Origin of the sequence: uncultured Bacteroides sp. (genome assembly GCF_902491285.1) — a bacterium.
Classification (GTDB): Bacteria; Bacteroidota; Bacteroidia; order Bacteroidales; family Bacteroidaceae; genus Bacteroides.
Genome location: NZ_CABUHK010000050.1, coordinates 1 through 43,890 on the forward strand (window position 1 = coordinate 1; position 43,890 = coordinate 43,890).

Sequence of the window (43,890 nt, forward strand, 5' to 3'; positions counted from 1 at the left end):
ATCAGCGTTCGAGCCATACTGTATCGCGTTTTCTGAGTTTTATCGGACAGCAATATATTGAAATAATGATTGTATTCAATAGATACAGTTCGTGAAATGGATTATTTCTCTTAGAGAGGAAGTGTGTTTCCTTATTTTTCTTGTATCTATTTTGTGTGAGAATTATGTACTATATCCATTGTTTTGCCAAAGGTCTATTCTTTAGATTTTTCAAATATTAAATTGATGTTAATTCCGTTTTCGGACTGCGAACTAATTTTTTATAAGGTATGTTGTTTAAGATGAATAGCAATATTAAATATACATATTCTATTTGAAGTAAAATATGTTACTAACTAAAATACCTTGATTATGAAGAAGTTATTATTATTAGTTGTGGTTGCTCTTACAGCCTTCGGAGTGAATGCGCAGACGAAAAAAGGAGAAAGTTCATTGTTGGGAAGTGTGGGCTATCAAACCAATTATGAAAGATTTGGTTTGCAGGCACAAGGACGTTATGTGATTGCCAATAATCTTCGGATAGCTCCCGAACTTACATTTTTCTTTCCAAAGGATAAGGTGACGGGATTGGATGTGAACATCAACTTCCATTATGTATTCAACTTTAGTAAAGACGGGCAGGGATTTTCCGTTTATCCTCTTGCAGGAATTGGTATGCAGAATAATTTTTATGGGAAGCAGACTGTCGAAGTTGCCGGTCAAACTACCAAGGTAGATAGAGACAATACCACCAAATTTGCCTTTAATCTCGGAGGTGGTATATCATTGCCCCTGTCGGAGCATAGTTTCTTAAATGCAGAAGCGAGGTTTATGTTTGCCGATGCTGATAATGTTATTATTATGTTAGGTTACGGTTATAAATTCTGATTCTTGTATTATGTCGGATACTATTCTTTAGTCCGGTATAACGCTATTCTGGTAGCAGAACCCGAACAACGGGTTGGCAGAGTGAATAGTTGTTAATTAGCTTACAAGCATGTGAACTAATTTTTTATACGATATGTTGTTTAGTGTGAATAACAAACTTAATTATGAACTAAAAAGTTAGACATGGAACACATAAAAACATTTCTAATTATTTAGCATGCAAAACATTACAGTTTTAAAAAAAATGATTATGAAAAAATCTATTATTTTATTAGCTTTTGTATTGGGTGCATTTACTGCAAATGCCCAATCAGTAGTAGAAGGTACGAAGTTTACAGACAACTGGTCTGTTGAAGTAAATGCAGGAGCAATCACTCCTCTCACTCACAGCGCTTTCTTTAAGAGTATGCGTCCTGCTTTCGGAGTTGGATTCTCAAAACAATTAACTCCTATTTTCGGCTTGGGATTCCAGGGAATGGGATATATCAATACTACTCCGAGTAAAACGGCTTTCGATGCTTCGGATGTCAGCTTGTTGGGTAAAGTCAATTTGATGAACTTGTTCGCAAGTTATCAAGGTCAGCCTCGTTTGTTTGAGGTAGAGGCGGTAGCCGGAATGGGGTGGTTGCATTATTATGTAAATGGTGACGGTGACGAAAATTCATGGTCTACCCGTTTCGGATTGAATTTCAATTTCAATCTTGGTGAGTCGAAAGCATGGACATTGGGAATCAAACCAGCTATTGTATATGATATGCAAGGTGATTATAACGATGCGAAGAGCCGTTTCAATGCCAATAATGCAGCTTTCGAGTTGACAGCAGGATTGACTTACCACTTTAAGACAAGTAACGGAACTCACCATTTTGCTAAAGTGAAAGTTTACAATCAGGCAGAAATCGATGGTCTGAACTCTTCAATCAATGCTCTTCGTTCTGAAGTGAACAATAAGGATGGCGAATTGAACACTGCCAACCGGCAAATCAACGGCTTGCAGAAAGATCTGGAAGAATGTCGTACAAAGGTAGTTCCTGTTGAAACAGTAGTCAAGACTGCCCGCGTTCCGGAATCTATCATTACTTTCAGACAAGGGCGTTCATCTGTGGATGCATCACAGTTGCCGAATGTGGAGCGTGTAGCTTCTTACATGAAGAAATATCCTGATGCAAAAGTGATTATCAAGGGATACGCTTCTCCGGAAGGTAGTGTGGAAGTCAACGCTAGAATAGCTGCCGCACGTGCAGAAGCTGTCAAGACTATCTTGGTCAACAAATACAAGATTAATGCTTCCCGTATCACTGCTGAAGGTCAGGGTGTAGGGGACATGTTTACTGAACCGGATTGGAACCGTGTGAGTATATGTACTATTGAAGATTAATACAGAAGTATAAAAACAGAATAAGCAAGGGCTGCTCCGAAAAAACGGGGTAGCCCTTCTTATGTTTATTTGTCTGTTTGGAAAGTTTAGTATGCGATTGCTTTGTACGTGGTGGAAAATAATTATTTTTGCAGATGTCGTTCATGCGTTGTGGCACTTTGAATGGGCAAATATCAACTATTAAAAACTGTATTATGAAAAGAGTATTCGTATTTCAAGACTTTAAGTCACAGAAATTTTGGAGTATAGATGTAGCCGGAACAGACGTAACCGTTAATTATGGCAAACTGGGAACAGACGGCCAGACACAAGTAAAAAACTACTCGACCGCTGAAGAAGCTGAAAAAGCTGCCAATAAACTTATTGCGGAGAAAACAAAGAAAGGCTATGTGGAAACAGCAGAAGAAACTGCACGTGAGATGAAAGTTGAAGCCAAAAAATATACTTTGAGTTATGATGAATACGAAAACGATGTTCATCTATTGGATAAAATCCTGAAAGACAAACATCTGCCTGAGTATAAGCAAATCACTATCGGTTGCTGGGACTATGAAGGTGAAGATTGTTCCGCTTTACTAAAGGGAATACTCGAGAATAAAGATAAGTTTGCACAAATCGAAGGCTTGTTTTGGGGGGATATCGACCAGGAAGAACAGGAGATATCCTGGATTGAACAGGCAGACCTCAGCCCGTTGCTCGATGCCATGCCCAAATTGAAAGACTTGAAAATAAAAGGAACGAATAACCTGCGCCTGGGACAAACTTCACGTCCAGAGTTGCGTTCACTGGAGATTATCAGTGGCGGTCTTCCTACGGAAGTTGTAGAGGATATAATAGCGTCCGATTTTCCGAATTTGGAAAAACTGGTTCTGTATGTCGGTGTGGAAGATTACGGCTTTGAAGCTGATATTGAGATATTCCGCCCGCTTTTCTCCAAGGCGCGTTTTCCGAAACTGACTTATCTGGGTATTGTTAACTCGGAAGAACAAGATGAGATTGTAAGAATGTTCTTGGAGTCGGATATCCTTCCTCAGTTGGAGACAATGGATATTTCGGCAGGCGTCCTCAAAGATGAAGGTGCCCAACTCTTGCTGGACAATATGGATAAGATTGCCCATTTGAAGTTCATCAATATGCGTTATAATTATTTGAGCAAGGGTATGAAGAAGAAATTGCAGGAACTTCCCATGAAAATAGATATTGCCGAAACGGAGGAAGCTGATGAGTACGACGGTGAACTGTGGTATTGCCCGATGATTACGGAGTAGGGGGAATGCAGATAATTGTTGTCAGCAACTCTCCGTCCAAACGTATCGAATACTTTGTCGAAGCCGGCAAAGGCTTACAGACGGAAGTCCGCTTTATGACTTATGAAGAATTGTTCAACTGTCTGTCGTCATTGCGGCAGGCGGTTGTCAAACTGGAACCGTGGGTAAGCCGCGAAACGGATTTTCTGAAATATGCCTTGTTGAATGAAGAATACAAAGCAGTATTACAACGGCTGGACAAGATAACATTGCCTGATGATGTGCATTTTTTTAATCCGCCTCATGCATTATTGCAGGCTCTTGATAAAAAGGAAACCAAACAGATTTTATCAGCCAATGATCTGAGTGTGACTCCGATGCTGGCTGTTCCACATTCTTTCGATGAACTGCTGCAAACACTTTCTGATTTCGGCAGGGGGTGTTTTTTAAAACCCCGTTATGGTTCGGGAGCAGGCGGCATTATGGCAATCCGTTATCAGCCGTGCCAGAAGAAATGGGTGGTTTATACTACCTTGCAGGAGGTGGACGGAATTATCCATAATACAAAACGTATTCATCGTCTGACTAAGGAGAAAGATATTCTTCCATTAGCAGAAGCGGTGATGTATACCGGGGCTATTTTGGAAGAATGGATACCTAAAGAGCAGTTGCAGGGAGAAAATTATGATCTTCGGGTAGTATGCGGAGAGGCAGAGGTTGATTATGTGGTAGTCAGATGTAGCAAAGGGAGTATCACCAATCTGCACCTGAACAACAACGCACGCCTATGGAGCGAACTTTCTTTGCCGGAAGATGTCCGGCAACGGATTTACCTCTTATGCAGGAAAACCGTCCGAACACTGGATTTGCAGTATGCCGGAGTGGATGTATTGATAGAAAGAGGTACGGACACTCCTTACATCATTGAAGCCAACGGACAAGGCGACCACATTTATCAGGATATGTACGCTCACAATTCTATTTATACCCGACAGATAAGAACAATAAAAAAGAAATATGACCATGCAGATAGATGAACTGCCCGCTGGAGAACAAAACCAGTGTCCTGATATGGATATGAACCGGGTGGTAGGGACACATGATATACTTATGCTTTGCTTCGATACGTTGCGCTACGATGTGAGTAAAGCGGAAGAAGCTGCCGGAGGGACACCGGTTCTGAACAGTCACGGTGGTTTGTGGGAGAAAAGGCATGCGCCGGGAAATTTTACTTATCCCTCTCATTTTGCCATTTTTGCAGGCTTTCTTCCTTCACCGGCAGAGCCTCATTCCTTGCGTAGCCGTAAATGGCTGTTTTTCCCTGTGCAGGCAGGGACGGGGCGTATCCCGCCCAAAGGCAGTTATCCGTTTACGGAAGCTACTTTCGTGCAGAGCCTTGCCAATAAGGGATATGAGACAATCTGCATAGGCGGCGTGAATTTCTTCAGCAAACGCAATGAACTGGGACGTGTGTTTCCCGGTTATTTTACGAAAAGTTACTGGCTGCCGATCTTTGGCTGTACGGCTCCTGACAGTACGGAGAAGCAGATTGATTTTGCCTTGAAGAAACTGGAGAATTACTCTGCGGACAAACGTATATTCATGTATATCAACTTTTCCGCTATCCATTACCCGAACTGTCACTATGTGAAAGGCAAAACGAAAGACGATAAGGAATCCCACGCGGCGGCATTGAGGTATATCGACAGCCAGTTGCCCCGCTTGTTTGAGGCTTTTCAGAAACGTGCCGACACGCTGGTGATTGCCCTTTCCGACCACGGAACCTGCTACGGTGAAGACGGCTACGAATATCATTGCATATCCCACGAAACGGTCTACACGGTTCCTTATAAACATTTTATCCTGACGAAACAATGAATCAACCGCTATCACGATATGTAGGCTATATGTATAGCTATCCGCATAAAACGGCGTATCGCCCTTTTCCTGCTCCGGTTTCACTGCTCCCATATCTGGAACGATTGGAGGGCAGAAAGGCGGCGCTCTATTTTCATATTCCTTTCTGCAGCCATAAATGCGGATATTGCAACTTATTCTCTCTGCAAACGAACCGTACCGAATATATCGCCACTTATCTGGACGCCCTTCACAAACAGGCGCAACAACTTTCACCATTCACTGGCGGACTGGCGTTCAATAGCTTTGCCATTGGCGGCGGTACTCCGTTGCTGCTGACTGTCCCGCAACTGGAACAGCTAATGGCTACTGCCGCTTTGTTCGGTGTGAATCCGTCTCATGCCTTTACTTCCGTAGAGACTTCACCGGAATACGCAGACCGTTCGCGACTCAATGTTTTGAGGCAGGCGGGAGTAGCTCGCGTAAGTATCGGCATACAGAGTTTTCAAAATGAAGAACTGAAAGCTATCAAAAGGCGTCCCCGGCAAAACGCTATTTATCAAGCGTTGGAAAGCATTCGTCAAATGGATTTTCCCTATTTCAATATCGACTTGATTTATGGCATTAAGGGACAGACGGTAGAAAGTTTCCTCTATTCACTGGAAGAAGCGCTCCGGTTCCAGCCGAACGAACTGTTTATTTATCCGCTATATGTGCGTCAGGGTACGGGCATTACCGAACGGGAACCGGATGATGTTTGTTTTCGAATGTATCGTGCCGCCTGCGAGTTATTGCAAGCAAAAGGCTTCTTGCAAACATCCATGCGGCGTTTTATTCACCATCCGTCCACTGACGCGGAAGTTTCATGTGGTGATGAAGTAATGCTTTCGTGCGGTTCGGGCGGACGCAGTTATTTGGGAGATTTGCACTATGCCACCCGATATACAGTCTGCCAACAATGTATTGCCCGCGAAATAGACGAATATATGGCAACCTTTGATTTCACCGTAGCTCGGAACGGATTTATCCTTTCCGTAAAGGAACAACAACAGCGTTTCATCATCAAGAACCTGATGTACTATATGGGGATTGACAAGACTGAATATACTCGGCGTTTTGGGGAACCGCTTGACAGGATTCCGTTGTTCCACCAACTGGCGAAACGGCACTGGATAGAGGAAACCCCTGAACGTATCCGGCTGACTTCCGAAGGGCTAGGCTATTCTGATTATATCGGTCAGCTATTTATCACTCCGGGAATCAGGCAGCTAATGGATACTTATTCCTACTGAATGAAGATCGAGTGAAATTAGAATGAAATGGCAATGGCAAACGAAGGCTCTTTATTTTCCGTCCGACGTATATACTATCGAGGCAAACTGAATAGTTGTAACTATGCTTGTTCTTATTGCCCCTTCGGCAAGAAGTCTCATCCTGCATCTACGATGCAGGACAAGCAGGCATGGAACCGTTTTATTACCGCTATTGAACAATGGGAAGGAGAGTCTTTGCAACTATTTATCATTCCCTACGGGGAAGCACTCATACATCGCTATTACAGGGAAGGAATAATGCGGCTTGCCGCATTGCCGCAAGTTGCTGGAATTTCTTGTCAGACTAACCTGTCTTTTCCTGCCGACGAATGGCTGGACGAACTCCAGGCAACTCCGTCGTTGAGGGGTAAGATAAAGGTTTGGGCTAGCTTTCATCCGGAAATGACTTCGGTAGAGAGATTTGTCCGGCAACTTCATATACTCCATAATGTGGGAATACAGGTCTGTGCCGGAGCTGTCGGCAATCCGTCGGCAAAAAAACTACTTGCTGATTTGCGAAATGCCCTTTTACCGGATATTTATCTGTTTATTAACGCCATGCAGGGACTGAAATCCCCGTTGAGTGATGAAGATATTCGTTTTTTTACTCAATTGGATAATCTTTTCGAGTATGATTTGCGAAACGCTCCGGCTCAATGGGAGAAATGTTCAGGGGGAAGAAGTGCTTGCTTCATCGACTGGAAAGGGGATATCTTTGCCTGTCCTAGGAGTAAGGTGAAGATAGGCAATTTTTATCAGAGTCAAAAGCTGGATACCTCACTTTCTTGTCAGAGGAAAGTTTGTGATTGTTACATTGCTTTCAGTAATCTGACTAATCATCCTTTGCATTCTATAATGGGCAAAGGTACATTTTGGCGGATACCGGATAAGCCCTTGATTACTGCCGTTTTTTTCGATGTGGACGGAACATTGACCGATGCACAAGGAAAAGTTCCGGAAAACTATGCCAATGTCTTACACTATATGGCGCAATCTGTCCCATTATATCTGGCTACTTCTTTATCAGTGGAACAGGCGCGGAGAAAATTAGGTAAGACTCTTTTCAGTTTGTTCAAAGGTGGGGCATTTGCAGACGGTGGATTATTGTTGTATGACGGGCGGAACCGATGTTTATCGGTTGAATTACTACCGGATGTAAACGGGGAATCCGCAAAGATAACGGCGCATAGCTATGAAGGCCAAGTCTATAAGTATAGCATGCTGGTTTATGAGAAAGAACAGAGGGAGAACATTCTTTCCCGATTGAAAGCAAAACCTTATCAGGTATTTTATAAGCCACCCCTTATCACAGTTGTACATAAGGAAGCCGGCAAAAAGAAAGGAGTACTCCATATATGTAAAGTTTTAGCTTTCCCTCTAGAGCAAGTATTGATTGTTGGCAACTCGCAGAAAGATTGGGAAATGATGTCGGCAGTATCTCATTCTTGTGCAGTGATGAATTCCGAACCGTTTTTGAAAGACCATGCCCGCTACACGTTGAATCCCGACCGCCTGCCTACTTTCTTCCGTTTTAGGAAATAGAAAAGCGGATAAAGTATACCAATTTAAATAAAAGAATCTATGGATATGGACATCTATGACATCATTGACAATATCTATAAACTGCCGCTTACATCCAAGGAAACCTTGCTGAATGAAGTGACGGAAGTAACCTATCCTAAAGGGTTTCACCTGTTTCTGGCAAACCGTAAAAATTCCAAATTCTATCTTCTTCTTTAAAGAACCTGCAAGTGCGGGGCGGTTGTTCTTTATCTTCACACTGATTTGCTCCATTATCGGGTTGAAATTGGTATCACATTGATATCCGATTGTATCATAAAAACAATAAAATTCAGCTATAATTTGGTAGTTATGAAAACAAAGCCCATATTTGCAGCCCGAAAATAGGGACAGGCATAAAAATCCTCATCGGAGGGTGCTATAATAGATAATTATAGTGCTGGATAAGATGAATGGTGTAAATCATTCGCTTGTCCGGCACTTTTTTTATTGTAACAATTTAAGATAAGAGGTAAAGTATCGAAGAAACTATGAAAGAGTTGAATTTGACACAGGGGAGCGTTCCGAAAGTATTGCTGCAATTTGCAGTACCTTTCCTTATTGCCAACGTGCTTCAGGCACTTTATGGCGGGGCGGACTTGTTTGTAGTGGGGCAATATGATGATTCTGCCAGTGTGGCGGCTGTGGCTATCGGTAGCCAAGTGATGCAGACGATTACCGGCATCATTCTTGGCATTACGACGGGGACAACCGTGCTGATTGCTATTGCCACCGGAGCAAAAGATAACCGGAAGGTAGCGTTTACAATCGGTTCTTCTGTATGGCTGTTTTCAATCGTAGGAGTGTTGCTGACTTTGGTCATGGTCGTGTTTCACGGGCAGATAGCCGAACTGATGCATACCCCTACGGAAGCAATGGCCGATACGAAAAGTTATATCCTGGTATGCTCGGCTGGTATTTTATTCATTATAGGATATAATGTTGTATGTGGCATCCTGCGTGGATTGGGCGACTCCAAGACGCCACTTTATTTTGTAGGATTGGCGTGTGTGATTAATATTGTCCTCGACTTTATCTTGGTCGGTTATTTCCATTTGGGGGCTACGGGAGCCGCATTGGCTACCATATCAGCCCAGGGAGGTAGCTTTGTCATCGCGTTGGGGTTCTTACATCGGCATGGATTCCATTTCGAGTTTACACGGAAAGATATCCGGTTGAACAAGAACTTGTCCAAAAAGATAATGGCACTGGGAGCGCCTATTGCATTACAGGATGCGTTAATCAATATTTCATTCTTGATTATAACGGTCATTGTCAATCAAATGGGAGTTATCGCGTCAGCGTCTTTAGGTGTTGTAGAGAAAATCATCGTCTTTGCGATGCTTCCGCCAATGGCTATATCATCGGCAGTGGCGACCATGACGGCACAGAATTACGGTGCGGGACTGATACAGCGGATGAATAAATGCTTGGTTTCGGGCATTGGAATTGCCCTTGTTTTCGGTGTATCGGTTTGTGTGTATTCGCAATTCCTGCCGGAGACGCTTACCGCATTCTTCTCCAAGGATGCGGCGGTGGTAACAATGGCGGCGGATTATTTGCGGGGGTATAGTATCGACTGTATCATTGTAAGTTTTGTGTTCTGTATCAATTCTTACTTCAGCGGACAGGGAAATTCATTGTTCCCGATGATTCACAGTCTGATAGCGACCTTCCTGTTCCGTATTCCGTTGTCGTACTGCTTCAGCCGGATAGACAGTTCCTCGCTGTTCCTCATGGGCTTTGCTCCGCCCTTGTCGACGGTGGTTTCGTTGCTGATTTGTATTTGGTATTTGCGATATAACCAAAAGAGAATGTCCTAGAGATATTTCTTATCAAATAGTCTATTGTTGTTTTCGTTTCTCTCTAAAGTGGAAAAGCTTTGGAATATTTGATAAGGAATATTATTTTTGTACTCCATAATGAAGAACTCGATTCCCCGATATACTTTCCATAAGAATAAATATGGCAGTGAACTTTTGATTGATGTCGTAGAACTGAAATATGTGAAGAAGTTCTTGGCAGCAAGTCCTGTTCATACGCTGACTTATTATGATATTACTTTTATAACGGAAGGAGAGGGGAGCTTTTCTATTGACAACCGTACTTATGAGGCTTTTCCTCAAGATGTGTTTTTCTCTAAAGCGGGAGAGATTCGGAACTGGGATACACATCATATATCAAACGGATACGCCTTGATTTTTGAAGATGAGTTTTTATCGTCTCTCTTTAGAGATTCCATGTTTGTCCGGCATCTTGCGTTTTTCAAACCGGGAAAATCAGCCAAGTTGCATCTCTCGGACGAACTTTATACACGTGTCCTTCAAGTCTTGCACAATATTAAAATGGAGATTGACTCTTACAAACAGAATGATGTGCATGTTTTGAGGGCATTGCTTTATGAAGTTCTGATGCTGTTGGAACGGGCTTATCAGAAAGCTGTTTTGAATGAGGAAATCACCATAGATAAAGAAATCAATAATATCCATATAGACAGATTCATCCATTTGGTCGGAGCTCATTTGAAGGAACAACATTCTGTTCAGTTTTACGCGGATAAACTTTGTATCACTCCCAATTACCTGAATGAAATCATTACTTCGGTAATGGGACTTAGTGCGAAGCGATACATCCAGAATCAAGTGATAGATGAGGCAAAGAAATTGCTGGCCTATACAGACGTTCCGATATCGGACATTGCGTTTGAACTTCATTTCTCAACGGTTTCTTATTTTATCCGTTGCTTCCGGCAACATACGGGGGAAACACCTTTACTTTTCCGTAAGAAGTATAAACCGTGAAAAGTACTATTTCTCCCTTTCTTTTTATTGCACCGGCTCTACTCAATATCCTTACTTTTGCATCATTAATAACCAATTAAACTGTAAAAAGATGAGAGACGCAGAAAAAACGGTAGGAAACATGATTGATAAGCAGAAAACAGCTTTTATCGGTTCCATAGACAGCGAAGGATTTCCCAATATTAAAGCTATGTTGCAACCTCGTAAACGGGAAGGGATAAAAACGATTTATCTGACTACGAATACTTCATCAATGCGTGTTACGCAATACCGGGAAAACAGTCATGCCTGCATTTATTTTTGTGATAACCGCTTCTTCAGGGGAGTCATGTTGTGCGGCACCATGGAAGTGCTGACCGACAGTGGCAGTAAAGAAATGATTTGGCAGGAAGGCGATACAATGTATTATCCCGAAGGAGTCACCGACCCCGACTATTGTGTATTGAAATTTACGGCAACTTCCGGAAGGTTTTATAGTAACTTCAAGTCTGAAAGTTTTGTTGTAGAATAGAACTTATAATATATAGAATAGAGATACTTACTTGCACAGATAGAGGAAGAAATTTTCTTCCTCTATCCGACTTGCTGCCGGTATTCATTGGGAGTTGTGCCTACTACCTTTTGCTTTGTTACAAAGTTAATGATTTTATGTGATAAATAAGCATGGTATGTCTTAGAAACTGTAATTCAGGTTGGTTAATCCGTAATCTGTGTTAGTCGTCTGATAGATAGCTTTATACAATCAGTAAAATGTGTTAGCATATCAGTAATCCGTCTATTGCCTTGTCCGGAAAATCTTCCCAACTTTGCATTATCGAAAATTAATATTCAGACTAAAAGAAACCATTATGAAGAAATATTTAACTCTCAATTTTGTTGTTATGATGATACTAACTCAAGGTATTGCGGCTCTCTCCGCACAGAACAATCCTTTCGGGCTGGTTTATGAGAATGCACTCAAAGAAAATATCGAAGGTAAGGTGAATATCCATCCTGTCACTTATCAATTACATGAAATAGATATCGCAGCGAATGTATATGTGCCTGCTGATTATAATCCTGCAAAGAAATATGCGGCAATAGTTGTGGCGCATCCCAATGGAGGAGTAAAGGAACAGGTTGCCGGTCTTTATGCGCAGCGTTTGGCAGAGAATGGATATATCACCCTGGTGGCGGATGCTTCTTTTCAGGGAGCAAGTGGCGGAGAACCGCGCAATACGGATAAGCCTGCCTGCCGTATTGAAGATATTTATGGCATGATTGATTATATTACTCATTATCCGGGTGTTGATACGGAGCGGGTCGGTATTCTCGGAATCTGTGGCGGTGGCGGATACACTTTAAAAGCCGCTCAATCAGACAAACGTTTAAAGGCGGTAGCTACTTTGAGTATGTTTAATTCCGGCAAAGTCAGAAGAGAAGGTTTTATGGGTTCTCAGATTTCTACCATTCAGGAAAGGCTGAAACAGGCAACAGACGCCCGTGCGCAAGAAATGGCAGGTGGTAAAATTTTATATACAGGAGAATCCAACTTGACCGATGAACAAATAGCCCAACTGCCGTTCGATTTATACCGTGAAGGATTTATCTATTATGGCAAAACTCATGCTCATCCGAATTCCACTTTCAGATATACGGTCAGCAGCTTGCTTGACTTGATGACATGGGACGCTACTTCTAACGTTGACTTGATAAACCAGCCATTGCTCATGTTGGCAGGCAGCAAAGCCGATACTTTCTATATGACTGATGAAGCCTTCCAAAAAGCAACCGGAACTGCGGACAAGGAATTATTCCTGATACCCGGGGCTACTCATATCCAGACTTACTATGTTCCCGAATATGTAGACATGGCAGTGAATAAATTGGTGGAGTTTTTTGGAAAAAGACTGTAGTCGCTTTATCGGGTCAATGGCTTGAAGATTAGTTTGATGTCGTGATATTCAATGTAGTATTTCTTATCCTTAATAATATTCAGATAATGAGAAAAATTTATTTATCATTCGTAACTTTAGCAGCGCTGGCTTGTGGCTTTGTTGTTTATGCTAACGCAATAGCAGTTAATCATTTGGCGGAAATGCCTGAAGTAGAGTCAACAACAGTCAATGCAAGTATAGCACCGACTAAAGGCAAGGTGCTTGTTGTTTACTTCACTTCGCCCGAAACAGATGGCGTAGATACCTCATCCGGTGCCAGCCGTCTTGTATCGAACGGTAAACTTTATGGCAATACCGAATATGTAGCTACCCTCATCAGCGAAGAGACGGGCGGCGACCTATTTCAGATTAAGACCGCGCATGCTTATCCGGGTACACATAAGGAATTAATAGATGCTGCCAAAAAGGAAGTTGACTCGAAAGCCCGTCCGAAATTGGCAACACACATCAAGAATCTTGCCGACTATGATATTGTATTTATAGGCTTTCCGAATTGGTGGTATGATATGCCAATGGCACTCTATTCGTTCTTCGATGAATATGACTTTACTGGTAAAACCCTTATACCATTCTGTACACATGGTGGAAGCCGTTTTTCACAAGCGGAAAAGACCATTGCTTCATTGGAAAAGGGAGCCAAAATGCAGAAAGGGCTTGCTATTTCCCGTAATAATGTTTCCGACTCCGGAGAGTCCGTTTTGAAATGGTTGCGGGGTATGGGTATGACAAGTAAATGATATGTATAAGTAAAAGGCTTTGAATCCGGAACTCAAAGCCTTTTATTTGTAAATCTGTTCTTATTGGTTTTATCTGAACTTACTTTTTTCGTAGTTATACGGAATACTTGTACCTACAACCACATCTTCGATTTTTTCAAGAATCAACCAATCATCCATATTTCCTTGGTGTTCAAAGTCAAATGCCGGCTCAATCTTTTCCACATTGGAGAATCCTATCAGTATTAAACATTTCTTATGCCAACGTTCCTTCTGCTTATCTGTCAGATTAAGTTTTGGCTGGTTATGAGCAAGGATAGTGATAATCTCTTCTTCTGTCAGTTTCTGATAGTTTTCGACATGAGTTACCGTAGCTTTGGCTGAAATTTTCTTCGAGCCTTTCTGCATAAAATAGAGGATTTCACCTTCATTTACCCGACTGTGCGGGATTTTTCGTCCGGCAGCACCGCGAACCACCATTGTTTTACTGCCATCAAGTATTTTCTCCAATACTTTCGTTTTATCATCACAATATACCAAGTGCACCATGTTTAATTCTTTTAGATTAATTCTATTGTTCCGGACAGAATCCGTTTTTATAAAACAGATAACTTTCTTCTATCGCATCGGCTGTGTCGGCTTCTAATGCATATAATATTTCCCTGCAAAACTCCAATTGCCCGGTTCCGTTGGCAGTTACGATATTTCCGTCTCTTACAGCTTGTTTGTTGATGTAGTTGGAATCACCTGTATATTTATCTCCAGCATATTGTTTAAGATATCCGATTGTATTGCTGGTGTGTTTTACTTTATTAAGAAAACCATGCATACCAAGAAAAACGGAAGCATTGCATATTCCGGCAACTAATTTTTTCTCTTTGACGGCTTTTTCTACTAGTGGAACTATCAACTCAGCTTCAGGTGAGAACCAGCTCATGCCACCGACTAATACCAAACCGGCATAATCTTCCGGCATATCTTTTAGTCCGTAGTCGGGCAGCACTTTGAATCCGCCTATTGAACTAACGGGCTCTTTGGTTATCGATAAGGTTTTTACTTTATAAGTAATGGGGTTTCCGGGCTTGACTCCCTGATTCAGACAAGTAGCTATAAATGCACCTTCCCAATCGGCGAACTCATTTAAGATTACGAATATTACCTCTTTCATGATTTTGTTTTTTTTCGTGTACAAAGATAGTGTAATTCGGCTAATCCGCACCTAAAATGTCAATATTCTACATGGCAACTGCTCTTTTTGAAATATGAGAAAATAAAAAGGCTCTGTAATATTGGATTACAAAGCCTTTTATTTTTCTTAAGAAGCGGTGCGTACGGGACTCGAACCCGTGACCCCATGCGTGACAGGCATGTATTCTAACCAACTGAACTAACGCACCAAATTTTATTTAGACTAACTCTTTTTATTCTTTCCGCCTCTTCATTAAGAAGCGGTGCGTACGGGACTCGAACCCGTGACCCCATGCGTGACAGGCATGTATTCTAACCAACTGAACTAACGCACCAGAATTTCATTTTATTAATCTGCATCTCTCTCGATTGCGGGTGCAAAGGTAGTTGTTTTTTGTAAATCTGCAAGCGTTTTGAGAAAAGTTTTTTTCAAGAAAAAACGAGAAGAACGTTTAGTGCCTCATTTTGAGTACTTTTGTAATGAAAAAAAATATTGTTTTTTTCTTCTCTCAGGATAATGACGCTATCCGGTTGTCATAGTGACGCCATTATAATGAGATAGTGACGTTGTCCGAAGACAATAGCGTCACTATCCTGAAGTTTGTCATCCTCTTCATAGAAAATAGTTCCCGATTTCTTTCTATCTGTAAGAAATCACCGTTTTTATATCAACTTTCTGCTTGAATAATTCGTAATTTTGCAATAAATCGTTATTTTTGCGGACTAAAATAAGAAAGGTGGAAAATATTCTGCCGGGAATCGTAAATTAGTAAAAAGAATGATGACAACAGCCAAACTGTTATTGCACTGTCCCGACAAACCGGGAATCCTTGCGGAAGTGACAGACTTTATTACGGTAAACAAAGGAAATATTATCTATTTGGATCAATATGTAGACCATGTAGAAAACATCTTCTTCATGCGTATTGAATGGGAATTGAAAGACTTTCTGGTTCCCCAGGAAAAGATTGAAGATTATTTCAGAACACTTTACGGCCAAAAGTACGAAATGGATTTCCGCCTTTATTTTTCGGATGTAAAACCGCGTATGGCAATTTTCGTTTCTAAGCTGTCGCATTGTCTTTTTGATATGCTGGCTCGCTATACAGCCGGAGAGTGGAATGTGGAGATACCTCTTATAATAAGCAACCACCCCGATTTGCAACATGTAGCCGAACGTTTCGGTATCCCTTTCTATCTGTTCCCTATTACTAAAGAGACAAAAGAAGAACAGGAGCGTAAGGAAATGGAACTGCTTGCCAAACATAAAATTACATTTATCGTACTGGCACGCTATATGCAAGTGATTTCCGAACAGATGATTAATGCTTATCCGAATAAAATAATCAATATTCATCATTCTTTCCTTCCTGCGTTCGTCGGTGCGAAACCATATCACGCCGCCTTCCAGAGAGGTGTGAAGATTATTGGTGCAACAAGCCATTACGTAACGACAGAGTTGGATGCAGGTCCGATTATCGAACAGGATGTAGTGCGTATCACTCATAAAGATTCTATTGAAGATCTTGTAAACAAAGGAAAGGACTTGGAGAAAATCGTTCTCTCGCGTGCGGTACAGAAGCACATTGAACGTAAAGTTTTGGCCTATAAAAATAAAACAGTAATATTTAGCTGATGAAAGTAGCAGTCGTAAAATACAATGCCGGCAATATCCGTTCTGTGGATTATGCATTGAAACGGTTGGGGGTGGAAGCAGTGATTACTGCCGATAAAGAAGAACTCCAGTCGGCCGATAAAGTAATTTTCCCCGGAGTAGGAGAGGCGGAAACTACCATGAACCACTTGAAAGCGACAGGATTGGACGAACTGATAAAGAACCTGCGTCAGCCTGTGCTCGGAATTTGTCTCGGTATGCAGTTGATGTGCCGTTATTCTGAAGAAGGAGAAGTGGATTGCCTGAATATTTTTGATGTGGATGTGAAACGTTTTGTTCCGCAAAGGCACGAAGATAAGGTGCCGCACATGGGGTGGAATACAATCGGCAAAACGAATAGCAAACTCTTTGAAGGATTTACCGAAGAAGAATTTGTCTACTTCGTGCATAGCTTTTATGTGCCGACTTGCAACTTTACTGCCGCTACGACTGATTATATTCATCCGTTTAGTGCTGCCTTGCATAAAGATAACTTTTATGCCACCCAGTTTCATCCGGAGAAAAGCGGTAAGACGGGAGAGAAGATTCTGACGAACTTTCTGAATCTATAATAAACTATGTCACCGTTTATAATAAACTCCACCATATTTATAATAAACTCGTTCATCGTTTATAATAAACATTTTGAGGGGATAAAAAGCGGTGTTGAACAGATTGGAAAGAGGTAGTAATAAGAGAACTGTAAATTGTCAAATAGCAAATAAATAATAGATGATAGAAATTATTCCAGCCATTGATATTATTGACGGAAAGTGTGTACGCCTTTCCCAGGGAGATTACGACAGTAAGAAAGTATATAACGAAAATCCGGTGGAAGTTGCCAAGGAATTTGAAGCGAACGGTGTTCGCAGACTTCATGTGGTGGACTTGGACGGAGCTGCTTCTCACCATGTAATCAATCATCGGGTATTGGAACAAATCGCTACCCGTACTTCCTTAATAATAGATTTTGGCGGCGGAGTAAAGAGTGATGAAGATTTGAAAATAGCTTTCGAAAGCGGTGCGCAAATGGTGACGGGCGGCAGTATTGCCGTGAAAGACCCCGAACTGTTCTGTCATTGGCTGGAAGTGTATGGAAGTGAGAAAATCATATTGGGAGCGGACGTAAAGGAACATAAGATAGCCGTAAACGGTTGGAAAGACGAAAGCGCCTGTGAACTTTTCCCGTTCCTCGAAGACTATATAAATAAAGGTGTCCGGAAAGTGATCTGCACGGACATCAGTTGCGACGGGATGCTGAAAGGACCCTCTATTGACTTGTACAAAGAAATGCTGGAAAAATTCCCCGATCTCTATCTAATGGCCAGCGGTGGGGTAAGTAATGTCGATGACATTATTGCTTTGAACGAAGCCGGAGTGCCCGGAGTAATCTTTGGAAAAGCTCTTTATGAAGGACATCTCACCCTGCAAGACTTGAGAATCTTTTTGGATTGAGACTTTTGAAAGTCTGATTTTGAATTGTCAAACAGTAAATAAAAATAGGATTGTGTTAGCAAAAAGAATAGTGCCTTGTCTGGACATCAAAGACGGACAAACCGTGAAAGGAACGAATTTTGTAAATTTGCGCCAGGCCGGTGATCCGGTGGAATTGGGACGTGCTTATAGTGAACAGGGAGCTGATGAACTTGTTTTCCTGGATATTACTGCCAGCCATGAGGGGCGTAAGACTTTTACGGAATTGGTAAAACGGATTGCTGCCAATATCAATATTCCGTTTACCGTAGGCGGTGGAATCAATGAATTGAGTGATGTGGACCGTCTGTTGAATGCCGGCGCCGATAAGATTTCTATCAATTCGTCTGCTATCCGCAACCCGCAGTTGATTGACGAGATTGCCAAGAATTTCGGTTCGCAGGTTTGTGTGTTGGCAGTAGACGCCAAGCAAACGGAAAAAGGCTGGAAATGCTACCTGAATGGTGGACGTATTGAAACTGACAAGGATCTGTTTGACTGGACAAAAGAAGCACAGGAACGTGGGGCCGGAGAAATCCTTTTTACGAGCATGAATCATGACGGAGTAAAGACCGGATATGCGAACGAGGCACTTGCCGCTTTGGCTGGACAACTTTCGGTTCCTGTGATTGCTTCGGGAGGTGCAGGCTGCAAAGAGCACTTCCGTGACGTTTTTTTGCAAGGAAAAGCAGATGCGGCACTGGCTGCCAGTGTTTTTCACTTCGGAGAAATAAAAATTCCCGAATTAAAATCGTATCTTTGCGGCGAAGGAATTACCATTAGGTAATTGTTGCGTTGCAAAAACAGGCTTTTAGGCTGCGGCGAAGGATTTGTCATAGGATAATTGCACATAATTAGCGAATAAGTAAATTAAGAACTTAAAATAAAATGGAATTGGATTTCGATAAGATGAACGGACTCGTTCCGGCTATCATACAGGACAACGAAACATGTAAAGTCCTGATGCTGGGCTTCATGAATAAAGAGGCTTATGATAAAACGGTAGAAACCGGAAAAGTAACTTTTTTCAGCCGAACAAAGAACCGTCTTTGGACGAAAGGCGAAGAGAGCGGCAATTTCCTTCACGTCGTTTCTATCAAGGCCGATTGTGACAATGATACGTTATTGATACAGGTGAATCCGGTAGGTCCGGTTTGCCACACAGGTACGGATACATGTTGGGGTGAAAAGAATGAAGAACCGGTCATGTTTCTGAAAGCATTGCAGGATTTTATTGACAAACGTCATGAAGAAATGCCGGAAGGTTCTTATACGACCAGTCTGTTCGAATCTGGAATCAATAAGATAGCACAGAAAGTGGGCGAAGAAGCAGTAGAAACTGTCATTGAAGCAACAAACGGCACCAATGAGCGTTTGATTTACGAAGGAGCCGATTTGATTTATCACATGATTGTATTATTAACTTCAAAAGGTTACCGCATCGAAGACCTTGCACGCGAATTGCAGGAAAGACATAGCAGTACATGGAAGAAGCATTAATTCAATATAAGAACGTAGAAATACATCAGCAGGAACTCTGTGTGCTAAGTGGTGTAAATCTGGAACTGCACAAAGGAGAGTTCGTCTATCTGATAGGAAAAGTAGGCTCCGGAAAAACAAGTCTGCTCAAGACCTTGTATGGCGAACTGGACGTAATTGACGGTGATGCGGAAGTGCTGGGCTATAATATGCGCTCTATCAAACGTAAGCATATCCCGCAGCTACGCCGGAAGTTAGGCATTGTGTTTCAGGATTTTCAACTGTTGACAGACCGTACTGTGTACAATAATCTGGAGTTTGTACTTCGTGCCACCGGCTGGAAGAATAAACAAGAGATAAAAGAACGTATTGAGGAAGTACTTGATTTAGTGGGGATGTCCAATAAAGGCTATAAAATCCCTAACGAGCTTTCTGGCGGCGAACAGCAGCGTATCGTAATCGCACGTGCCGTACTCAATTCTCCGGCTATCATTCTGGCGGATGAACCGACCGGAAACCTGGATGTAGAGACAGGTAAGTCCATTGTAGAATTGTTGCACAACATTTGTGAAACCGGTTCGTCCGTAGTGATGACGACGCACAATCTGCAATTACTGAAAGAATATCCCGGCAGGGTATACCGTTGTGCCGAACATCATATCACCGATGTGACCGACGAATATATGCCCCGACAGAGAACAATAGAAATAGATTTAAATATAGATAACTAAAACAGTAACGAAAATGAAAGTTTTAAAGTTTGGAGGAACTTCCGTAGGTTCTGCTCAGCGCATGAAGGAAGTAGCCAAATTGATTACCGATGGTGAACAGAAGATTGTTGTCCTTTCAGCTATGTCAGGTACGACAAACACATTGGTGGAAATTTCGGACTATCTGTATAAGAAGAATCCGGAGGGTGCCAACGAGATTATCAATAAGCTGGAGGCTAAATATAAACAGCACGTTGATGAACTGTACGCAACTCAGGAGTATAAACAGAAAGGTCTGGAAGTCATCAAGTCTCACTTCGACTACATCCGCTCCTACACTAAAGACCTTTTCACTTTGTTCGAAGAGAAAGTGGTTTTGGCACAGGGAGAGCTTATCTCTACGGCTATGGTGAACTTCTATCTGCAGGAATGTGGTGTGAAGTCAGTATTGCTTCCGGCTTTGGAATTCATGCGTACTGACAAGAACGCAGAACCGGACCCTGTATATATTAAGGAGAAACTGCAGGCACAGCTCGAACTTTATCCGGATATGGATATTTATATCACACAAGGTTTCATCTGCCGCAACGCTTATGGCGAGATCGATAACCTGCAACGTGGTGGCAGCGATTACACAGCTTCCTTGATTGGTGCAGCCGTGAATGCTTCCGAAATCCAGATATGGACAGATATTGACGGAATGCACAACAACGACCCGCGCATTGTCGACAAGACTGCCCCGGTTCGCCAGTTGCATTTTGAAGAAGCAGCCGAGTTGGCTTACTTCGGTGCAAAAATTCTGCACCCGACCTGCATTCAGCCTGCTAAATATGCCAATATCCCTGTACGTCTGTTGAATACAATGGATCCGCATGCTCCGGGGACATTAATTTCTAATGACACAGAGAAAGGGAAAATCAAAGCTGTAGCTGCAAAAGATAACATTACGGCCATTAAAATCAAGTCAAGCCGTATGTTGCTTGCTCATGGTTTCCTGCGCAAAGTATTCGAAATCTTTGAAAGTTACCAGACTTCGATCGATATGATTTGTACTTCGGAAGTCGGTGTGTCTGTCACGATAGATAACACGAAACACCTGAACGAGATTCTGGATGACTTGAAGAAATACGGTACAGTGACCGTCGACAAAGAAATGTGTATCATCTGCGTCGTGGGCGACCTGGAGTGGGAGAACGTCGGTTTCGAAGCAAAAGCGCTTGACGCCATGCGTGACATACCGGTACGAATGATTTCATTCGGAGGAAGTAACTACAACATTTCTTTCCTCATTCGGGAATGTGACAAGAAGACAGCATTACAGTCGCTGAGCGATATGCTTTTCAACAACAAATAATTCCACAAATTATATTGAGCGCTTTTACCAAACTGATAAAAGCGCTCTTTTTTAACTAACTAAACAAGTTTTTTGAGTTATGAAAGGAATATTTCCAATCGATAAGTTCCGTACTTTGCAGACACCTTTCTATTATTACGATACGAAAGTGCTGCGTGATACATTGTCGGCTATCAACCAGGAGGTTGCCAAATATCCTAACTATTCCGTACACTATGCAGTAAAAGCAAACGCCAATCCGAAAGTGCTTACCATTATCCGTGAAAGCGGTATGGGAGCAGATTGTGTGAGTGGTGGAGAAATCCGTGCTGCTATCCGTGCCGGATTTCCTGCAAGCAAAATTGTCTTTGCGGGAGTAGGCAAAGCCGATTGGGAGATTAACCTCGGACTGGAATACGGAATCTTCTGTTTCAATGTAGAATCTATTCCTGAACTGGAAGTGATAAACGAACTTGCTGCTGCTCAAAATAAGATAGCCAATGTGGCTTTCCGTATCAATCCCGATGTCGGTGCGCATACTCATGCCAATATTACGACCGGCCTGGCCGAGAACAAATTTGGAATCAGTATGCAGGATATGGATAAAGTGATAGATGTGGCAGTAGAAATGAAGCATGTCAAATTCATCGGACTTCACTTTCACATCGGTTCTCAGATTCTGGATATGGGTGACTTTATTGCCCTTTGCAACCGTGTCAACGAATTGCAGGATAAGCTGGAAGCCCGTCGCATTCTGGTGGAACACATCAATGTAGGCGGTGGCTTGGGCATTGATTACGGACATCCCAACCGTCAGCCAATTCCCAACTTTAAGGATTATTTCTCAACCTATGCCGGACAACTGAAACTGCGTCCTTATCAGACTCTGCATTTTGAGTTGGGGCGTGCAGTCGTTGGCCAATGCGGTTCATTGATCTCCAAAGTGTTATATGTGAAACAGGGAGCGAAAAAGAAATTCGCTATCCTTGATGCAGGCATGACGGACTTGATCCGTCCCGCCTTATATCAGGCATACCACAAAATGGAAAACATCACTTCTGAAGAACCGGTAGAATCTTATGATGTAGTAGGGCCTATCTGCGAATCGTCGGATGTTTTCGGAAAAGTGATCGATCTGAACAAGGTGAAGCGAGGCGACTTGATAGCTCTTCGCTCAGCAGGTGCCTACGGCGAGATTATGGCTTCCGGCTACAACTGTCGTGAGTTGCCGAAAGGATATACTTCTGACGAGTTGGTGTAAATAAAATGTGAATGTAGTTTAAAAATACAGGGGAGTCGGAACAATTTTAACTGAAATCTTGTTATTTTTGTAATTAGTTCAATAAGAAACTACATTAACAACTTAATAAAAAGATACGATTATGATTTCAGAAAAATTACAAAAGGCAATCAATGAACAGATCACAGCAGAAATGTGGTCGTCTAACCTGTATTTGGCAATGTCTTTCTTCTTTGAGAAAGAAGGTTTCAGCGGTTTTGCACATTGGATGAAGAAACAGTCTCAGGAAGAAATGGGACATGCTTATGCAATGGCTGATTATATTATCAAGCGTGGTGGAACTGCAATGGTCGACAAGATTGATGTCGTTCCTAACGGCTGGGGTACTCCGTTGGAAGTGTTTGAACACGTTTACAAACACGAATGCCATGTATCTGCATTGGTAGACAAACTGGTTGACGTGGCTGCCGCTGAGAAGGACAAAGCAACTCAGGACTTCTTGTGGGGATTCGTTCGCGAACAGGTAGAAGAAGAAGCTACTGCACAGGGAATCGTTGATAAGATCAAGAAAGCCGGTGACACCGGTATCTTCTTTGTTGACTCACAGTTGGGACAACGTTGATAATAGTCTGAAAATATATTTATAATATATAGGAAGCTGTTTGGATTTATTTCCGGACAGCTTCTTTTTCATTTCATGTGTAATAGTGTGCGGATTTGCAGATGAATAATCTATTTTTTGTGTCCTTTTTCCATTGCCCCGAGATAGATCTCCAGCGAACGGGTAGAAATCTGAATCTCGCGGAAAGATACGCCCAGAGATGCGATCAGCAGAATCAAAGCCAGTCCGAAGACATAAGCGGATAATAATTGCAGTCCGATATAAATCAGAAACATACTCACTACGCAGAAAAACAGGCTTGCAATGCCCAGCCCTTGCATGGTACGTGTCAGGTTCAGTCGTTTCCGCAAGTTTTCAATCTGTGCCACGGTGATGTCCGAAGGGTTTTCCATATAGCGGTCTCGCAGCTGGCGTACAAGTTGTGCATACGATAAGAAACGATTGGTGTAAGCCAATAATATCAGTGAAACTGCGGAGAAAAGCAGAGCAGGGGTGGTGAGAGTAAGTTCTTCCATATATAAATTAAAAATCTTCCATTGTTATTGTCGATAATCAAATCCTTATGATTACAATAATAACAATGGAAGAAAAGAAAATGTTTTTTTATTTCAGTACACCGAGTTCTTTACCTACTTTGATAAAGGCAGCGATGCACTTGTCGAGATGTTCCTTCTCGTGTCCGGCAGAGATTTGTACACGGATACGTGCCTGGTCTTTCGGAACTACCGGATAATAGAATCCGGTTACGTAGATACCTTCCTCCTGCATACGTGCGGCATAAATCTGTGACAACTTCGCGTCATACAGCATGACAGCGCAAATAGCACTTTGTGTCGGTTTGATATCGAATCCGGCAGCAGTCATCTTGTCGCGGAAGTAATTTACATTCTCCACGAGTTTGTCATGCAGCGCATTGCTTTCTTTCAGTATCTTGAATACTTCCAGGCTTGCACCGATAATGCCCGGAGCCAATGAGTTGGAGAACAGATACGGGCGGCTGCGTTGGCGCAGTAAGTCAATAATCTCCTTACGTCCGGTAGTAAATCCTCCTAAAGCACCTCCGAAAGCTTTACCCAGCGTACCGGTGTAAATATCCACACGACCATGAGTTTTGTAGAGTTCGCTTACGCCGTGTCCGGTAGCGCCTACCACGCCGGCAGAGTGTGATTCGTCTACCATAACCAGCGCATCATATTTCTCGGCAAGGTCACAAATCTGATCCATGGGAGCTACGTTGCCGTCCATAGAGAACACGCCGTCTGTGACGATAATGCGGAAACGTTGAGCTTGTGCCTCTTGCAGGCATTTCTCCAGCTCGTTCATGTCAGCATTGGCGTAACGATAGCGTTTAGCTTTGCAAAGACGTACACCGTCGATAATAGAAGCATGGTTCAGAGAATCCGAGATAATGGCATCCTGATCCGAGAAAAGCGGTTCGAACACACCACCGTTTGCATCGAAGCAGGCAGCATATAGAATCGTGTCTTCTGTTTGGAAATAGTCGGAAATAGCGTCTTCCAGTTCTTTGTGTATATCTTGTGTTCCACAAATGAAACGAACGGAGGACATACCATATCCGCGTCGGTTCATCATTTCCTGGGAAGCTTTGATCAATCGGGGGTGATTGGACAGTCCCAGGTAGTTGTTAGCGCAGAAGTTCAGCACTTCTTTACCTTTTACAGTGATGGCAGCTTGCTGCGCACTTTCAATTAGTCGTTCTTCTTTATAAAGACCGGCTTCTTTAATTTCAGCCAATGTTTGGCTGAGAAAATCTTTCATTTTACCGTACATAGTGTTTGAGTAATTAAGTTCGATTACAAAGGACACAATTTTTCTTGGAATAACAATGTCTTTTTGATTAAAATCTGAAAAAAAAGTGCTTACTTTGTGCGCTATTTAGCTTAATAATTTAAGTACGAAGAAAAAATGAAACACATTTTGATTATTGGAGCCACCGGACAGATCGGCTCCGAGTTAACGATGGAGCTACGTAAACGCTATGGTAACACAAACGTGGTAGCTGGTTATATCCCGGGTGCAGAACCTAAGGGAGAGTTGAAAGAATCAGGACCGGCGGCTATTGTCGACGTGACTAATGGGGAAATGATTGCGTCTGTGGTGAAAGAATACCACATTGACACAGTGTATAATCTGGCTGCCTTGCTATCAGTGGTAGCCGAATCGAAGCCGAAGCTGGCTTGGAAGATTGGCATTGATGGGCTATGGAATGTATTGGAAGTAGCGCGCGAACAGGGATGTGCCGTGTTTACCCCCAGTTCAATCGGTTCTTTTGGTGCAAGTACACCTCATACGAAGACGCCGCAGGACACCATTCAGCGTCCGCGTACCATGTATGGAGTTACTAAAGTGACAACTGAGTTGTTGAGCGACTACTATTTTAATAAATATGGTGTCGACACTCGTGCAGTCCGTTTCCCGGGCATTATCTCGAACGTAACCCCTCCGGGTGGAGGAACAACCGATTACGCTGTCGACATTTATTATTCGGCTGTAAAAGGTGAAAAATTTGTGTGTCCTATCAAAGAAGGCACTTTAATGGATATGATGTATATGCCGGATGCGCTGAATGCAGCGATTACGCTTATGGAAGCTGATCCGACAAAATTGATACACCGCAATGCTTTCAATATCGCCTCTATGAGTTTCGATCCGGAGACGATCTATCAAGCTATCAAAAAGCATGTGCCGGAGTTTCAGATGATTTACGATGTAGACCCGTTGAAACAACGCATTGCCGATAGTTGGCCCGACAGCCTGGACGACACCTGTGCTCGTGAAGAGTGGGGTTGGAAGCCGGCTTATGACCTGGAAAGCATGACGGTGGATATGCTTGAAAAGCTTAGAGAGAAATTAAAATAATGAAAAAACTAATTGCAGGGGTCATATTACTCGGTTTACTGGGTGCTTGTAGCAATAAAAAAGCTAAGATTGACCCCTTCGCATCTATTACTCAAGAGGTGGATTCTATCCGGCACAAAGCCGATTCAATCCACCTGGATGAATTGCCGGAAGATCCGCAGCCTATACAGGCTGACGAATCTTTCGACGATTTCATCTATAATTTTGCTTCCGATGATGTGTTGCAACGTCAGCGTGTGAAATTTCCGTTGCCCTACTACAACGGAGATAAAAAGGCGAATATCGAGGAACGTAACTGGAAGCACGACAACCTGTTTACCAAACAGCATTATTATACGCTCCTGTTTGATAAAGAGGAAGACATGGACTTGGTAGGAGATACCTCTCTCACTTCCGTGCAAGTGGAGTGGATATTCGTGAAGACACGGATGATGAAGAAATATTACTTTGAGCGTATCAAGGGAGCGTGGATTCTGGAGGCTATCAATCTGCGTCCTATCGAACGGGATGAAAACGAGGACTTTGTGGAGTTCTTCGGCCATTTCGCTACCGACAGCCTTTTCCAGAGCCAGCGTGTGCGTGAGCCATTGGCTTTTGTTACTACCGATCCGGACGATGATTTCTCTGTGCTGGAGACTACTCTCGATTTGAACCAGTGGTTTGCCTTCAAGCCGGCATTGCCTGCCGAACGCCTTTCGAATATCAATTACGGGCAACGGAATGATGACGGATCGCCAACTAAAATCCTGGCACTGAAAGGAATCGGAAACGGGTTTTCGAATATTCTTTATTTTCGCCGGAAAGCAGGCGAATGGGAGCTATATAAATTTGAAGATGTAAGCATCTGATGATAGCGAATATAACAGTCTGCATTTATCGACATATAACGAATAGAATAACTATATAACTTTAAACGATGTATTCTCTTTTACCCTACAATACCTTCGGCATTGACGTCAGTGCCAACCGTTTCATTGAATATGTTTCGGTGGAAGAACTGAAGACGTTGATTGAGCAAGGTGCCGTTACGACACCTTTTTTGCATATTGGCGGCGGCAGCAACCTGTTATTTACCAAAGACTATGAAGGAGTGGTGTTGCACTCCCGTATCGAAGGAATCGAAGTGGCGGAGGAAGACGAGCGCTCTGTTTCCGTGCGTGTAGGCGCAGGTGTGGTGTGGGATGATTTTGTGGCATATTGTGTAGAACACGGGTGGTATGGAGCTGAAAATCTTTCACTCATTCCCGGCGAGGTAGGTGCAAGCGCTGTGCAGAATATCGGAGCCTACGGCGTGGAAGTAAAGAACTTGATAACAACCGTGGAAACGGTGAACATTCAGGGGCGGGAACGCGTTTATTCTGTTGAAGAATGTGGCTATGCCTATCGCAACAGTATCTTCAAACGTCCTGAGAACAAATCCGTTTTTGTGACTCATGTCTGCTTCCGGCTTAGTAAAGAGGAACATTATATGCTCGATTACGGAACGATTCGTCAGGAACTTGAAAAATATCCTGCGCTGACTTTGCCTGTCGTCCGGAAAATCATTATTGATATTCGTGAGGCTAAGTTGCCCGACCCGAAAGTAATGGGAAATGCCGGTAGTTTCTTTATGAACCCGATTGTGCCGAGGGAGAAGCTGGAAGCTTTACAGCAGGAATATCCGGGAATGCCCTACTACGAACTGCCGGAAGGACGGGTGAAGATTCCCGCCGGCTGGATGATCGATCAGTGCGGGTGGAAAGGGAAAGCCTTAGGTCCGGCGGCTGTACACGATAAGCAAGCCTTGGTGCTGGTGAATTGCGGTGGAGCGAAAGGTAGTGATATAATTGCGCTTTCGGATGCGGTGCGGGCTTCTGTCCGTGAGAAGTTCGGCATAGATATACATCCGGAAGTAAATTTCGTCTGAAAGAAATGAAAATAAGAATACTTGGAAGTGGAACATCGACGGGAGTCCCTCAGATTGGCTGTACGTGTCCGGTCTGTACTTCTGCCGACCCGAAAGATAATCGGTTGCGCACGTCTGCTATTGTAGAGACAGGCGATGCACGGATACTGATTGACTGCGGTCCCGATTTTCGGACGCAGGTCTTACGCCTGCCTTTTGAAAGGATAGACGGTGTGCTGATTACTCACGAACATTATGACCATGTGGGCGGGCTGGATGATTTGCGTCCGTTCTGCCGTTTCGGTTCTGTGCCTATCTATGCGGAACAATACGTGTCGGACGCTTTGCGCTTGCGTATGCCCTACTGTTTTGTAGATCATCGCTACCCGGGTGTTCCCGATATTCCTTTGCAGGAAATATCGGTCGGGCAGAAATTCTTTATAAATACTACGGAGGTCATACCTTTGCGTGTGATGCACGGGCGGCTGCCGATTCTGGGTTACCGCATCGGACAGCTCGGCTACATCACCGATATGCTGACTATGCCCGAAGAATCGTATGAACAATTAGCCGGAATAGATGTTTTGATAGTGAATGCACTACGGATAGCCCCGCATCCCACACATCAGGATTTGGAGGAGGCGTTGGCGGTTGCGCAGCGCATTCGGGCGAAGAAAACATACTTTATACACATGAGTCATGATATGGGCTTGCATGCAGAGGTGGAACGGAAACTCCCGGAGAATATTCACCTGGCATACGACGGATTGGAAATCCTTCTTTGATTTCCGGTGAAATATTTAGCAAAAGTTTTGTTTTCTTTGTAGAAATTATTATTTTTGCACTTAGCCGATAAACAGCGAATATTATGAAACTTCGTACGATAGTGAAAATAGCGATCACTTCTTCTGTTGTACTTTTGTGCGCAGGTTTCGCTTTGTACTCTTTTTTCAGGCTGTCGGCCGCCGAAGGAAAAAAGGATTTCAATCTCTACGAATTGGTTCCGCCCTCTGCTTCGGCAGTTTTTGTCACTGATGACATACTGGAATTTGTGGCGGAAGTAGACGATCTGGCTTGTAGTAAAAATCAGCAATATCTTCATGTATCCAAACTGTTTTCGTATCTGAAACAGTATCTTTATACCCTTCAGGAAGAAGCGCCTCACGGATTGAGCCGGCAAATGAATCAAATGTTGATTAGTTTTCATGAGCCGGACAATATTCATAACCAGGTGCTATATTGCAGATTGGGGGAGGGCGACCGGCAACTGATTGACCGTTTCGTGCAGAAGTATGTCTCATCTCTTTATCCACCGAAAACTTTCAAATATAAGGGAGAGGATATAACGATTTATCCTATGGCGGACGGGGATTTTCTGGCATGCTACCTGACATCCGATTTTATGGCTTTGAGTTATCAGAAGAAGTTGATAGAAACCGTTATTGATGCTCACAAGACCGGAAAATCATTGGCGGACGATCCTACCTTTGCAGAAGCGGCCACCCCGAAGAAAAGTCCGGCGGTTGCCACTGTTTATGCCCATTTGGAAGGTATGATGGGCTGGACGGAGTTTGATATGAAGCTGCGGGATGATTTCATTTATTTTACGGGTGTCTGTCACGAAACGGATACTTGCTTCACGTTTATGAATGTGCTTCGTCAGCAGGAATCAGTGGAAGGATTTCCGGGTGAGGCATTGCCTTCCACCGCTTTCTATTTCACTAAACAGGGAGTCACGGACTGGGCATCTCTGCTTTCTTATGGAGATATGCAGGAGACGGGCGTTCGTACCAGTGACGTGCGGAATAGGAATCGGGAGTTGTCTCATTATCTAATGGAGAATGCCGGACAGGAACTGGTTGCCTGTCTTTTCCAGCGTGAAGATACGTTGCAGGAAGCGGCGGCGGTTCTGAGCCTGTCGGTGTCGGACGTGACGGAAGCGGAACGGATGCTGCGATCTCTTATCAACACCGTTTCTACCGAAGAACGGGGAAAAACACCCCTGATAACTTTTTGTTATACTGCCAATAAAGCTTACCCCGTCTATCGCCTGCCTCAAACAACGTTGTTTACGCAACTAACTGGTTTTGCCGAACCGACATCGCATACATACGCCACATTTTATGAAGGGCGTTTGCTGTTGGCGCCCGATGAAAATAGTCTGTCCCGTTACATACGCCAGTTGGATAAAGGCGAGGTGCTCAATGGAGCGATAGCATACCGGACAGGAATGGATAACTTGTCCGATTCCTACCATTTCATGTTAATGGCAGACTTCGATCATCTGTTTCATCAGGCAGCAAAGCAAATTCATTTCGTGCCGGATTTCTTCCTGCGCAACTCCGAATTTTTTCGTAATTTTATACTCTTTGCCCAGTTTACTTGTGCTGACGGAGTGATATATCCCAATATTGTTTTGCGGTATAAATCGGAGTAAAGTCCATTCGGAAAACTCATCTGAAAGGCTGTTTTTCTATACGGAAAAAGGACGTTCTCGAACAGGAATATCCTGACTGGAAGAGTGGAAAAAACTATGGAAAAACAACGGAAAACCTACAAAAAACAAATAAAAAAAATATCGCTCTTTTTTCGAAAAATAAAACTTCTGAAACGCCTTCTGGCAGGGCGCGAAAACCGAACCATAACCGAACCATAAGCCAAGAGAAGAGAAGAGAGTATAAGAGAAAGAATAGAAACAGAAAGAAAAAGAAAGATAAAACTGCTGTTGCTGGTTGAATTTTTTTCGGGGGAACTGCTGTTGCTGATATTGCTTTGTTTCTCCCGTAAGTCGTGGGCGGATTTTTCCCGTCCCGCAGCGGAGCGTCGTCCGGCCCCGGGATGAAGAACGCTTAGCCCACGGAGGAATCTTTACAAAGTGCGGGTATAAAAAAACTCCCGGCAAGAATCATTCTCACCGGGAGTTTTTTTATCTGTATCGTCAAGCGGAATACTTTCGGCTTAGAAAGGCAGATCGTCCTTGGCATCACCCGGAGTAAATTCCGGAGTAGCGGCAGGAGCCGGAGGAGGAACGGGAGCACCCGGAGTCATTGGAGCACCTGCGCCTACACGCTCCACTTTCCATGCACGGATACTGTTGAACCAACGGTCGTTCCACTGGCGGGCGTCAACGTCGAATGATACGGTCAGTTCTTCGCCCATTTGAATGTTGAACTGCTCGATTTTGTCTGCGCCAAACACGTCGAAACACATTTTACGCGGATATTGGTCATGGTTTTCGATTACGTACTCTTGTGATTTCCACTCGTTGCCGCTAGTTTTTGAAACTCCGCCTCTCGGAGAGAGGATAGCGATGATTTTTCCTGTAAATTCCATTGCAATAATTTTAAATTCTGCGGCGAAGTTACAATTTTTTAGTAATATCCTTCACACAAAGCCTGTTTTTTTCTTTTGTTTTTATTGGGTAGCCCCAATCTTTTTTCGTAACTTTGTGCGATAGAACATTTAAAACTTAAATACACGAAAATATATGAAATTTATCGTTTCAAGTACTGCTCTTTCCAGCCATTTACAGGCCATCAGCCGTGTGATTAATTCAAAAAATGCGCTGCCAATTCTCGATTGTTTCCTCTTCGAACTGGAAGACGGAACATTGTCTGTGACTGTATCTGACAGTGAAACTACAATGGTTACTACCGTAGAAGTGAATGAAAGCGATACTAACGGGCGTTTTGCCGTAGTAGCGAAAACTTTGCTCGACGCACTGAAAGAAATTCCGGAACAACCTCTCACGTTCTTGATCAATCCGGACAACTACGAAATAACAGTGCAGTACCAGAATGGGAAATACAGCCTAATGGGACAGAATGCGGACGAATTTCCGCAATCGGCTACATTGGGTGACAACGCAGTTCGTGTGGAAATGGAAGCGGAAGTGTTGCTGGGGGGAATCAACCGCTCGGTCTTCGCTACTGCCGACGACGAACTCCGCCCGGTGATGAACGGTATTTATTTCGATATTACAACAGAAGATATCACAATGGTGGCTTCGGACGGCCACAAGCTGGTACGTTGCAAGACGCTGGCTGCCAAGGGTAACGAACGTGCTGCCTTCATCCTTCCCAAAAAACCGGCTACATTGCTCAAAAACCTTCTGCCGAAGGAACAAGGCTCTGTGACGATCGAATTTGATGAACGCAACGCTGTGTTTATGCTCGATAGCTATCGCATGGTATGCCGTCTGATCGAAGGACGCTATCCGAACTACAACTCTGTAATTCCGCAGAACAACCCGCATAAAGTGACGGTCGACCGGCAACAGCTGATCGGAGCTTTGCGCCGTGTGTCTATTTTCTCGTCACAGGCCAGCAGCTTGATTAAACTTCGTATGCAGGAGAACCAGATCGTGATTTCCGCACAAGATATCGACTTCTCCACTTCTGCCGAAGAAACACAAGTCTGCCAGTATGCAGGTGCGGCAATGAGCATCGGATTCAAGTCTACATTCCTAATCGACATTCTTAACAATATTTCGGCAGACGAAGTTGTTATCGAACTTGCCGATCCTTCACGTGCCGGTGTCATCGTACCGGTGGAACAGGAAGAAAATGAAGACCTGCTGATGTTGTTAATGCCGATGATGTTGAACGATTAATATACATTTCACGACAGAGGACACGGAGGACACAGAGGATAATTTGAATGACATTCCTTTCATTTACTCTCTATGTCCTCCGCGTCCTCTGTTGTGAAACAAAATGAATAAAAATGAAATTAAATCTGAAAAACCCTATTGTCTTTTTCGATCTTGAGACGACAGGAACCAATATCAACACAGACCGAATCGTTGAAATCTGTTATTTGAAAGTTTACCCGAACGGGAATGAGGAAGCGAAAACTCTGCGCATCAATCCCGAAATGCACATCCCCGAAGCATCTTCCGCCGTGCATGGCATTTATGACGCTGACGTGGCAGATTGCCCGACTTTCAAGGAAGTGGCAAAGAATATTGCCCGCGACATTGAAGGATGCGACCTGGCCGGATTCAATTCCAACCGTTTTGATATTCCTGTGCTGGCAGAAGAATTTCTGCGTGCCGGGGTGGACATTGATATGAGCAAACGTAAATTTGTGGATGTACAGGTGATATTTCATAAAATGGAACAACGTACCCTGTCCGCAGCCTACAAGTTCTATTGCGAGAAGAATCTGGAAGATGCGCACACTGCCGAAGCGGATACACGGGCTACATACGAGGTGCTGAAGGCACAGCTCGACCGTTATCCGGATCTTCAGAATGACATCGCATTCCTTGCCGATTATTCCAGTTTCAGCAAAAACGTAGATTTTGCAGGACGTATGGTTTACGATGATAATGGAACGGAAGTGTTCAACTTCGGAAAGTATAAAGGAATGTCGGTAGCCGAGGTGTTGAAGAAAGACCCCGGATATTACAGTTGGATTTTGAATAGTGATTTCACGCTGAATACGAAGGCGGCCTTGACTAAGATCCGCTTGCGTGAAATGAGTAATTTGATTACGAAATAATGCTAAAAGGAAAAAAGATAATTCTTGGAATTACCGGCAGTATTGCCGCATATAAGGCTTGCTATATCATCCGCGGACTTATCAGGCAAGGAGCGGAAGTGCAGGTTGTGATTACTCCGGCGGGAAAAGAATTTATTACTCCCATTACTCTATCGGCCTTGACCAGCAAACCGGTCATCAGTGAATTCTTTGCCCAACGTGACGGAACGTGGAACAGCCACGTTGACCTCGGACTGTGGGCAGATGCGATGCTGATAGCTCCCGCCACTGCCTCTACCATTGGCAAAATGGCAAACGGGATAGCTGATAATATGCTGATAACGACCTATCTTTCGGCGAAAGCTCCGGTGTTTGTAGCTCCGGCTATGGACCTCGATATGTATGCTCATCCTGCCACTCAGAAGAATCTGGAGATACTTCGTTCTTACGGCAATCATATTATCGAGCCGGGTACGGGTGAGCTTGCCAGTCATCTTGTAGGGAAGGGACGTATGGAGGAACCGGAGAATATCATCCGTGTGCTGGATGAATTTTTTTCTGCAAACGGTGAGCTGCAAGGTAAGAAAATAATGATTACAGCCGGGCCGACTTATGAGAAGATTGACCCTGTCCGTTTTATCGGCAACTATTCTTCCGGAAAAATGGGGTTTGCCCTCGCGGAAGAATGTGCACGTCGTGGAGCGCAGGTGACACTGATAGCGGGACCCGTGCAACTGAAAACACAACATTCCCGCATTCGTCGCATTGATGTAGAGTCTGCCGGCGAAATGTCGGTAGCGTCGAAAAAATACTTTGCCGAAGCCGATGCGGGTATTCTTTGTGCGGCAGTAGCCGATTTCCGTCCGGAGGTGGTAGCCGATAAGAAAATTAAACGTGAGAAGGAGGAAGAACTGACTCTGCATCTTCAGGCAACCGAAGATATTGCGGCAAGTCTGGGAGCGTTGAAAGGTAAGAATCAGTTGTTGGTAGGCTTTGCCCTCGAAACGAACAATGAACAGCAGAATGCCGAAGGAAAGCTCGAACGCAAGAACTTCGACTTCATTGTACTTAATTCGCTCAATGATGCGGGAGCCGGATTCCGTTGCGATACGAATAAAATAAGTATAATAGACAGAAAAGGCCGTACTGACTACCCCCTGAAATCAAAAACGGAAGTAGCTCAAGATATTATCGATCGTCTGTCTGATGAATTGAAACTCTTAACTCTCAACCCTTAACTTTCACTGATCCAAATGTTACGTTCATTATACATTCAGAATTACGCATTGATAGAGAAACTGGACATCAGTTTTGAAACAGGCTTTTCCGTTATAACAGGTGAAACGGGGGCCGGAAAGTCAATTATTCTGGGAGCAATCGGTCTGTTGCTTGGGCAGCGGGCGGATATGAAGGCCATTCGCCGGGGGGCTTCCAAATGTGTAATAGAGGCACGTTTTGATATTTCAGCGTATGGTATGCGCCCGTTCTTTGAGGAGAACGAGCTGGAATATGATGAGGAGTGCATCTTGCGCCGTGAAGTGCAGGCATCCGGTAAAAGCCGGGCATTTATTAATGATACTCCCGCATCTTTGGTGCAGGTAAAAGAGTTGGGCGAACAGTTGATTGATGTACATTCGCAACATCAGAACCTGTTGCTCAATAAGGAAGGGTTTCAGTTGAATGTGCTCGACATTCTTGCACATAATGATGCGGCACTGGAGAAATATCACTCTCGTTATGCCGGGTGGAAACAGACTGAAAGAGAGCTGTCCGAGTTAATGGAACTGGCTGAGAAAAGCCGTGCTGATGAAGATTATATCCGTTTTCAACTGGAGCAGCTTGAAGAAGCTCATCTTGCCGAAGGAGAGCAGGAGGAACTGGAACAAGAAGCTGAAATGTTAAGTCATGCGGAGGAGATCAAGGCGGGGCTTTATCGGGTGGAACAGTCTTTTGCTTCGGACGAAGGAGGATTGCTTTCCTATTTAAAGGACAGTCTCAATACGCTGAATAACTTGCAAAGAGTTTATCAGCCTGCCAAGGAACTTGCCGAACGTATGGAAAGTGCCTATATCGAACTGAAAGATATTTCGCAGGAGGTATCTTCGCAAGGTGAGTCTATCGAGTTCAATCCTACAAGGCTGGATGAGGTGAACGATCGTCTGAACATGATCTATTCCCTGCAACAGAAACACCGTGTGCAGACACTTGAGGAACTGATTGCTTTGACGGAGGAATATCGTGGCAAGTTGTCCGCTATCACTTCTTACGATGAGCGCATTGCCGAACTGACAGAACGTAAGGAAGAACAATATAAACAGGTCAAGCAGCAGGCGGAAGTGCTGACCAAAGCCCGTGCAGCGGCTGCGCGTGAGGTAGAAAAACAGTTGGCAGCCCGGTTGGTACCGTTGGGAATGCCGAATGTCCGTTTCCAGGTGGAAATGGGGTTAAAGAAAGAACCCGGATTACAGGGAGAAGATACTGTCAGCTTCTTGTTTTCTGCCAACAAGAACGGTGTGTTGCAGAACATTTCTTCCGTCGCTTCGGGAGGTGAAATAGCGCGTGTCATGCTGTCTATCAAAGCAATGATTGCCGGAGCCGTGAAACTGCCGACTATCGTATTTGATGAGATTGACACCGGAGTATCCGGTGAAATAGCCGACCGCATGGCAGACATGATGCAGGAAATGGGCGAACAGAACCGTCAGGTTATCAGTATCACTCACCTGCCGCAGATAGCTGCCCGGGGAGGGGCCCATTATAAAGTATATAAGAAGGACAGCGATACGGAAACCAACAGCCACATCCGACGTCTCACCGACGAGGAACGGGTAGAGGAGATTGCACACATGTTAAGTGGTGCTACATTGACCGAAGCTGCCCTTAGCAATGCCAAAGCCCTGCTTGCCCGCAACTGATAAATAGTAAATTATAAAACAGTAAATTAACATAGATGCTTGATAAAAGTGAAATGATTTTCGGCGTTCGTGCCGTGATAGAGGCCATTCAGGCTGGTAAAGAGATTGATAAGATTCTGGTAAAGAAAGACATTCAGAGTGATCTTTCCAAAGAACTTTTTGCAGCTTTGAAAGGTCTGCTGATACCCGTTCAGCGTGTTCCGGTGGAGCGTATTAACCGTATCACCCGGAAAAATCATCAGGGTGTGGTGGCTTTCATTTCATCCGTAACTTATCAGAAGACGGAAGATCTCGTTCCTTTCTTGTTCGAACAAGGGAAGAATCCGTTTTTCGTCATGCTTGACGGAGTGACCGATGTACGCAATTTCGGTGCAATTGCCCGTACCTGTGAATGTGCAGCCGTAGACGCTGTGATTATTCCGGCTCGTGGCAGTGCTTCTGTGAATGCGGATGCTGTGAAAACTTCTGCAGGGGCATTGCATACCCTTCCGGTATGTCGTGAGCAAAATCTGCGTGCGACTCTGCAATACTTGAAGGATAGCGGTTTCCGTATTGTTGCTGCTACGGAAAAAGGAGACTACGACTATACGAAAGCTGATTATACAGGACCGTTATGCATCATTATGGGTGCGGAAGATACGGGAGTCTCTTATGATAACCTGGCACTCTGTGACGAATGGGTGAAGATACCGATGTTGGGAACAATCGAATCCCTCAATGTGTCTGTTGCTGCCGGTATCCTGATTTACGAAGCTGTGAAACAAAGAAACAACGACTGATATGAAGAAGATTTTAATCCTACCTTTGGTGCTTTTCTTTCTGGTACAGGGAAGCATGGCACAAACCCCTAAATGGGTGGAGAAGGCGAAACGCGCAGTTTTCTCTGTGGTGACTTATGACAAGAATGATAAGATGCTGAACACCGGGAACGGATTTTTTGTATCCGAAGACGGATTGGCTTTATCTGATTATAGCCTTTTTAAAGGAGCGGAACGTGCGGTGGTTATCACGGCGGACGGCAAGCAAATGCCGGTAGACGTGATACTTGGAGCTAATGATATGTACGATGTTATTAAGTTCCGTGTAGCCATTACCGAGAAGAAAGTTCCTGCGTTGAACGTGGCAAAAGCTGCTCCGGAAGTGGGAGCCGATGCATGGATGCTTCCTTATTCGACACAAAAGAGTATTGCTTGTGTATCCGGTAAAGTGAAAGATGTCTCCAAAGTGGCCGGAGAATATCATTATTATACGTTGGGTATGCAGATGAAAGATAAAATGGTTAGTTGCCCGGTGATGAATGCGGAAGGACAGGTATTCGGTATTTCCCAGAAGTCCTCCGGAATTGATACGGTGACTACTTGTTATGCAGCAGGGGCCGCTTTTGCCATGGCACAAAAAATCAATGCGCTTTCTTTGGGTGATGCTGCGCTGAAAAGTATCGGAATCAGGAAAGGACTGCCCGAAGTGGAAGATCAGGCATTGGTTTACTTGTTTATGGCTTCTTCACAAATGACGGATGAAGAGTACGGCAAACTATTGGATGATTTTATCCGCCAGTTCCCGAACAGCACGGACGGGTATATTCGCCGTGCCAATTATTATGTAACTAAGGGACAGGAAGACCAATCTTGGTTTGACAAGGCGGTTGCCGACTTTAATAAGGCATTGAAGGTAGCACAGAAAAAGGATGATGTGTATTACAACATTGCCAAGTTGATGCATGCTTACCAATTATCGAAGCCTGAGAAGACGTATAAAGACTGGACGTATGACACGGCTTTGAAGAATCTCCGCCAGGCAATCGCTATTGATCCGCTTCCTGTTTACACTCAGCTGGAAGGGGATATTCTGTTTGCCCAACAGGACTATGCAGGTGCTTTGGCTGCTTATGAGAAAGTGAACGCCAGCAATATTGCTTCTCCTGCTACCTTCTTTAGTGCCGCTAAAACCAAGGAATTGCTGAAAGCGGATCCGAAAGAAGTTATTGTATTAATGGATAGTTGTATCGCCCGTTGTCCGCAACCGGTTACTTCCGCGTTTGCTCCTTATCTTCTGGAACGTGCACAGATGAATCTGAATGCCAATCAGGCGCGTAATGCGATGCTCGATTACGATGCTTATTTTAAAGCAGTCAACGGACAGGTGAATGATATGTTCTATTATTATCGAGAACAAGCTGCCCTGAAAGCACGCCAGTATCAACGTGCATTGGATGATATTGCCAAGGCGATCGAACTGAATCCGAAAGACCTGACTTATAAGGCAGAGCAAGCAGTGGTAAACCTGCGTGTGGGACGGTATGAAGAGGCTGTTCAAATATTGAATAATATATTGAAAGAAGATCCGAAATATGCCGAGGCCTATCGTCTGCTCGGACTTTGTCAGATACAGTTGAAGAAAACGGATGAAGCTTGCGGCAATTTCAATAAAGCAAAAGAACTGGGTGATCCGAATACGGATGATCTGATAAAGAAATATTGCAAGTAAAGATTGCTTTTTTCGAAGATATAAAAATGAACCCCTGCCAGCTTTCTCAGTTGGCAGGGGCTCTTCGTTTTTGGGGACATTTCTTTAAAACTCTCTCTCTTTTCTGTTTTTCCCCACACTTGTTAAGTTCAGGTTATAGGTCTTAATGATATATAGGTTTGATCATTCTACGTTTGCTTTTTATATAATAAATGCAGGGGATTGGGAAATACTGCATCGTATTAATTATTTTTTTTAGAAAAAATCTTTTTCTTATATTTGTGCTATATAAAAATTGATAGTCAAATGAAAAAACCTTTGTTGTTATTATTGTGCCTGTTTACTGTAATAGGCTATGCCAAAGACCCGCACATTAAGGCTGTTTATGCCTTAATAGAGCGAGTCACACCCGGATATGGGAAACAGATCAAACTGCAATTGATCGACCCCGCCAATGGAGAGGATGTGTATGAAATCTCATCAGAAAAAGGGAAAGTCCTTTTGAAAGGGAATAATGCCATAGCCCTGTCCACTGCATTTAACCAATATCTGAAATATACGTGTAACGCGCATGTTTCATGGTTGGGTAATCAATTAAACTTACCTGAAAATCTTCCGCTTCCCCAAAAGACTATCCGTAATACGATCAATGGTAAATACAGGGTATACATGAATTATTGTACGGTCAGCTATACTGCTGCCTATTGGGATTGGGAACGTTGGCAACGCGAAATAGATTTCATGGCTATGAATTCTATCAATATGCCTTTGGCAACAGTAGGATTGGAAGCTGTATGGTATAACACGTTATTGAAACATCGGTTTACAGATGAAGAAGCACGCCGTTTTTTAGCCGGTCCGGGACATGCTGCCTGGCAATGGATGCAAAATCTGCAAAGTTATGGAGGTCCGCTGCCTAAATCTTGGATCGATAAACATATTATCTTAGCTAAAAAGATAATAGACCGTGAAAGGGAATTAGGTATGACACCGATCCAACAAGGATTCTCCGGTTATGTTCCTCGTGAATTGAAAGATAAATATCCTGAAGCTAAAATTCGCCTGCAACCCGGTTGGTGCGGATTTAAAGGAGCAGGACAGCTTGATCCTACCGATGCGTTGTTTGCAACATTAGGCCGTGATTTTTTAGAGGAAGAAAAGAAACTTTATGGCACGTATGGAATATACGCAGCAGATCCGTTCCACGAGAGTGCACCTCCTGTCAATACTCCGGAGTATTTAAGCGCAGTAGGGCATGCCATATATAAATTAATCAAAGATTTCGACCCGAAAGCTAAATGGGCTATGCAGGCATGGAGTTTGCGGGAACCGATTGTAAAGGCTGTTCCTCAGAATGACCTGATTATTCTGGACTTAAATGGAGAAAAGATAAAGGGCCGCAAAGGCTTTTGGGGATACCCGGCTGTGGAAGGAAATTTGCATAACTTCGGCGGGCGTATTAATATGCATGGAGATTTGCGTTTGCTGGCCTCCAACCAATATATGACGGCTTTAAAACAGTATCCCAATGTATGTGGCTCCGGTTTGTTTATGGAAGCTATTGAACAGAATCCTGTATATTATGATTTGGCATTTGAGATGCCTTTGCATAAAGGGGAAGTAGCCATTGAGGAATGGCTTAAGCAATATGCCAACCGACGTTATGGGGCTGTCTCTCCCTCGGCTCAGCAAGCTATGATTTGTTTATTGGAGGGACCTTATCGTCCCGGTACAAATGGTACCGAACGAAGTTCTATCATTGCTGCACGTCCTGCTCTTAATGTAAAAAAATCAGGGCCTAATGCGGGATTGGGAATTCCATATTCTCCTTTATTAGTCATTCAGGCCGAAGGTTTGTTACTCAAAGATGCCGATAAACTGAAGAACTCTGAACCTTATCGTTTTGATGTGATAGATGTCCAAAGGCAAATGATGACCAATATGGGACAAGTTATCCATAAAAGAGCTGCCGAAGCTTTCCTGAATAGAGACAAAGAGGCTTTCGCTTTGCATAGCAAACGCTTCTTGCAAATGCTGGAAGATGTGGACGAGCTGCTTCGTACACGTCCTGAATTTAATTTTGACCGTTGGCTGACATCTGCACGAAGTTGGGGGGATACGGAAGAAGAAAAGAACCAGTTAGAATATGATGCCACTTCCTTAGTCACTATTTGGGGGGCAGACGGAGATCCTTCTATTTTTGACTACTCATGGAGAGAATGGACGGGACTTATTAAAGGGTATTATTTGCCGCGTTGGACGAAGTTTTATGCCATGCTTCAGGAACATCTCGATAATGGAACAACCTATTCGGAGGAGGGATTACGTCAGACGCATGGACGAGAGGCTTTCCGTGCCAATGATTTTTATAGTAAACTGGGGGATTGGGAGTTACAATTTGTATCTACCCCCAATAAGGCACGTACTCCAATCGTACAAGGGGATGAAATAGAAATTGCCGGTCGGATGTATAAGAAATATACTGCTTTGGCCAAAGAATATTACCAGGACTTCAAAGCGGATGCAATCAAAGACGGTAAAACGTATGAGAATCTAGGGGAATAATTTCTATATACCCACACATAAAGAGAGAGGATAAATCATTTACTTAATAATGTTTATCCTCTCTTTGTTTATGATATTATAACTGAATAAGGCAGGGGTTATTGAGATTACAATTTGCATATTTTCTGGAAGAATATCTGATTTTCATGTAAAACAGTAAGTATTCCATAAATAGTATGTTCGGTTTAATGAAAATCTTGTATATTCCGTGATATTTTCACTCATTAATATAATATGAAATGAATTATGAAGAAAAATCGATTTTCTACTTGTGCAAGCAACTATATTGATTGTTTGCGAAAGGAGGGCCGTTATTCTACGGCCCATGTGTATAAGAATGCGGTCCGTTCTTTCTCGCAGTTTTGTGGTACGCAGTCTATTGAGTTTACCAAAATAAACCGCGAAAACTTAAAAAGGTATAGCAATTACCTGACGGCCTCCCGTTTAAAGCCAAATACGATATCTACGTATATGCGTATGTTGCGTTGTATCTATAATAGGGGAGTGGATGCTCGTCAGGCTCCGTATGTACATGGCTTGTTTCGTGATGTGTTTACCGGAGTTGATACCCGCCAGAAGAAAGCACTTCCTTTGAGTGAGCTTCATACGTTGCTTAACAAAGATCCGCAGACGGAGACACTTCGCCATACGCAGGCCATTGCTAATTTACTGTTTCAGTTTGGTGGTATGCCGTTCGTTGATCTGGCTCATCTGGAGAAGTCAAATTTGAATCAGGGACTCTTGAAGTATAACCGTATGAAAACCGGTACTCCCATGAGTGTGGAGATTATAGATTCTGCTTATGAGTTACTTTCTTTGCTTCGTAATAATCATAGTTCATCTTATTCCGACCGTCCCGATTATCTTTTCCATATATTGAGTGGAGAGTATAAAAGGGGGGAAGAAGGTGCGTATCGTGAGTATCAGTCTGCATTACGGAAATTCAATAATCATCTGAAAAGTTTATCCCGTAAGCTGAGGTTGCATTCGTCTGTAACATCTTATACTTTGCGGCATTCCTGGGCTACTACTGCTAAATATAGGGGTGTTCCTATTGAGATGATCAGTGAGTCACTAGGGCATAAATCAATTAAGACAACTCAGATTTATTTGAAAGGTTTCGAATTGGAAGAACGCACAAAAGTAAATAAACAAAATTATTATTACGTTAGAAGATTTAAAATAGCCTGAAGGAAAAGGTTTAAAATGCTAAGATTTAGGGGCTTAGTATTACTGTTACTTCTTAAGTAACGGAAATTTATTCGGTGCAAAGATAGGTAAAAATACTAATAGCATACAAGTAAAAACTTCTTTTTTTCCTTTTTCTCTTAAATACATAATAAAAAAGTATCTGAACATGAAGATTTTGCTTTCATGCTCTATGACCTTTTATTGCCTAATTTCGGAATACTTTCATATCGAATATTAGGTTTCCATATCGTCCCACCCTCATCGCGGTTCATTTTCCTTTTTTTGTTGTTAGCTGCTGTCTGCAAATGCATGATCCGTTACTTAAGAAGTAACAGATAAACATGGGGTAAAAAAATATGATTTTTCAAGAAAAGAAATCAGCAAATGCCGGGCCTAGTTGTGGGACAGGGGAAGGCGTAGCACACTCAAAACGTTGGTATGTCGCTCTCGTTCGTATGCATCACGAGAAGAAGGTATCCGAACGTTTATCCAAAATGGGAATTGATTCTTTTGTTCCCGTTCAGCAACAGATTCATCAATGGAGCGACCGCCGTAAGCTGGTGGATACCGTCTTACTTCCTATGATGGTTTTCGTTCATGTGACTCCCAAGGAGCGTATGGAAGTTCTTTCCTTTTCCACTGTCAGCCGTTATATGGTGATGCGTGGTGAAAGTACTCCTGCCGTAATTCCCGACGAGCAAATGGCCCGTTTCCGTTTCATGCTCGATTATTCTGATGAAGCCGTCTGTATGAATGACTCTCCTTTGGCCCGTGGTGAGAAGGTGCGTGTCATAAAAGGTCCTTTGAGCGGCCTTGTCGGCGAACTGGTGACTGTCGGTGGCCGGAGTAAGATTGCCGTCCGTTTGAATATGCTCGGCTGTGCCTGTGTCGATATGCCGATCGGTTATGTAGAACCTATTCACTTAATCAATGATACTTCGAAAGTTTAGTGTTTTGTTATTGATCCTTCTGTCGGGATCATCTCCTCTTTTCGCTCAGAGTATGAGCGATTCCCAGGTACTTGAATATGTGAAGGACGGTATCCGTCAGGGTAAGGAACAAAAACAGTTAGCCTCCGAGTTAGCCCGCAAGGGTGTAACCAAGGAGCAGGCCCTGCGTGTGAAGCAGC

Annotated in this window: 42 protein-coding genes, 2 tRNA genes and 1 pseudogene; 38 read left to right on the forward strand and 7 right to left on the reverse strand. The window is 43.4% G+C overall.

Annotated elements, in window-relative coordinates; all coding sequences use genetic code 11:
* Nucleotides 1-351: 351 nt before the first annotated feature.
* The 14 genes and pseudogenes from RDN93_RS13470 (at nt 352) to RDN93_RS13535 (ending at nt 13,697) form a co-directional block, all read left to right on the forward strand.
* A complete protein-coding gene (locus RDN93_RS13470; RefSeq protein WP_308746009.1) occupies nt 352-867 on the forward strand; it encodes an outer membrane beta-barrel protein in 516 nt (171 codons plus the stop codon).
* A 244-nt stretch (nt 868-1,111) separates the two neighbouring features.
* Entirely contained in the window at nt 1,112-2,245 is a 1,134-nt protein-coding gene (locus RDN93_RS13475; RefSeq protein WP_308746010.1) for an OmpA family protein, read from the forward strand.
* Nucleotides 2,246-2,439: 194 nt separating this feature from the next.
* Complete coding sequence (locus tag RDN93_RS13480) at nt 2,440-3,513, forward strand: STM4015 family protein (protein WP_308746011.1); 1,074 nt, start codon at nt 2,440-2,442, stop codon at nt 3,511-3,513.
* A 5-nt stretch (nt 3,514-3,518) separates the two neighbouring features.
* Nucleotides 3,519-4,529, forward strand: a complete 1,011-nt coding sequence (locus tag RDN93_RS13485) for an STM4014 family protein (protein ID WP_308746012.1) — start codon at nt 3,519-3,521, stop codon at nt 4,527-4,529.
* Nucleotides 4,516-5,370: an STM4013/SEN3800 family hydrolase gene (locus RDN93_RS13490; protein WP_308746023.1), complete on the forward strand. Its 855-nt coding sequence runs from the start codon at nt 4,516-4,518 to the stop codon at nt 5,368-5,370. The genes RDN93_RS13485 and RDN93_RS13490 overlap by 14 nt, the downstream gene beginning before the upstream one ends.
* Nucleotides 5,367-6,641 carry an STM4012 family radical SAM protein gene (locus RDN93_RS13495; protein WP_308746013.1) on the forward strand — a complete coding sequence of 425 codons (1,275 nt, stop codon included), beginning with the start codon at nt 5,367-5,369 and terminating at the stop codon, nt 6,639-6,641. Before RDN93_RS13490 ends, RDN93_RS13495 begins: the two co-directional genes overlap by 4 nt.
* Before the next feature lie 33 nt (nt 6,642-6,674).
* Complete coding sequence (locus RDN93_RS13500) at nt 6,675-8,204, forward strand: STM4011 family radical SAM protein (protein ID WP_308746024.1); 1,530 nt, start codon at nt 6,675-6,677, stop codon at nt 8,202-8,204.
* Between the two features lie 39 nt (nt 8,205-8,243).
* On the forward strand, nt 8,244-8,402 hold the full coding sequence (locus RDN93_RS13505; RefSeq protein ID WP_308746014.1) for a hypothetical protein: 159 nt from the start codon (nt 8,244-8,246) through the stop codon (nt 8,400-8,402).
* A pseudogene (locus RDN93_RS13510) lies at nt 8,389-8,484 on the forward strand (QacE family quaternary ammonium compound efflux SMR transporter); the annotation flags it as partial. The gene RDN93_RS13505 and the pseudogene RDN93_RS13510, both read left to right, overlap by 14 nt.
* Before the next feature lie 229 nt (nt 8,485-8,713).
* Complete coding sequence (locus RDN93_RS13515) at nt 8,714-10,045, forward strand: MATE family efflux transporter (RefSeq protein WP_308746015.1); 1,332 nt, start codon at nt 8,714-8,716, stop codon at nt 10,043-10,045.
* Nucleotides 10,046-10,144: 99 nt separating this feature from the next.
* Nucleotides 10,145-11,023 (forward strand): AraC family transcriptional regulator, encoded by an 879-nt coding sequence (locus tag RDN93_RS13520; RefSeq protein WP_308746016.1) that lies wholly within the window; start codon nt 10,145-10,147, stop codon nt 11,021-11,023.
* Nucleotides 11,024-11,114: 91 nt separating this feature from the next.
* Nucleotides 11,115-11,534: a pyridoxamine 5'-phosphate oxidase family protein gene (locus RDN93_RS13525; protein ID WP_308746017.1), complete on the forward strand. Its 420-nt coding sequence runs from the start codon at nt 11,115-11,117 to the stop codon at nt 11,532-11,534.
* A gap of 337 nt (nt 11,535-11,871) precedes the next feature.
* Nucleotides 11,872-12,918, forward strand: coding sequence for an alpha/beta hydrolase (locus tag RDN93_RS13530; protein ID WP_308746018.1), 1,047 nt, complete (start codon nt 11,872-11,874; stop codon nt 12,916-12,918).
* An 86-nt stretch (nt 12,919-13,004) separates the two neighbouring features.
* Nucleotides 13,005-13,697, forward strand: coding sequence for a flavodoxin (locus RDN93_RS13535; protein WP_308746019.1), 693 nt, complete (start codon nt 13,005-13,007; stop codon nt 13,695-13,697).
* A 69-nt stretch (nt 13,698-13,766) separates the two neighbouring features.
* On the opposite strand, the gene RDN93_RS13540 is transcribed toward RDN93_RS13535, so the two are convergent.
* From RDN93_RS13540 to RDN93_RS13555, 4 genes are all read right to left on the reverse strand, one after another.
* The gene (locus RDN93_RS13540; RefSeq protein ID WP_308746020.1) at nt 13,767-14,225 is read right to left on the reverse strand and encodes a hypothetical protein; all 459 of its coding nucleotides are present in this window, start codon (nt 14,223-14,225) and stop codon (nt 13,767-13,769) included.
* Nucleotides 14,226-14,247: 22 nt separating this feature from the next.
* The gene (locus RDN93_RS13545) at nt 14,248-14,844 is read right to left on the reverse strand and encodes a type 1 glutamine amidotransferase family protein (protein WP_308746021.1); all 597 of its coding nucleotides are present in this window, start codon (nt 14,842-14,844) and stop codon (nt 14,248-14,250) included.
* A gap of 155 nt (nt 14,845-14,999) precedes the next feature.
* Nucleotides 15,000-15,073: transfer RNA gene (locus tag RDN93_RS13550), tRNA-Asp, on the reverse strand.
* Nucleotides 15,074-15,125: 52 nt separating this feature from the next.
* Nucleotides 15,126-15,199 (reverse strand) — tRNA-Asp (locus RDN93_RS13555).
* 443 nt (nt 15,200-15,642) lie between these two features.
* On the opposite strand from RDN93_RS13555, the gene purU reads away from it, so the two are divergent.
* The 9 genes from purU to RDN93_RS13600 all read left to right on the forward strand — a co-directional run bounded on the left by purU (nt 15,643) and on the right by RDN93_RS13600 (nt 23,375).
* Nucleotides 15,643-16,500, forward strand: coding sequence for a formyltetrahydrofolate deformylase (purU, locus tag RDN93_RS13560; RefSeq protein ID WP_032837811.1), 858 nt, complete (start codon nt 15,643-15,645; stop codon nt 16,498-16,500).
* The gene (gene hisH, locus RDN93_RS13565; RefSeq protein WP_055173656.1) at nt 16,500-17,090 is read left to right on the forward strand and encodes an imidazole glycerol phosphate synthase subunit HisH; all 591 of its coding nucleotides are present in this window, start codon (nt 16,500-16,502) and stop codon (nt 17,088-17,090) included. The genes purU and hisH overlap by 1 nt, the downstream gene beginning before the upstream one ends.
* A gap of 160 nt (nt 17,091-17,250) precedes the next feature.
* The gene (hisA, locus tag RDN93_RS13570) at nt 17,251-17,973 is read left to right on the forward strand and encodes a 1-(5-phosphoribosyl)-5-[(5-phosphoribosylamino)methylideneamino]imidazole-4-carboxamide isomerase (RefSeq protein ID WP_005678106.1); all 723 of its coding nucleotides are present in this window, start codon (nt 17,251-17,253) and stop codon (nt 17,971-17,973) included.
* 52 nt (nt 17,974-18,025) lie between these two features.
* Complete coding sequence (hisF, locus tag RDN93_RS13575) at nt 18,026-18,778, forward strand: imidazole glycerol phosphate synthase subunit HisF (RefSeq protein ID WP_005681379.1); 753 nt, start codon at nt 18,026-18,028, stop codon at nt 18,776-18,778.
* A gap of 101 nt (nt 18,779-18,879) precedes the next feature.
* Nucleotides 18,880-19,491 (forward strand): bifunctional phosphoribosyl-AMP cyclohydrolase/phosphoribosyl-ATP diphosphatase HisIE, encoded by a 612-nt coding sequence (hisIE, locus tag RDN93_RS13580; protein WP_005681378.1) that lies wholly within the window; start codon nt 18,880-18,882, stop codon nt 19,489-19,491.
* Entirely contained in the window at nt 19,476-20,201 is a 726-nt protein-coding gene (locus tag RDN93_RS13585) for a cell division ATP-binding protein FtsE (RefSeq protein WP_005678110.1), read from the forward strand. Before hisIE ends, RDN93_RS13585 begins: the two co-directional genes overlap by 16 nt.
* Nucleotides 20,202-20,214: 13 nt before the next feature.
* Nucleotides 20,215-21,534 carry an aspartate kinase gene (locus tag RDN93_RS13590; RefSeq protein WP_005678111.1) on the forward strand — a complete coding sequence of 440 codons (1,320 nt, stop codon included), beginning with the start codon at nt 20,215-20,217 and terminating at the stop codon, nt 21,532-21,534.
* Nucleotides 21,535-21,613: 79 nt separating this feature from the next.
* Entirely contained in the window at nt 21,614-22,774 is a 1,161-nt protein-coding gene (lysA, locus tag RDN93_RS13595) for a diaminopimelate decarboxylase (protein WP_005678113.1), read from the forward strand.
* Nucleotides 22,775-22,895: 121 nt separating this feature from the next.
* A complete protein-coding gene (locus tag RDN93_RS13600; protein WP_005678114.1) occupies nt 22,896-23,375 on the forward strand; it encodes a ferritin in 480 nt (159 codons plus the stop codon).
* Nucleotides 23,376-23,485: 110 nt separating this feature from the next.
* On the opposite strand, the gene RDN93_RS13605 is transcribed toward RDN93_RS13600, so the two are convergent.
* Nucleotides 23,486-23,890: a DUF2721 domain-containing protein gene (locus tag RDN93_RS13605; protein WP_005678115.1), complete on the reverse strand. Its 405-nt coding sequence runs from the start codon at nt 23,888-23,890 to the stop codon at nt 23,486-23,488.
* A gap of 88 nt (nt 23,891-23,978) precedes the next feature.
* Complete coding sequence (gene kbl / locus RDN93_RS13610) at nt 23,979-25,166, reverse strand: glycine C-acetyltransferase (RefSeq protein WP_055173655.1); 1,188 nt, start codon at nt 25,164-25,166, stop codon at nt 23,979-23,981.
* A gap of 135 nt (nt 25,167-25,301) precedes the next feature.
* On the opposite strand from kbl, the gene RDN93_RS13615 reads away from it, so the two are divergent.
* From RDN93_RS13615 to RDN93_RS13635, 5 genes are all read left to right on the forward strand, one after another.
* Complete coding sequence (locus RDN93_RS13615; protein WP_005678117.1) at nt 25,302-26,255, forward strand: NAD-dependent epimerase/dehydratase family protein; 954 nt, start codon at nt 25,302-25,304, stop codon at nt 26,253-26,255.
* Nucleotides 26,255-27,103 carry a DUF4348 domain-containing protein gene (locus tag RDN93_RS13620; protein WP_005678118.1) on the forward strand — a complete coding sequence of 283 codons (849 nt, stop codon included), beginning with the start codon at nt 26,255-26,257 and terminating at the stop codon, nt 27,101-27,103. Before RDN93_RS13615 ends, RDN93_RS13620 begins: the two co-directional genes overlap by 1 nt.
* A 68-nt stretch (nt 27,104-27,171) precedes the next feature.
* A complete protein-coding gene (murB, locus tag RDN93_RS13625; protein ID WP_055173654.1) occupies nt 27,172-28,161 on the forward strand; it encodes a UDP-N-acetylmuramate dehydrogenase in 990 nt (329 codons plus the stop codon).
* A gap of 5 nt (nt 28,162-28,166) precedes the next feature.
* Complete coding sequence (locus tag RDN93_RS13630) at nt 28,167-28,925, forward strand: MBL fold metallo-hydrolase (RefSeq protein WP_005678121.1); 759 nt, start codon at nt 28,167-28,169, stop codon at nt 28,923-28,925.
* Between the two features lie 83 nt (nt 28,926-29,008).
* Complete coding sequence (locus RDN93_RS13635; protein ID WP_055173653.1) at nt 29,009-30,577, forward strand: DUF3352 domain-containing protein; 1,569 nt, start codon at nt 29,009-29,011, stop codon at nt 30,575-30,577.
* A gap of 521 nt (nt 30,578-31,098) precedes the next feature.
* On the opposite strand, the gene RDN93_RS13640 is transcribed toward RDN93_RS13635, so the two are convergent.
* A complete protein-coding gene (locus RDN93_RS13640) occupies nt 31,099-31,473 on the reverse strand; it encodes a DUF3127 domain-containing protein (RefSeq protein ID WP_005681370.1) in 375 nt (124 codons plus the stop codon).
* Nucleotides 31,474-31,627: 154 nt separating this feature from the next.
* Here RDN93_RS13640 and dnaN point away from each other — a divergent pair, with 154 nt between their 5' ends.
* The 10 genes from dnaN to RDN93_RS13690 all read left to right on the forward strand — a co-directional run.
* A complete protein-coding gene (dnaN, locus tag RDN93_RS13645; RefSeq protein ID WP_005678124.1) occupies nt 31,628-32,752 on the forward strand; it encodes a DNA polymerase III subunit beta in 1,125 nt (374 codons plus the stop codon).
* A gap of 113 nt (nt 32,753-32,865) precedes the next feature.
* On the forward strand, nt 32,866-33,645 hold the full coding sequence (locus RDN93_RS13650) for a 3'-5' exonuclease (RefSeq protein WP_005678125.1): 780 nt from the start codon (nt 32,866-32,868) through the stop codon (nt 33,643-33,645).
* On the forward strand, nt 33,645-34,862 hold the full coding sequence (gene coaBC / locus RDN93_RS13655) for a bifunctional phosphopantothenoylcysteine decarboxylase/phosphopantothenate--cysteine ligase CoaBC (RefSeq protein WP_055256315.1): 1,218 nt from the start codon (nt 33,645-33,647) through the stop codon (nt 34,860-34,862). The genes RDN93_RS13650 and coaBC overlap by 1 nt, the downstream gene beginning before the upstream one ends.
* A 15-nt stretch (nt 34,863-34,877) precedes the next feature.
* Complete coding sequence (recN, locus tag RDN93_RS13660; RefSeq protein WP_005678127.1) at nt 34,878-36,539, forward strand: DNA repair protein RecN; 1,662 nt, start codon at nt 34,878-34,880, stop codon at nt 36,537-36,539.
* Nucleotides 36,540-36,574: 35 nt separating this feature from the next.
* Nucleotides 36,575-37,318 carry a 23S rRNA (guanosine(2251)-2'-O)-methyltransferase RlmB gene (gene rlmB, locus RDN93_RS13665; protein ID WP_005678128.1) on the forward strand — a complete coding sequence of 248 codons (744 nt, stop codon included), beginning with the start codon at nt 36,575-36,577 and terminating at the stop codon, nt 37,316-37,318.
* Between the two features lies 1 nt (nt 37,319).
* Nucleotides 37,320-39,026, forward strand: coding sequence for a serine protease (locus tag RDN93_RS13670; RefSeq protein WP_005678129.1), 1,707 nt, complete (start codon nt 37,320-37,322; stop codon nt 39,024-39,026).
* A gap of 285 nt (nt 39,027-39,311) precedes the next feature.
* Nucleotides 39,312-41,570, forward strand: coding sequence for an alpha-N-acetylglucosaminidase (locus RDN93_RS13675; protein WP_055256316.1), 2,259 nt, complete (start codon nt 39,312-39,314; stop codon nt 41,568-41,570).
* Between the two features lie 246 nt (nt 41,571-41,816).
* The gene (locus RDN93_RS13680; RefSeq protein WP_055256317.1) at nt 41,817-42,761 is read left to right on the forward strand and encodes a site-specific integrase; all 945 of its coding nucleotides are present in this window, start codon (nt 41,817-41,819) and stop codon (nt 42,759-42,761) included.
* Nucleotides 42,762-43,117: 356 nt separating this feature from the next.
* Nucleotides 43,118-43,711 carry a UpxY family transcription antiterminator gene (locus tag RDN93_RS13685; protein ID WP_005678133.1) on the forward strand — a complete coding sequence of 198 codons (594 nt, stop codon included), beginning with the start codon at nt 43,118-43,120 and terminating at the stop codon, nt 43,709-43,711.
* A partial coding sequence (locus RDN93_RS13690; protein WP_308746022.1) for a hypothetical protein occupies nt 43,692-43,890 on the forward strand: 199 nt, incomplete at its 3' end. The genes RDN93_RS13685 and RDN93_RS13690, both read left to right, overlap by 20 nt.

What these genes read in the sequence shown, in the direction of transcription:
- RDN93_RS13635 (WP_055173653.1), top strand. Translation starts at nt 29,009, where the DNA reads ATGAAACTTCGTACGATAGTGAAAATAGCGATCACTTCTTCTGTTGTA.
- RDN93_RS13480 (WP_308746011.1), top strand. Translation starts at nt 2,440, where the DNA reads ATGAAAAGAGTATTCGTATTTCAAGACTTTAAGTCACAGAAATTTTGG.
- RDN93_RS13650 (WP_005678125.1), top strand. Translation starts at nt 32,866, where the DNA reads ATGAAATTAAATCTGAAAAACCCTATTGTCTTTTTCGATCTTGAGACG.
- RDN93_RS13630 (WP_005678121.1), top strand. Translation starts at nt 28,167, where the DNA reads ATGAAAATAAGAATACTTGGAAGTGGAACATCGACGGGAGTCCCTCAG.
- RDN93_RS13495 (WP_308746013.1), top strand. Translation starts at nt 5,367, where the DNA reads ATGAATCAACCGCTATCACGATATGTAGGCTATATGTATAGCTATCCG.
- hisA (WP_005678106.1), top strand. Translation starts at nt 17,251, where the DNA reads ATGATAGAAATTATTCCAGCCATTGATATTATTGACGGAAAGTGTGTA.
- murB (WP_055173654.1), top strand. Translation starts at nt 27,172, where the DNA reads ATGTATTCTCTTTTACCCTACAATACCTTCGGCATTGACGTCAGTGCC.
- RDN93_RS13670 (WP_005678129.1), top strand. Translation starts at nt 37,320, where the DNA reads ATGAAGAAGATTTTAATCCTACCTTTGGTGCTTTTCTTTCTGGTACAG.
- RDN93_RS13500 (WP_308746024.1), top strand. Translation starts at nt 6,675, where the DNA reads ATGGCAAACGAAGGCTCTTTATTTTCCGTCCGACGTATATACTATCGA.
- RDN93_RS13675 (WP_055256316.1), top strand. Translation starts at nt 39,312, where the DNA reads ATGAAAAAACCTTTGTTGTTATTATTGTGCCTGTTTACTGTAATAGGC.
- RDN93_RS13470 (WP_308746009.1), top strand. Translation starts at nt 352, where the DNA reads ATGAAGAAGTTATTATTATTAGTTGTGGTTGCTCTTACAGCCTTCGGA.
- RDN93_RS13540 (WP_308746020.1), bottom strand. Translation starts at nt 14,225, where the DNA reads ATGGTGCACTTGGTATATTGTGATGATAAAACGAAAGTATTGGAGAAA.
- rlmB (WP_005678128.1), top strand. Translation starts at nt 36,575, where the DNA reads ATGCTTGATAAAAGTGAAATGATTTTCGGCGTTCGTGCCGTGATAGAG.
- purU (WP_032837811.1), top strand. Translation starts at nt 15,643, where the DNA reads ATGATGACAACAGCCAAACTGTTATTGCACTGTCCCGACAAACCGGGA.
- hisIE (WP_005681378.1), top strand. Translation starts at nt 18,880, where the DNA reads ATGGAATTGGATTTCGATAAGATGAACGGACTCGTTCCGGCTATCATA.
- RDN93_RS13490 (WP_308746023.1), top strand. Translation starts at nt 4,516, where the DNA reads ATGCAGATAGATGAACTGCCCGCTGGAGAACAAAACCAGTGTCCTGAT.
- RDN93_RS13615 (WP_005678117.1), top strand. Translation starts at nt 25,302, where the DNA reads ATGAAACACATTTTGATTATTGGAGCCACCGGACAGATCGGCTCCGAG.
- kbl (WP_055173655.1), bottom strand. Translation starts at nt 25,166, where the DNA reads ATGTACGGTAAAATGAAAGATTTTCTCAGCCAAACATTGGCTGAAATT.
- RDN93_RS13585 (WP_005678110.1), top strand. Translation starts at nt 19,476, where the DNA reads ATGGAAGAAGCATTAATTCAATATAAGAACGTAGAAATACATCAGCAG.
- RDN93_RS13535 (WP_308746019.1), top strand. Translation starts at nt 13,005, where the DNA reads ATGAGAAAAATTTATTTATCATTCGTAACTTTAGCAGCGCTGGCTTGT.
- RDN93_RS13520 (WP_308746016.1), top strand. Translation starts at nt 10,145, where the DNA reads ATGAAGAACTCGATTCCCCGATATACTTTCCATAAGAATAAATATGGC.
- RDN93_RS13485 (WP_308746012.1), top strand. Translation starts at nt 3,519, where the DNA reads ATGCAGATAATTGTTGTCAGCAACTCTCCGTCCAAACGTATCGAATAC.
- RDN93_RS13515 (WP_308746015.1), top strand. Translation starts at nt 8,714, where the DNA reads ATGAAAGAGTTGAATTTGACACAGGGGAGCGTTCCGAAAGTATTGCTG.
- hisH (WP_055173656.1), top strand. Translation starts at nt 16,500, where the DNA reads ATGAAAGTAGCAGTCGTAAAATACAATGCCGGCAATATCCGTTCTGTG.
- RDN93_RS13620 (WP_005678118.1), top strand. Translation starts at nt 26,255, where the DNA reads ATGAAAAAACTAATTGCAGGGGTCATATTACTCGGTTTACTGGGTGCT.
- coaBC (WP_055256315.1), top strand. Translation starts at nt 33,645, where the DNA reads ATGCTAAAAGGAAAAAAGATAATTCTTGGAATTACCGGCAGTATTGCC.
- RDN93_RS13590 (WP_005678111.1), top strand. Translation starts at nt 20,215, where the DNA reads ATGAAAGTTTTAAAGTTTGGAGGAACTTCCGTAGGTTCTGCTCAGCGC.
- dnaN (WP_005678124.1), top strand. Translation starts at nt 31,628, where the DNA reads ATGAAATTTATCGTTTCAAGTACTGCTCTTTCCAGCCATTTACAGGCC.
- RDN93_RS13600 (WP_005678114.1), top strand. Translation starts at nt 22,896, where the DNA reads ATGATTTCAGAAAAATTACAAAAGGCAATCAATGAACAGATCACAGCA.
- RDN93_RS13605 (WP_005678115.1), bottom strand. Translation starts at nt 23,890, where the DNA reads ATGGAAGAACTTACTCTCACCACCCCTGCTCTGCTTTTCTCCGCAGTT.
- RDN93_RS13525 (WP_308746017.1), top strand. Translation starts at nt 11,115, where the DNA reads ATGAGAGACGCAGAAAAAACGGTAGGAAACATGATTGATAAGCAGAAA.
- RDN93_RS13680 (WP_055256317.1), top strand. Translation starts at nt 41,817, where the DNA reads ATGAAGAAAAATCGATTTTCTACTTGTGCAAGCAACTATATTGATTGT.
- RDN93_RS13505 (WP_308746014.1), top strand. Translation starts at nt 8,244, where the DNA reads ATGGATATGGACATCTATGACATCATTGACAATATCTATAAACTGCCG.
- recN (WP_005678127.1), top strand. Translation starts at nt 34,878, where the DNA reads ATGTTACGTTCATTATACATTCAGAATTACGCATTGATAGAGAAACTG.
- RDN93_RS13685 (WP_005678133.1), top strand. Translation starts at nt 43,118, where the DNA reads ATGATTTTTCAAGAAAAGAAATCAGCAAATGCCGGGCCTAGTTGTGGG.
- RDN93_RS13640 (WP_005681370.1), bottom strand. Translation starts at nt 31,473, where the DNA reads ATGGAATTTACAGGAAAAATCATCGCTATCCTCTCTCCGAGAGGCGGA.
- RDN93_RS13545 (WP_308746021.1), bottom strand. Translation starts at nt 14,844, where the DNA reads ATGAAAGAGGTAATATTCGTAATCTTAAATGAGTTCGCCGATTGGGAA.
- RDN93_RS13530 (WP_308746018.1), top strand. Translation starts at nt 11,872, where the DNA reads ATGAAGAAATATTTAACTCTCAATTTTGTTGTTATGATGATACTAACT.
- lysA (WP_005678113.1), top strand. Translation starts at nt 21,614, where the DNA reads ATGAAAGGAATATTTCCAATCGATAAGTTCCGTACTTTGCAGACACCT.
- RDN93_RS13475 (WP_308746010.1), top strand. Translation starts at nt 1,112, where the DNA reads ATGATTATGAAAAAATCTATTATTTTATTAGCTTTTGTATTGGGTGCA.